General features: G+C 60.3%; 58 protein-coding genes (1 of these 58 running past the window's edge). 31 read left to right on the forward strand and 27 right to left on the reverse strand.

Features of this window, described 5'->3' with window-relative positions; genetic code table 11:
- Window positions 1-292: 292 nt before the first annotated feature.
- Window positions 293-841, reverse strand: coding sequence for an oligoribonuclease (orn, locus tag CKO36_RS04935; protein ID WP_200281346.1), 549 nt, complete (start codon window positions 839-841; stop codon window positions 293-295).
- Window positions 842-975: 134 nt separating this feature from the next.
- On the opposite strand from orn, the gene rsgA reads away from it, so the two are divergent.
- Window positions 976-2,001, forward strand: coding sequence for a ribosome small subunit-dependent GTPase A (gene rsgA / locus CKO36_RS04940; protein WP_200281348.1), 1,026 nt, complete (start codon window positions 976-978; stop codon window positions 1,999-2,001).
- Window positions 2,002-2,019: 18 nt separating this feature from the next.
- Here the strand turns inward: rsgA and folK are convergent, their stop codons facing one another.
- The gene (gene folK, locus CKO36_RS04945) at window positions 2,020-2,520 is read right to left on the reverse strand and encodes a 2-amino-4-hydroxy-6-hydroxymethyldihydropteridine diphosphokinase (RefSeq protein WP_200281351.1); all 501 of its coding nucleotides are present in this window, start codon (window positions 2,518-2,520) and stop codon (window positions 2,020-2,022) included.
- A gap of 10 nt (window positions 2,521-2,530) precedes the next feature.
- Window positions 2,531-2,899, reverse strand: coding sequence for a dihydroneopterin aldolase (folB, locus tag CKO36_RS04950; RefSeq protein WP_200281353.1), 369 nt, complete (start codon window positions 2,897-2,899; stop codon window positions 2,531-2,533).
- Between the two features lie 143 nt (window positions 2,900-3,042).
- Between folB and plsY the strand changes: the two genes are divergently transcribed.
- From plsY to CKO36_RS20085, 8 genes are all read left to right on the forward strand, one after another.
- Window positions 3,043-3,660 (forward strand): glycerol-3-phosphate 1-O-acyltransferase PlsY, encoded by a 618-nt coding sequence (plsY, locus tag CKO36_RS04955; protein WP_200281356.1) that lies wholly within the window; start codon window positions 3,043-3,045, stop codon window positions 3,658-3,660.
- A gap of 54 nt (window positions 3,661-3,714) precedes the next feature.
- Window positions 3,715-3,933 (forward strand): DUF1656 domain-containing protein, encoded by a 219-nt coding sequence (locus tag CKO36_RS04960; protein WP_200281359.1) that lies wholly within the window; start codon window positions 3,715-3,717, stop codon window positions 3,931-3,933.
- Between the two features lie 5 nt (window positions 3,934-3,938).
- On the forward strand, window positions 3,939-4,910 hold the full coding sequence (locus tag CKO36_RS04965; protein ID WP_200281362.1) for an HlyD family secretion protein: 972 nt from the start codon (window positions 3,939-3,941) through the stop codon (window positions 4,908-4,910).
- Window positions 4,907-7,141, forward strand: coding sequence for an FUSC family protein (locus CKO36_RS04970; RefSeq protein WP_200281365.1), 2,235 nt, complete (start codon window positions 4,907-4,909; stop codon window positions 7,139-7,141). The genes CKO36_RS04965 and CKO36_RS04970 overlap by 4 nt, the downstream gene beginning before the upstream one ends.
- Before the next feature lie 2 nt (window positions 7,142-7,143).
- Window positions 7,144-8,673, forward strand: a complete 1,530-nt coding sequence (glpK, locus tag CKO36_RS04975; RefSeq protein ID WP_200281368.1) for a glycerol kinase GlpK — start codon at window positions 7,144-7,146, stop codon at window positions 8,671-8,673.
- 81 nt (window positions 8,674-8,754) lie between these two features.
- Window positions 8,755-10,725: a methyl-accepting chemotaxis protein gene (locus CKO36_RS04980; protein ID WP_200281371.1), complete on the forward strand. Its 1,971-nt coding sequence runs from the start codon at window positions 8,755-8,757 to the stop codon at window positions 10,723-10,725.
- Window positions 10,726-10,737: 12 nt separating this feature from the next.
- On the forward strand, window positions 10,738-11,256 hold the full coding sequence (locus tag CKO36_RS04985) for a PAS domain-containing protein (protein ID WP_242469398.1): 519 nt from the start codon (window positions 10,738-10,740) through the stop codon (window positions 11,254-11,256).
- The gene (locus CKO36_RS20085; protein ID WP_200281374.1) at window positions 11,231-12,682 is read left to right on the forward strand and encodes a methyl-accepting chemotaxis protein; all 1,452 of its coding nucleotides are present in this window, start codon (window positions 11,231-11,233) and stop codon (window positions 12,680-12,682) included. The genes CKO36_RS04985 and CKO36_RS20085 overlap by 26 nt, the downstream gene beginning before the upstream one ends.
- Window positions 12,683-12,700: 18 nt before the next feature.
- On the opposite strand, the gene CKO36_RS20235 is transcribed toward CKO36_RS20085, so the two are convergent.
- Together CKO36_RS20235 and CKO36_RS05000 are read right to left on the reverse strand one after the other, a co-directional pair.
- Window positions 12,701-15,019: a CARDB domain-containing protein gene (locus CKO36_RS20235; RefSeq protein ID WP_200281377.1), complete on the reverse strand. Its 2,319-nt coding sequence runs from the start codon at window positions 15,017-15,019 to the stop codon at window positions 12,701-12,703.
- 21 nt (window positions 15,020-15,040) lie between these two features.
- Window positions 15,041-16,273, reverse strand: a complete 1,233-nt coding sequence (locus CKO36_RS05000; RefSeq protein ID WP_338053422.1) for a class I SAM-dependent methyltransferase — start codon at window positions 16,271-16,273, stop codon at window positions 15,041-15,043.
- 95 nt (window positions 16,274-16,368) lie between these two features.
- Between CKO36_RS05000 and CKO36_RS05005 the strand changes: the two genes are divergently transcribed.
- From CKO36_RS05005 to CKO36_RS05015, 3 genes are all read left to right on the forward strand, one after another.
- Window positions 16,369-17,148 carry a pteridine reductase gene (locus tag CKO36_RS05005; RefSeq protein WP_200281400.1) on the forward strand — a complete coding sequence of 260 codons (780 nt, stop codon included), beginning with the start codon at window positions 16,369-16,371 and terminating at the stop codon, window positions 17,146-17,148.
- Window positions 17,149-17,242: 94 nt separating this feature from the next.
- Complete coding sequence (locus CKO36_RS05010; protein WP_200281403.1) at window positions 17,243-17,725, forward strand: DUF2452 domain-containing protein; 483 nt, start codon at window positions 17,243-17,245, stop codon at window positions 17,723-17,725.
- 17 nt (window positions 17,726-17,742) lie between these two features.
- Window positions 17,743-18,384, forward strand: a complete 642-nt coding sequence (locus tag CKO36_RS05015) for a GNAT family N-acetyltransferase (protein WP_242469399.1) — start codon at window positions 17,743-17,745, stop codon at window positions 18,382-18,384.
- 432 nt (window positions 18,385-18,816) lie between these two features.
- Here CKO36_RS05015 and CKO36_RS05020 read toward each other — a convergent pair whose 3' ends face one another.
- Together CKO36_RS05020 and CKO36_RS05025 are read right to left on the reverse strand one after the other, a co-directional pair.
- Window positions 18,817-19,404 (reverse strand): class I SAM-dependent methyltransferase, encoded by a 588-nt coding sequence (locus CKO36_RS05020; RefSeq protein WP_200281406.1) that lies wholly within the window; start codon window positions 19,402-19,404, stop codon window positions 18,817-18,819.
- Window positions 19,405-19,423: 19 nt separating this feature from the next.
- Window positions 19,424-20,014, reverse strand: coding sequence for a class I SAM-dependent methyltransferase (locus CKO36_RS05025; RefSeq protein ID WP_200281409.1), 591 nt, complete (start codon window positions 20,012-20,014; stop codon window positions 19,424-19,426).
- Window positions 20,015-20,212: 198 nt separating this feature from the next.
- Here CKO36_RS05025 and phoB point away from each other — a divergent pair, with 198 nt between their 5' ends.
- Both phoB and phoR read left to right on the forward strand, forming a co-directional pair.
- Window positions 20,213-20,896 carry a phosphate regulon transcriptional regulator PhoB gene (gene phoB / locus CKO36_RS05030; protein WP_200281412.1) on the forward strand — a complete coding sequence of 228 codons (684 nt, stop codon included), beginning with the start codon at window positions 20,213-20,215 and terminating at the stop codon, window positions 20,894-20,896.
- A complete protein-coding gene (phoR, locus tag CKO36_RS05035) occupies window positions 20,893-22,323 on the forward strand; it encodes a phosphate regulon sensor histidine kinase PhoR (protein WP_338053423.1) in 1,431 nt (476 codons plus the stop codon). Before phoB ends, phoR begins: the two co-directional genes overlap by 4 nt.
- A 29-nt stretch (window positions 22,324-22,352) precedes the next feature.
- Here the strand turns inward: phoR and CKO36_RS05040 are convergent, their stop codons facing one another.
- A complete protein-coding gene (locus CKO36_RS05040) occupies window positions 22,353-22,592 on the reverse strand; it encodes a hypothetical protein (protein WP_200281415.1) in 240 nt (79 codons plus the stop codon).
- A 188-nt stretch (window positions 22,593-22,780) separates the two neighbouring features.
- On the opposite strand from CKO36_RS05040, the gene CKO36_RS05045 reads away from it, so the two are divergent.
- The 8 genes from CKO36_RS05045 to CKO36_RS05080 all read left to right on the forward strand — a co-directional run bounded on the left by CKO36_RS05045 (window position 22,781) and on the right by CKO36_RS05080 (window position 30,538).
- Window positions 22,781-24,244, forward strand: coding sequence for a protein adenylyltransferase SelO (locus CKO36_RS05045; RefSeq protein WP_200281418.1), 1,464 nt, complete (start codon window positions 22,781-22,783; stop codon window positions 24,242-24,244).
- 113 nt (window positions 24,245-24,357) lie between these two features.
- A complete protein-coding gene (locus CKO36_RS05050) occupies window positions 24,358-24,564 on the forward strand; it encodes a Trm112 family protein (protein ID WP_200281616.1) in 207 nt (68 codons plus the stop codon).
- 15 nt (window positions 24,565-24,579) lie between these two features.
- A complete protein-coding gene (locus tag CKO36_RS05055; RefSeq protein WP_200281420.1) occupies window positions 24,580-27,489 on the forward strand; it encodes a monovalent cation/H+ antiporter subunit A in 2,910 nt (969 codons plus the stop codon).
- On the forward strand, window positions 27,477-27,812 hold the full coding sequence (locus CKO36_RS05060; protein ID WP_200281421.1) for a Na+/H+ antiporter subunit C: 336 nt from the start codon (window positions 27,477-27,479) through the stop codon (window positions 27,810-27,812). The genes CKO36_RS05055 and CKO36_RS05060 overlap by 13 nt, the downstream gene beginning before the upstream one ends.
- Complete coding sequence (locus CKO36_RS05065) at window positions 27,809-29,338, forward strand: monovalent cation/H+ antiporter subunit D (RefSeq protein WP_200281423.1); 1,530 nt, start codon at window positions 27,809-27,811, stop codon at window positions 29,336-29,338. The genes CKO36_RS05060 and CKO36_RS05065 overlap by 4 nt, the downstream gene beginning before the upstream one ends.
- Window positions 29,338-29,904 (forward strand): Na+/H+ antiporter subunit E, encoded by a 567-nt coding sequence (locus CKO36_RS05070; RefSeq protein ID WP_200281425.1) that lies wholly within the window; start codon window positions 29,338-29,340, stop codon window positions 29,902-29,904. Before CKO36_RS05065 ends, CKO36_RS05070 begins: the two co-directional genes overlap by 1 nt.
- On the forward strand, window positions 29,901-30,173 hold the full coding sequence (locus CKO36_RS05075) for a K+/H+ antiporter subunit F (protein ID WP_200281427.1): 273 nt from the start codon (window positions 29,901-29,903) through the stop codon (window positions 30,171-30,173). Before CKO36_RS05070 ends, CKO36_RS05075 begins: the two co-directional genes overlap by 4 nt.
- Window positions 30,170-30,538 (forward strand): Na+/H+ antiporter subunit G, encoded by a 369-nt coding sequence (locus tag CKO36_RS05080; RefSeq protein ID WP_200281430.1) that lies wholly within the window; start codon window positions 30,170-30,172, stop codon window positions 30,536-30,538. The genes CKO36_RS05075 and CKO36_RS05080 overlap by 4 nt, the downstream gene beginning before the upstream one ends.
- A 71-nt stretch (window positions 30,539-30,609) precedes the next feature.
- Here CKO36_RS05080 and CKO36_RS05085 read toward each other — a convergent pair whose 3' ends face one another.
- A complete protein-coding gene (locus tag CKO36_RS05085) occupies window positions 30,610-30,828 on the reverse strand; it encodes a hypothetical protein (protein WP_200281433.1) in 219 nt (72 codons plus the stop codon).
- A 332-nt stretch (window positions 30,829-31,160) separates the two neighbouring features.
- On the opposite strand from CKO36_RS05085, the gene grxC reads away from it, so the two are divergent.
- Genes grxC through CKO36_RS05105 form a run of 4 tightly spaced genes read left to right on the forward strand, consistent with a single transcriptional unit; the run spans window position 31,161 to window position 32,790 of the window.
- Window positions 31,161-31,427 (forward strand): glutaredoxin 3, encoded by a 267-nt coding sequence (grxC, locus tag CKO36_RS05090; RefSeq protein WP_200281436.1) that lies wholly within the window; start codon window positions 31,161-31,163, stop codon window positions 31,425-31,427.
- Window positions 31,424-31,840 carry an RNA-binding S4 domain-containing protein gene (locus tag CKO36_RS05095; RefSeq protein ID WP_200281439.1) on the forward strand — a complete coding sequence of 139 codons (417 nt, stop codon included), beginning with the start codon at window positions 31,424-31,426 and terminating at the stop codon, window positions 31,838-31,840. The genes grxC and CKO36_RS05095 overlap by 4 nt, the downstream gene beginning before the upstream one ends.
- A gap of 16 nt (window positions 31,841-31,856) precedes the next feature.
- Complete coding sequence (locus CKO36_RS05100; RefSeq protein ID WP_200281442.1) at window positions 31,857-32,336, forward strand: hypothetical protein; 480 nt, start codon at window positions 31,857-31,859, stop codon at window positions 32,334-32,336.
- A 16-nt stretch (window positions 32,337-32,352) separates the two neighbouring features.
- The gene (locus CKO36_RS05105) at window positions 32,353-32,790 is read left to right on the forward strand and encodes a CoA-binding protein (RefSeq protein ID WP_200281445.1); all 438 of its coding nucleotides are present in this window, start codon (window positions 32,353-32,355) and stop codon (window positions 32,788-32,790) included.
- Between the two features lie 30 nt (window positions 32,791-32,820).
- On the opposite strand, the gene CKO36_RS05110 is transcribed toward CKO36_RS05105, so the two are convergent.
- The 16 genes from CKO36_RS05110 to dsrA form a co-directional block, all read right to left on the reverse strand.
- Window positions 32,821-33,651: an Lcl C-terminal domain-containing protein gene (locus CKO36_RS05110; protein ID WP_200281448.1), complete on the reverse strand. Its 831-nt coding sequence runs from the start codon at window positions 33,649-33,651 to the stop codon at window positions 32,821-32,823.
- A 31-nt stretch (window positions 33,652-33,682) separates the two neighbouring features.
- Entirely contained in the window at window positions 33,683-34,801 is a 1,119-nt protein-coding gene (locus CKO36_RS05115; protein ID WP_200281451.1) for a sulfur reduction protein DsrS, read from the reverse strand.
- 52 nt (window positions 34,802-34,853) lie between these two features.
- Complete coding sequence (locus CKO36_RS05120; RefSeq protein ID WP_200281454.1) at window positions 34,854-35,168, reverse strand: HesB/IscA family protein; 315 nt, start codon at window positions 35,166-35,168, stop codon at window positions 34,854-34,856.
- A gap of 102 nt (window positions 35,169-35,270) precedes the next feature.
- A complete protein-coding gene (locus CKO36_RS05125; RefSeq protein WP_200281619.1) occupies window positions 35,271-36,674 on the reverse strand; it encodes a cobyrinic acid a,c-diamide synthase CobB in 1,404 nt (467 codons plus the stop codon).
- Window positions 36,675-36,765: 91 nt separating this feature from the next.
- Window positions 36,766-38,004 (reverse strand): NrfD/PsrC family molybdoenzyme membrane anchor subunit, encoded by a 1,239-nt coding sequence (gene nrfD / locus CKO36_RS05130; RefSeq protein ID WP_200281457.1) that lies wholly within the window; start codon window positions 38,002-38,004, stop codon window positions 36,766-36,768.
- 18 nt (window positions 38,005-38,022) lie between these two features.
- Entirely contained in the window at window positions 38,023-38,823 is an 801-nt protein-coding gene (dsrO, locus tag CKO36_RS05135; RefSeq protein WP_200281460.1) for a sulfate reduction electron transfer complex DsrMKJOP subunit DsrO, read from the reverse strand.
- On the reverse strand, window positions 38,820-39,371 hold the full coding sequence (locus tag CKO36_RS05140) for a sulfur reduction protein DsrJ (RefSeq protein ID WP_200281463.1): 552 nt from the start codon (window positions 39,369-39,371) through the stop codon (window positions 38,820-38,822). The genes dsrO and CKO36_RS05140 overlap by 4 nt, the downstream gene beginning before the upstream one ends.
- A gap of 56 nt (window positions 39,372-39,427) precedes the next feature.
- Window positions 39,428-41,386 (reverse strand): NAD(P)-binding protein, encoded by a 1,959-nt coding sequence (locus CKO36_RS05145; RefSeq protein WP_200281466.1) that lies wholly within the window; start codon window positions 41,384-41,386, stop codon window positions 39,428-39,430.
- Window positions 41,387-41,527: 141 nt separating this feature from the next.
- Complete coding sequence (gene dsrK / locus CKO36_RS05150; RefSeq protein ID WP_200281469.1) at window positions 41,528-43,057, reverse strand: sulfate reduction electron transfer complex DsrMKJOP subunit DsrK; 1,530 nt, start codon at window positions 43,055-43,057, stop codon at window positions 41,528-41,530.
- A gap of 91 nt (window positions 43,058-43,148) precedes the next feature.
- A complete protein-coding gene (locus tag CKO36_RS05155) occupies window positions 43,149-43,880 on the reverse strand; it encodes a respiratory nitrate reductase subunit gamma (RefSeq protein ID WP_200281471.1) in 732 nt (243 codons plus the stop codon).
- A gap of 112 nt (window positions 43,881-43,992) precedes the next feature.
- Entirely contained in the window at window positions 43,993-44,325 is a 333-nt protein-coding gene (locus tag CKO36_RS05160; protein WP_200281473.1) for a TusE/DsrC/DsvC family sulfur relay protein, read from the reverse strand.
- 47 nt (window positions 44,326-44,372) lie between these two features.
- Complete coding sequence (tusB, locus tag CKO36_RS05165; RefSeq protein ID WP_200281475.1) at window positions 44,373-44,681, reverse strand: sulfurtransferase complex subunit TusB; 309 nt, start codon at window positions 44,679-44,681, stop codon at window positions 44,373-44,375.
- 11 nt (window positions 44,682-44,692) lie between these two features.
- Entirely contained in the window at window positions 44,693-45,103 is a 411-nt protein-coding gene (gene tusC, locus CKO36_RS05170; protein ID WP_200281477.1) for a sulfurtransferase complex subunit TusC, read from the reverse strand.
- Between the two features lie 30 nt (window positions 45,104-45,133).
- Window positions 45,134-45,526 (reverse strand): sulfurtransferase complex subunit TusD, encoded by a 393-nt coding sequence (gene tusD, locus CKO36_RS05175; RefSeq protein ID WP_200281479.1) that lies wholly within the window; start codon window positions 45,524-45,526, stop codon window positions 45,134-45,136.
- Window positions 45,527-45,642: 116 nt separating this feature from the next.
- Window positions 45,643-46,719: a dissimilatory-type sulfite reductase subunit beta gene (gene dsrB, locus CKO36_RS05180; RefSeq protein WP_200281481.1), complete on the reverse strand. Its 1,077-nt coding sequence runs from the start codon at window positions 46,717-46,719 to the stop codon at window positions 45,643-45,645.
- Between the two features lie 114 nt (window positions 46,720-46,833).
- Window positions 46,834-48,093 (reverse strand): dissimilatory-type sulfite reductase subunit alpha, encoded by a 1,260-nt coding sequence (dsrA, locus tag CKO36_RS05185; RefSeq protein WP_200281483.1) that lies wholly within the window; start codon window positions 48,091-48,093, stop codon window positions 46,834-46,836.
- Window positions 48,094-48,638: 545 nt separating this feature from the next.
- Here dsrA and CKO36_RS05190 point away from each other — a divergent pair.
- The 5 genes from CKO36_RS05190 (at window position 48,639) to CKO36_RS05210 (ending at window position 51,632) form a co-directional block, all read left to right on the forward strand.
- Window positions 48,639-48,830 (forward strand): sulfur relay protein DsrC, encoded by a 192-nt coding sequence (locus CKO36_RS05190; RefSeq protein ID WP_200281485.1) that lies wholly within the window; start codon window positions 48,639-48,641, stop codon window positions 48,828-48,830.
- Window positions 48,831-49,108: 278 nt separating this feature from the next.
- Window positions 49,109-49,618 (forward strand): RRXRR domain-containing protein, encoded by a 510-nt coding sequence (locus CKO36_RS05195; protein ID WP_200281488.1) that lies wholly within the window; start codon window positions 49,109-49,111, stop codon window positions 49,616-49,618.
- Window positions 49,619-49,682: 64 nt separating this feature from the next.
- Window positions 49,683-50,405, forward strand: a complete 723-nt coding sequence (locus tag CKO36_RS05200; protein ID WP_200281491.1) for a hypothetical protein — start codon at window positions 49,683-49,685, stop codon at window positions 50,403-50,405.
- A 23-nt stretch (window positions 50,406-50,428) separates the two neighbouring features.
- Window positions 50,429-51,154: a type I-MYXAN CRISPR-associated protein Cas6/Cmx6 gene (gene cas6 / locus CKO36_RS05205; protein ID WP_200281494.1), complete on the forward strand. Its 726-nt coding sequence runs from the start codon at window positions 50,429-50,431 to the stop codon at window positions 51,152-51,154.
- A gap of 139 nt (window positions 51,155-51,293) precedes the next feature.
- The gene (locus tag CKO36_RS05210) at window positions 51,294-51,632 is read left to right on the forward strand and encodes a TusE/DsrC/DsvC family sulfur relay protein (protein WP_200281497.1); all 339 of its coding nucleotides are present in this window, start codon (window positions 51,294-51,296) and stop codon (window positions 51,630-51,632) included.
- Between the two features lie 80 nt (window positions 51,633-51,712).
- Here CKO36_RS05210 and CKO36_RS05215 read toward each other — a convergent pair whose 3' ends face one another.
- On the reverse strand, window positions 51,713-54,133 hold the full coding sequence (locus tag CKO36_RS05215; protein ID WP_200281500.1) for a CHAT domain-containing protein: 2,421 nt from the start codon (window positions 54,131-54,133) through the stop codon (window positions 51,713-51,715).
- Between the two features lie 45 nt (window positions 54,134-54,178).
- Window positions 54,179-55,577, reverse strand: partial view of a ShlB/FhaC/HecB family hemolysin secretion/activation protein gene (locus tag CKO36_RS05220; RefSeq protein WP_200281503.1) — the 3' portion only. 209 nt of this gene lie beyond the right edge of the window; the window shows 1,399 of its 1,608 coding nt (coding positions 210-1,608); the start codon falls outside the window, past its right edge; the stop codon is at window positions 54,179-54,181.

The following is a 55,577-nucleotide window of genomic DNA, read 5'->3' on the forward strand; positions in this document are numbered from 1 at the left end:
GGCTCACTTCGATGGTGATCTCTTCGCCCGAACGCCGAACAACCGTGGCCATGATCGCTCCTCGCCTCATCATTTACAGAGGCTTAGAGCATACTCCTCGAAATAACATCTTGTCGAGGCCGCACCCTCCTGATCTTCCAGAGTCCGGGACTGAGGAAGCATCCCGGAGTGGGTCTTGACGACCTGTTGCAAACGCAGCGGATTTTCACCGCTTTCCCTGGTCAACCCAGCTCTTTCAAGCTCCGGCCTTCAGGCCGGGGTAGTTGACGCGCTTAGGCGACCGCTTGGTTTGCTATTGCTCACGCAGAAATTCGGCTCGATAGTATTTGAGTTCCGCGATGGACTCCCGAATATCGGCCAGCGCCTCGTGACGATTTTGCTTCTTGAAAGCTTCCGTCAGCGCCGGTGCCCAGCGCTGAGCAAGAATTTTCAGCGTGCTGACATCCAGATTGCGATAATGAAAAAAATGCTCCAGTCGCGGCATGAAGCGCGCGAGAAAGCGCCGATCCTGGCAAATGCTGTTGCCGCACAGCGGCGATTTACCGGCCTGGCAGTAGCGCTGCACAAAACTCAGCAGCTGCCGCTCGGCACTGGCTTCATCCTGATCGCTGAAGCGCACCCGTTCGATCAAGCCGGATTCACCATGATGCTGGCGATTCCATTCATCCATGCCCGCTAGCACTTCTTCCGATTGATGCACTGCAATGCACGGCCCTTCAGCCACCACTTCCAACTGACTATCGGTAATAATAACCGCCATCTCCAGGATGCGGTCGGTGAAAGGATCCAGCCCGGTCATTTCCAGATCCATCCAGATCAGGTTATCTTCACTGCCCGCCATGCTATGTCACGTCCATTTTCGTTCAGAACAACACCGATGAAACGCCTAAAATCCACGCGCCCACACTCCAAACTTCGCGAGCATCCTACCCCGATCAGAGGCCTATTCAAACCCTAATCGCTTCGCTGACCAAGATGCCACGGCGGCGCCTGTCCGAGCAGCAACTGAAACGCATCCAAGCGATTCAGGACCGCCGCCGTCGCCAGCGCGAAACGCGCGCCGAGCAACAACTCGCCGAAGCCGGCGCGGCGGAGGATGGCGCAGCGCAACAGGGACGAGTGGCGGTGCGCCATGGCGCCAATTTAGCCGTGGAGGGCGCCGACGGACAAATCATTCATTGCGTCAGTCGGCGTCATATTGGTGATCCGGTCTGTGGTGACCGCGTCATCTGGCAGCCCACCGGCGCCGGCACCGGAGTGGTGATCGCCCTTGAACCGCGCCACAGTCTGCTCAGCCGCCCGGATGGCGGTGGCCGCTCCAAACCGCTGGCCGCGAACCTGACTCAGATCGCCGTGGTATTTGCGCCGGAACCCGCCCCCGCCGGTGATCTGCTCGATCAGTATCTGATTGCCGCCGAACACATCGGCGTTCAGGCCTTGCTGCTGTGCAACAAATCCGATTTGCTTGATGAACATCAGCACACGCAAGGCTTCTTTGCAAGCTTGGCGGCCTATGAGCGTATCGGCTATCCGCTGCTCTATCTGAGCATGCACCAGCGCTTCGGGATGGCGTCCCTGCTGGAGTGTCTGCATCATCAGACCAGTCTGTTGGTGGGGCAATCCGGCGTGGGCAAATCCTCCATCACCCAAGCCTTGCTACCCGATCAGGCAGTGCAAATCGGCCAGTTATCGCGCGCCACCGGACTGGGGCGCCATACCACCTCGACGGCCAGTTGCTATCGGCTGCCCGGCGGCGGACATCTGATCGATTCTCCGGGGGTACGCAGCTTTCGCCTGCCGCCGCTCAGTCGTGCTGAGTTGGAACAGGGCTTTCGGGAATTTCGCCCGCATCTTGGTCATTGCCGCTTTGCCGATTGCAGCCATGATGCCGAGCCGGACTGCGCGATTCGCGCCGCCGTGGCGGCCGGTCAGATTACCCCTGAGCGGCTTGACATCTTTCACCGTCTCGGCAAGCGTCTGACGCGCAGCACCGCTTCCTGAGGACCGGGGACGCGCAGTTCAATCCAGCGCAACCGACACCAGCACCGGCGCCGGTTGGCCCCGGGCATCAAGATCGAAAGCCTGCCACAGAGTGGCATAGCTCAGCCCGAGTTGCGGATGACATTCCTCGGGGGCCACAGCTGCCAGGGGCGCCAGCACAAAGGCATAGTCGAGAATATCCTCGCGGGGCACCTGATATCCTTCAATCGGCCCGATCATCTGACCATAGGTCAGCAGATCCAGGTCGAGCGTGCGCGGAGCAAATTTGTCCTCGCTGCGTTCGCGGCCCTGAGCGTCTTCAATTGCATTCAGGATTGCATTCAGGGCACTGACCGTCAGCTGGGTCTGAATGCCCACTACCAGATTAAAAAACGGCGGCCCGGTGGTTCCAATGGCCTGGGTTTCGTAGATGGGTGACAGCCGCAGCGTGCCAAAACGCTGGCGCAACTCACGCAAGCCACCAGCAATCGAGGCTTCTCGGCGCAAATTGCTGCCAACGCTGATCCAGCAAGACACCATGATGGCTGTGCTAAGAATCCCGGCCGGGCTGACAGCCCCGCTCGATGATCACTCCAACGCCCTCGGCATCAGTCACCGCACCAAGTTTGTTCAGGCGCAGACGCACCCAGGGCACTGCGAATTCCTCACGAATCAGGGTCGCGCACGCTTCGGCCAGGGTCTCAACCAGCTCATAGCGCGCCTCGCCCACGAACTGCTTGAGCCGCTTGGCGACTGCTTTATAGTTCAGTGCCTGTTGAATCTGATCCGTGGCGGCCGCTGCGGCCACATCAGCGGCCATTTCGATATCCAGAATCACCGGCTGGCGGATTGTTTTCTCCCAGTCGTAGATACCGATGGTGGTCTCGATTCGCAGGCCGGTTAGAAAAACTATGTCCATTCTTTCGCTGTCAATCGGCAGTGGAAATCCTCAACAGGATAGGCCATCGCCTGCGTCCTGACCAGCGCTGTTCGGGCCGCCGCCAGCGGTGACTCGATTGGGACACTTGACCGGGACGCAGGCAAACAGTCAAATGGCCACCTATGAACATCATTACTGTTACTCTACCGTTTGTGCTCAGCGTTGCGGCCTATCTGCTCGGCTCCGTCTCCAGTGCCATTATCGTCTGCCGGCTCATGGGCTTGCCAGACCCGCGCACCCAGGGGTCCGGCAACCCTGGCGCCACCAATGTGCTGCGTATCGCCGGTGACCAGGGCAAGCTGGCGGCCGGGATTACCCTGCTGGGCGACAGCCTCAAGGGTCTGCTGCCAATGCTCGCTGCCCATCTGCTCGACGCCGGCCCTGAAACCCTGGCTGCCGTCGGACTGGCCGCTTTTCTCGGGCATCTGTACCCGGTGTTCTTTAGTTTTCGCGGTGGCAAGGGGGTGGCGACCGCCTTGGGCGTGCAATTTGGCCTCTACTGGCCGATTGGCCTGGGCGTGGCCGCTATCTGGCTGTTTGTCGCCAAGGTGCTGAAAATTTCCTCCCTTTCAGCGCTGATTTCCATGGCACTGGCACCGGTGCTGGTATGGCTGCTATACCCGCAGCCCGAACTCATCGGCATGCAGCTGGTGATTACCGGCATCCTGTTCTGGCGCCACCGCAGCAACATCCGCAAACTGATCGCCGGGAAGGAAGACAGCATTGGCGGGAACGCTTGACCGTGCAAGTGCGCCAGCAAGACACTGAGCAGCATCGCCAGTAAAGCACCACGCATGCCCCCCTTCCCCGCTGAACTCAGCCTGAATGGCCTGTTCATCCCTCCCTGGCTGCCGGCGCTGGGAAGTGGCTGGTTGCTGGCCTGGCTGCTGGGCCAGCTGGCCAATGCCTGGGGCTTGAGTCGCTGGATCTGGCATCCACCGCTGTTTTTTCTCGCCCTGGTCATCGCCTGTTCGGTGTTGATGGGCGCTACCTTCTTCCCCTGCTTTGGTTGATCAGCATGCCCCAAGATCACGCCTCGGCTTCTGCCGCCACATCCCCACCCCGCGCTCCGCACCGCCGCTCCTGGTCGAGCATTCCCGATCCACTGCGGGTGCTGATCACCCTGAGCATGGTGGTCATTGCCTGTGTGGCGCTGTTGTGGGCCTGGCGGTCGCAGCAGGCCCATCCCTGGACGCGCGATGGCCAGGTGTTGGCACAGGTGATCGGCGTGGCGCCCCAGGTGTCCGGACCGGTGGTGCGCCTGCATGTGCAGGACAATCAGCCGATTCAGGCCGGTGACTTGCTGTTTGAACTTGATCCCCGCTTGTACCAGCAGGCTGTCGCACAGGCCCAGGCTGATCTGACCCAGGCCCAGGCCGAGGCCCAGAGCGCCCAGGCCGATGCCGCGCGGGCCACCCGGCTGCACCAAAGCGGTGATCTGGCCGATGAGGCCTATGATTTGAAAATCGCCGCCAGCACCTCGGCCGCTGCGGTCGTGCAAGCGGCGGCGGCGCGCCTGGATGCTGCCCAGCTCAAATTACAGCTGACCCGCGTCAGCGCACCGGTGTCGGGCTATGTGACCAATCTGACTCTGGATGTCGGGCACTATGCGCAGGTGGGTGTGGCGCAGCTGGCGCTGATCGATCAGGATTCGTTTTGGGTCACCGGCTATTTTAAGGAAACCGATCTGCCCGCAATCCGCGTCGGCGCACCGGCCGCCGTCACTCTGATGGCCCACCCGCAGCAGCCGCTGCGCGGTGAGGTGGCGAGCATCGCCCATGGCATCGCGCGGCGCAATCTGGGCACCAACCCCAGCGGGCTGGCCGAGGTTTCCCCCACCTTTGAATGGATCCGCCTCGCTCAGCGCATTCCGGTGCACATCCGCCTGCACGAACCCCCTCCGGAGATTCCGCTGCGCATCGGCACCACCGCCAGCGTAGCCATCCTACCCAGCCCTGAGGCCGCTCCCCAAACCACGGCCACACCATGACGGTTGCCGACTGGCTGCGCTGGCGCCCAACCGCTGCGGTCAATGCGGCCAAGACGGCGGCAGGCATTCTGCTCGCCTGGGTGTTAGTGCTGTGGTTCCAATGGCCGGATGCCTTTCTGGCGCCTATGACGGTGCTGTTTTTGCAAACCCCCTATCTGGGTGCCTCGCTGCGCAAGGGGTTGATGCGGGTGTTTGGCACCCTGGCCGGTGCCCTGCTGGTGCTCCTGCTGCTGGCCGGGTTGATTCAGGAGCGCTGGGCGCTGCTCGGTGCGCTTTCGCTGGTCATTGGGCTGTCGGTGTATCAGATTCGCGCCAGCCGTTATGGCTATGCCTGGTTCATGCTGGCAATCACCGCCACCATCATCGCTGCCGATGCCTTTGGTACACCAGAGCTGGCATTTCAGCTCGTGGTTTATCGCACCTCAGAGGCGGTACTTGGCATTCTGATTGTGCTGGTGATCAATGGGCTGTTCTGGCCGCGCACCGCCGGTGGAGTGTATCGCCAGCGTTGGGCTGAGTCCCTGGAGCAGCCGGTAGAGTATCTGCGTGCGCTGGCTGGAGCGCTGCGCAGCTCAGATGCTGGTGCCATTCCAAGCGCACCACCGCAGTTGTTTGGCGCCTCGGTTCGACTGCGCGAGATCCTCACTGCCGCCGCGCTCGACAGCAGCGGCTTTCGCCGCTTGCGCCGCACCTATGAGGCACAGATTCGCCAGCTCAGTGCCGTCACGGGCGCCCTGCTGGCCCTGGTCGAAACCCTGCGCCTGGCCACCGAGGGCGAGAACCCCATTCTGCACCACAGCCACCGCGCCCCCCTGGCGCAAACCCTGGACGATCTAGCCGAGGCGCTTGCGGCCTGTCGTGCGCCGGCCGCCCAAGAGCAATCGCCCCAAGCGCGGATGGAGCGACCTGAACCGCTGGCAATTGATGTCCCGGCACTGTCCCCCCGTGTCGGGCCGGCGGTGCATCGCGACAGCGCATTTTTGCAGGCCATCACCCATCAGTGCCGCATGCTAACGACTGCCATCACCCGCTTGCGCCAAGCCACTGCGGCCATTGCAGCTGAACGCCCGCTGCCCGCCGCCGCGCTGCCGACCGAGGTGGCCCTACCGCTGTCGGTGCGCCTGCAAGCAAATCTGCCCCATGCCATTGTGGCCATGTTGGCCTTTTGGCTCAGCCTGTTGATCTGGTTTCAATGGCAGTGGCCACCCAGCGGTTTTATGGGTGCGTTGATGGCGGTGGTCATTGTTGGTATCGACACTCTGAATGATCGCCCGGCCGAGCAACCAGGCCGGCGGGTGTTCCTTGGCGCCCTGGCCGGAGCCCTACTCACCGCGCCCCTTTATCTGCTGGTGCTGCCACGCCTGGATGGCTGGGTTGAGCTGCTGCTGGTGCTGCTGCCGTTTTACTACCTTGGGCTCTATTTTTTCCACGCCCATGACAAGCCGCACAATTTGGTGTTTCTTGGCCTGTTGTTGATGGCCATCTTAATGCCGCGGCTTGCACCCGAGCAAAGCTACAGCCTCATTGACTATCTCAACAGCGCGCTCAGCATCCTCAGCGGTTACGCGCTTGGTCTGCTGACACTGGGCATCGGGCTTGGCCAACGCCCCCATGCACTGCTCAGACGCCATCTGCAAGCCTTGCTGACCAGCATCGCTCACGCCCAACAGGCATTGGCCGAACGCCGCGCGCCCGATTTTATCGCGCAGATGCAGCGCGCAGAGCAGCACCAACGCGAGCTGTTGCAGCGCCTGAGCCAGGTCGCGCCCCTGGCATTCGACCCCTGTGTACCACACAACGATCAAGCGCGCATTGATGCCCTGGTGGCCGCCGCGCAGAGCCTGAGCATTCGCGCCCGTGCGCTACAGCGGGCGCGCGCGGGCTTTCGTCACCAGCCCAACGTAGCACTGCCCGCATCACGTCAGGGACCGGGGATGTGGCACCGACCCCAGCTCGGGCGCCGCTATCGACGGGTGTTCGCCGTGCTGCTACTGCAACTGCGCGTACGCCTCGATCACCCCCAACAGCCGATTGGACTGGCCGCACTCGACCGCCTGCGCGCCTGGGTGCGACCGGAGCTGACACACCTGAATACCGCAGCCCCCACTGTCGATCCGCTGTATCCACTCATCATCGCCGGTTACTACCTTGGTGTGGCGCGCGCACTGCGGGAATTCACCGCAGCGGTTGAGGCCATCGACTGGGCAGCCTGGCGCCAGCCGCGTTTTTGATTATGACGACCTCCAAAGACGGTTATATCCTCGCCATTGATCAAGGCACCACCAGCACGACGGTGCTGATTTTCGATCACGCCGGGCAGGTGCGCGGACGCGCCAGTGCCGAGTTCACCCAGCACTATCCGGAACCAGGTCAGGTTGAGCACGATGCTGAGGAAATCATCAGCGTTACTCTGGGAGTGATTGCTGAGGCCCTGCGCGCGGGACGCATCAACGCTGACAGTCTGCACGGCATCGGCATCACCAATCAGCGCGAAACCGTGGTGATCTGGGAGCGCGCCAGCGGCACCCCCATCGGGCGCGCCATTGTCTGGCAGGATCGGCGCACCGCCGCGCACTGCGAGGCACTCAAGGCTCAGGGGCTGGAGGCGATGATTCGCGCCAAAACCGGCTTGGTGATTGATCCCTACTTCTCCGCTACCAAGCTCGCCTGGTTGCTGGAACATCGCCCTGGCCTGCGCCGGCGTGCCGAGCGTGGTGAGATCTGCTTTGGCACCATCGACGCCTGGCTGATCTTCCGGCTCACCAATGGCCGGGTGCATGTCACTGATGTCACCAATGCCTCGCGCACCCTGTTGTACAACATCCATCAGCTCGACTGGGATCAGGAGCTGCTGGAGCTGTTCAAGATCCCGCGCGCTATGCTGCCCGAGGTGCGCCCCTCCTCGGCCATTCATGGCAAGACCGATCCGCAGTTTTTCTTTGGCACCCGGCCCATCCCGCTGGCTGGCATCGCCGGGGATCAGCAGGCAGCCTTGTTTGGTCAAGCTTGCCATCGTCCCGGCATGGCGAAAAACACCTATGGCACCGGCTCCTTCGTGCTGATGAATACCGGCACCGAGGCCGTGGCCAGCAGCGCCCGGCTGCTGACCACCATCGCCTGGGGCATCGGTACTGAGCCGGTGGAATACGCCTTGGAGGGCGCTATTTTCGTGACTGGCTCGGCGGTGCAATGGCTGCGTGATGGGCTGGGCATTATCGAACAGGCCGCCGAGACCAGCACCCTCGCCGCTAGCGTGCCGGACAATCAGGGGGTCTATTTCGTGCCGGCACTGACCGGGCTGGGCGCGCCGCATTGGGATCCCTATGCACGCGGTCTGCTGATTGGCTTGACCCGTGGCACCAGCCGAGCGCACATCGCCCGCGCGGCCCTGGAGAGCATGGCCTACCAAACCCTGGATGTGATCGAAGCCATGCAAGAGGACTCCGGCATCGCGCTCAGTGCCCTGCGCGCCGATGGTGGTGCGGCGGTTAATCGGCTGATGATGCAATTTCAGACCGATCTGCTCGGGGTGCCGGTGGAGGTGCCAAGCATTGTCGAAACCACTGCTCTGGGCGCGGCCTATCTGGCCGGACTGGCGGTGGGGTTTTGGGATTCGCGCGCGGAACTGGCGGAGAAATGGGCACTGGATGTGCGTTATCGCCCGGCCATGGAGGAGGAACAACGCCAGCATCTGGTCGGGCGCTGGCGGCGGGCGCTGGAGCTAGCACGGGGTTGGGCGCTGGAAGAACCCCGGAGTGGTTAATGCCGAACAGAGCCGCCGGCAATAGCAGGTGAGAGCGAGTAGAATCACCTGATCTCACCCTGCGAATAAAGAGTGAACCCGATGAATGCCCTACTGAAAAACCTCTCCATTGGCGCCAAGGTCTGGCTGACGCCCACCGTCCTGGTGCTGCTGTTAATCTTTGCCGGGGGCTTTGCACTTCAGGCCAACCAATCGGTGAAAGACAAGGTTTATGCCATCACCGGGCATCTGATGGCCGACTCTAATACCGCCTCCGGGATGCTCAGGGATCTCTTACAGCAACGTCTGGCCTTGCGGGCGTATCTGCACTCCCGTGATCCCGGTGATGCCGAGACCTTCAAGCAGCTCACCGCGACCAGTCAGACCTCATTGAACAAGGCCCGGAAAGCCATTACCGACCCAGAGCATGCCCGGCTGGTCAAGGAGATCAACGACCTGGAGCAGGAGTATCTCAGCACCTTCGAAACCGCGATTATGCCGAACATGTTGCGGCGCAACGCCCTGGTTGAAGAACGGCTCGATGTCGATGGCCCCAAGCTTGCCGATGTCATTGCCGAGATCAGGGAAAGCGCGCAACGCGATGGCAATTCTATGGCAAGCTACCAGATGAGCATGGTCCAGGAACATCTGCTGCTGTTACGTCTGTATGCCAACAAGTATCTGTTGACGAATGACAACGCGTCACTGGAGCGAACCCGGCAGGAGTTTGTAGCGGTGATCGGGGCACTCAGTAAGGCAATCGATACCCTGGAGGATCCGACTCGGCTTAAGCTGGCCGGCCAGGCGCAAGACTTACTCGCCCTCTACGAGGATGGCTTCGAGGGCGTCGTGGTCGCCATTGAAGCGCGCAACGCCGGGATCCGCACCATGGATACTATCGGCCCCATGATCGCCGACAAGGCGGAGTCGCTGCGCGAGCGGGTGGTCGATGCTCAGGACGAGCAAACCCAGCAAATCGATGACAAGTTTCATCAGACCGCACAGCTGATGCTGATAGTGACCGCTGTTGCCGTGGTGGTGGGAATCGCGCTTGGCTGGGCGGTTACTCAAGCTATTGCCGGGCCGCTGAGACGCATGAATCAATTGCTCGGAGAAATTGCTGATGGGGACGGAGACCTCACCGCGCGCCTTCCGATCGATGGTCGCGATGAACTCATGCAGCTGGCCGGCAGCTTCAACCGCTTTGTCGAGAGGCTGCAAGGGATTATCGGCTCTGTCCAGGGCTCGGCAGGTCAACTGGCGACGGCAGCCGGGGAGCTGAGCATGGTGAGCAGCGAGAACCGCCAGATCATCCAGCAGCAGGTGGCCGAGACCGATCAGGTGGCAACCGCCATTGAGGAAATGTCCGCCACCCTGCAAGAGGTTGCGCGCAACGTCCATGAGACCGCACAGGCGAGCGACCAGGCTCGTAACGAGGCGATCCAGGGCCGTGAGGTCGAAGCGCAGGCACTGAACGCCATTCGCGCGCTGGATACCGATATTCAGCAGAGCGCCGATGTCATTGCCGATGTCGGCCGTGCCAGCGAAACCGTGGATACCGTGGTTGAGGTGATCAACAGTCTTGCCGAGCAGACTAACCTTCTGGCGCTGAATGCCGCCATTGAGGCTGCCCGGGCCGGCGAGCAGGGACGTGGCTTTGCAGTCGTTGCCGACGAGGTGCGGACCCTGGCCGGGCGCACCCGCGCCTCCACCGAGGAGATTCGCCAAACGGTCGAACAACTGCGTCGCAGCACGCAGCAAGCGGTCGAGCGCATTAGCCATAGCCGCACCCAAACCGAGCACGTCGTTGAGCAGGCACATAAAGTGGATAAAGCTCTGGAGGACATTGTGCGGCGGGTGAGCAAGATCGATGAGATGACCAACCAAATTGCCACTGCCACCGAGGAACAAACCGCCGTGGCTGACGAGATCGCACGCAATGTCGGCAATCTCAAGGAACAAACGGCGCGTGTCGCCACCGCCACCGAGCAGGCAAACGGCTCAACAACGGAACTGGCGCAGCTGGCCAGCCATCTGCAAAGCGATGTCAGCACCTTTAAAGTGACGCGCTAGCTAGCCAAGAGCATGAAACAGCCAATCACCCCGACGTCGGTCGAAAAAGTAATGCGCGATACCGATTTCATCGTCTCCAAGACCGACCCCAGGGGGCGCATTACCTACGGCAATCGCATTTTCATTGAATTTTCCGGCTACAGCGAAGCCGAACTCATCGGCACTCAGCATAATATCATTCGCCACCCGGATATGCCCCGAGCCATGTTTAAGCTGCTGTGGGACACCATTCAGTCCAAACGTGAATGCAACGCCTATGTCAAAAACATGGCCAAGGATGGCAGCTTTTACTGGGTGTTTGCCAATATCACTCCAGACCTTGATGCCGATGGCCGCATCATGGGTTATTTCTCGGTGCGGCGTAAACCCAAGGCGACAGCCGTCGCCACTGTGACTGACCTGTATCGTACCATGCTCGCAACGGAGCGCCGCGTTGGCCCGCAACAAGCCATTGCCGCCTCGACGGACATTCTTGCCAACCTGCTGGCCGAAAAAGGTATGAGCTATGACGAACTGGTCCTTGCAATCTAAGTTCAATGCGCTGCTGTGGACACTGACCGGACTCATTCTGACCACCGTTGCGCAGGCCTGGATGCTCCACACCTGGAGTCCCTGGATGTCCTGGCCGCTGGTGCCGGCCCTGGCGCTAGCTGTCTGGGGCCAGGCGGCGGTGCAACGCTGGCTGGCGCCCATCGCCAAGCTTGACATCCTCACCGATGAGATCCAGCAGGGCCGCTTTAGCGCCCGTATTCTCAACATTGGCCAGGTCAATGAGTTGGGTCGCCTGTGCTGGAAGATGAACGATATGCTGGATCAACTGGAGACCTATTTTCGCGATCAAGCCACGACCTTTCGTCTGCATCTTGACGGGCATTTTTACCGTAAGGCCTTTACCGCTGGCCTGCATGGCCGCTTCCAAGCCGGACTGGTCAACCACAATCACTTGCTTGATGGCATCGCCGAGGTGCAACTTGAGAAAATGCACAATCGGTTGATGACCGAGGTACAGCAAATTAACAGCAACCACCTGCTCACCAATCTGGCCTCAAATCAGCAAGACCTGATCAACAACAATAGCGAAATACAAGTCGTCCTCTCGCTGGCCACCACCACGGCGGTGGAAGCCCGGGAAAGTCAGCAGATGGTCAGTCAGGTTGTCCAGCATCTCAACACCATCATCCAGCGCATCGAGCAGGTGGCTGAAGCCGTGAATCAGCTCAACGCGCGGCGCCAGGACATTACCGAGTCCGTGCAGCTGATTACCACCATTGCCAATCAGACCAACCTGCTGGCACTCAATGCCGCCATTGAGGCCGCCCGCGCGGGTGAAGCCGGATGCGGCTTCGCCGTGGTGGCCGACGAGGTGCGCACGCTGGCGGAAAACTCCAAGAACGCTTCCGAATCCATTGGCCAGAACATGAGTTCTTTCCAGCGCGAAACCGAACACATGCTCGAGGCCTCCCAGGCCATGAGTGAGATTGCAGATCAGTCGCGTCACAGCATCGGCACCATGGAAGAGCGTTTCGCGCGTTTCGCCGTCTCCGCCCAAGAAACCCAATCACGAGCTGAGCGTGTTCAGGACAATAGTTTCGGCAGTTTGGTCAAGGTCGATCATGTCATCTACAAGCAATATGCCTACATGGCCATTCATACCCATGGTCAGGATGCCACCTACACCGATCCCATCAAGGTTGGTCATCACAATTGCCGTCTCGGCCAGTGGTACGACCAGGAAGGACGCGAGCAATTTAGCTCCACGCACAGTTTCGCAGCGCTGGAGTCACCCCATATCCAGGTTCACGACAGCGTGCATCGCATGCTGACCTACCTCGACCAGGACTGGCGGCACAATATCGAGATCCAAAACGCCATTGCCGAAACCATGCGCGAGGTCGAGCAAGCCAGCACCCAAGTAGTGCAGTGCATCGACCGCATGGTCGAGGAAAAACATCGCTGAACCCGTGCGCGACAGCGATCAAAGATTGCCGTCGGCCTGGATAGTGCCAAACATGCTACCGCTGACCGGAGCGGCTCCAGGGGCGGGGATACTGGCTCCAAACAGCCGGGCTGTCGCCTGATAGCCGCGCGTTTCGACACCAGCAAATTCAAATTCAAAAAGCGCCGGAGTGCCGAGTATCCTGACGGGACAGCCGTTGATGCTAAATTCCGCCCCATCACTGGCAAAAACAGCGGCACTGATGGTTAATCCGGCCGGCCACACGAGGGTGCTGGCCTGATGATCGATAAGCCAGATTCCCCCGCAATTGGCCTCAATATTGGCGAACTCATAGCGGTCCAGACCGCCGTAATCGAGATAGCGGTCGGTAACCTGCGGACGGCTGGCCATTTCGATGGTTTCGCTGCTCGCGTCCAGATAATGCGTCACCAACTCGGGATCCTGGTCAGTCATGATCACAATGGGATTGGCGGCAGCGCGCGCATTGTTGCTTGCATCGCTTTCGGCGACAGCTGCATCTTTGTCTGCATAAGCGCCAAAGTAATAGGTGCCGGGGGCGATATCTGCAGGCAGGATGATGCTACCAGCGCAGGGCCAAGTGTCACCCGGGTCCAGTGCTGCAACCGCACAATCCCATTCTGTGTCGATGTCTGACAAGGTAATAACGGCATCTGTCGAGAGATAGTAACCCAACGTCGAGGGGCCGGCGGCAGCATCGCCTTGATTCTTCACTGTGCTGCGAACGTCGATCTGGCCGCCAACGACGCCGGTGCTGGGGCTAGTGACCGAGGTGACAATCAAGTCAGGCCCTTGGCTGATGTCCGGGTCGAGCCATGATTTAATACGGTCGAAGTAGCTGGCGAAGGCACCATCAACGGTAGCATTGCTCTCACTGTCGCAGACATTATTGAGATTGTCACCGCAAGCGCCGAACAGCTGACCAACAACTTGTGCATCAACATTCAGCACTGGTGAGCCACTGCTGCCCCCTTCCGTCGAGCCGATTTCATCATGGCTGTAGATAAAAGACCCTCGCCTCAGACCGCTGCAAACGAAAGGAGCCCGGTTCCACACCCGGTGCGTCGAATAGGCCTGTGGCGAACCCTCTGGGTGGCTGATACGATAAAGTGGGAGGTTTTCGATATCGTAGACGGGACTGGGTGTCCACCCAAGGTACCAGATGTCGCCACCAGGGGTTTCGTTCAGCCTGAGAAAGCTGTGATCGTCTGTTAAGGAGGTATCCAGCAATTCAGCACCAATTGTGTCTGGCAAGCCAGTGCGGGGACAGCCCCCACCACAGGCGCTAGTCTGATAGTGGAAATAGGTCTCAACCGTGCGAGCCGTGTCAGCATCAGCAATACAGTGGTTGGCGGTTAGAAAATAGGGAATCTCACTGGTGTCGTCGGTATCATTAACCAGTCCGCCAGTACACATATAACTGCCGCCACCATGGATAAAATTGATGTGGGCAATAGCATTGCGGACATGATCGATCTCTGCCCAATCAGAGGTGCTATAACAGGAAGCATCTTGAATACAGTATGCGTTTTTATTGCACAGAGTGCGCGGTTGCGTCAGCGCCAGAGCGCCAACGCGAAAGCCCGGGCGTGGCTGGACAAGTGCTCGAGCGCTTTTCTCTGCATGTCGTGGCGCGGTGACTGAAGGATAGGACGGGACCAACGCTGGCGCCTGGGTGAGCTGAACAAAAACCGCGCCGCTTGCAATCGGCAGGCTGTGACTCCACAGGGTGCTGTGATCGCCTTGGTAGGGACCGCGCACATCACCGGCGTCGTTATAAAGGTAGAGTGCAATGTCGGGCGGCAGGTGCAGATCGTCAAAGCGCAGACGCACCGCAGCAGCGCCTGACACTTCTATGCGACCAACCCAGGTAATGCCCTGTGTGGCAGCGACACGGGCGATTCCTCCCTGAGCATGCTGGATGTCGCGGCGGACAAGGGCGCGTCGCAGCTGCGCCAGGTCAAGCGCAAAGGCGATTGGTTTCACCGTTCCGGTTTGCAACGGACCGCGCGCACCGTCGCGCTGATTGTGCTGGGAAATGGCTTCACGATCAGCGTCTGTTAATTCGACCCGCGCCAGGGATGCGCTGGGCAGGGTATCGAATTCGCCAATCAAGGCATCGTAGCGCCGCGCATCCGCTTGCTGTTGCCTGAGCTGGCGGCGCGCTCGCGCATCAGATGACGCCCCCCCACCCCCGGGAGCGCCCAGTATGCCGTCCGGCACAGGAGCGGCCAGGCTACTGCTGGCCACTAGGCTGATCCAGCCTGCCAGACTGATCAGCCGCAGGCTGGTGCGCGTGAAGCCATTGAAATCAATCACTCGTCGATTCCTCCAGGTGAATTATGCATCAGAAGCACCGGGCACCCCGAGTCGCGCCCGCAGATCGCGCACACCAAAACCGCGCCACGGATGGTCATCCAGTCCGCGTGACAGGCCCATGACCTGAAAGCGCTCACCCATAGCGTTGGGTAGCAGCAGTTGCCGTGCGCCGGCGCTAATGCTCAGCGACTGCTGTGTGTTCTGGCTGTCGGCCAGTGCCTCCATCATCAGTTGATCAAAGCCGCAGCCAATTAGAAAATTCGCCTGGGTTGTGTAGCCAGCCAGGGAGAAACCAGCCGCAAGGGCTGCGTCCGCCAGGGCGGAAAAATCGACATGGGCGCTGATGTCCTGCTGCCCCAGGTGGGCAAAGATATTCGCCTCGGCCTGGTGTCGATAGTGACCGATCAGAGTGCCCGTGTGGCGCTGCGGATGATAGTACTCGCTGCGCGGATAACCATAGTCGATGATCAACACCAGCCCGCGCTCCATGGCCGCAGCCAGCGCCTGCACCCAGGGCGGCAGCCGCAGATTGATCTCGGAGCAATAGCCAGGGGTCAGCACCAACCCCTGCGCTTGCAACGCCAACACCGCCTCGCGCAGACCCGTGGAGCGTACCGGCCCGGTTTGCTCCACCAGAGATTCTCCGGTGCCGTCCTCGCTGACAAACACCTCCAGCGGCGCACCCTGCGGGTCGATGCAAAACCGCTGCACCGGCATGGCATCCAGCACCTCGTTGGCCAGAACCACCCCGCTGAAATCGCTCGGCCAGGCACTCAGCCAGCGCACCCGCTGCCAGGACTCCGGAACCTGCGCCTGAAGGCGTTCCCGCTGCCGGGCTTGCAGGTCGGGGCTCGGCTCCACAATGAAATACTGTCCTGGTAAAGCTTGGTGGCGCTCAAGAAAGCTCAGGATCGCAGCGGCCAGTGCGCCACTGCCAGCCCCGAATTCGAGCAGGTCACCACCGCCCAGCACCGCCAGCACTTCGCGGCACTGCTCAGCTAGACATTGACCAAAGAGCGGGGAGATTTCCGGCGCCGTGACAAAGTCGCCTGCGGGACCAAGCTTGGGTAGACCAGCGACATAGTAGCCCAGCCCCGGGGCATAGAGCGCCAGCTCCATGAACTGGTCAAAACTCAAGGCACCGTCGGCGGCGCGAATCTGCTGCTGGATCTGCCTCAACAGCCTCTGTTGCAGCAGATCCTGCTGCTGGTCTGGAGCTGCTTGTGGCGCTGCTTGTGGCGCTGAATCCGGCACTAATGCTGACTCTGATTGCGAACCTGACGCTTGATCAACCGCTGGCATTGTTTCATGCTGTCCTGTGTTAAATTCTCGCAAGCGAGTGCCTGTTAATGAGTGAAGATCACAACCATTCCCAAACGCCCAGCGGCGCAAGCCTCGCCGGTCAAGTGGCGCTGATCACTGGGGCAGCGGCGCGCATCGGCGCCGAAATCGCCCGCACGCTGCATCAAGAAGGCTGCGATCTTATTCTGCATTATCGGCACTCGGCCCAAGCCGCCGCCGCGTTACAAGCCGAGCTTGAGCACGCACGTGCGGATTCCATCCAGCTCTTGCAGTGTGATCTGAATGCCGCCGACGGCATCGCCCTGCTCGAGCAGGCCGCACACAGTTTTCGCCAGCGGCTGGATATTCTGGTCAATAACGCCTCCAGTTTCTACCCTCAGCCGTTGGCGCAGGTGACGCCAGCGGACTGGGATGATTTGCTCGGCAGCAATCTGCGGGCCCCGTTTTTTCTGACCCAGGCCCTTGCGCCCCTGCTCAGTGCCGGGCGCGGATCGGTGGTCAATCTGGTCGATATCCATGCCGAGCGCCCGCTGAAAAATTACCCGGTGTATTCCATCGCCAAAGCCGGCAATGCCATGATGGTCAAGGCTCTGGCCCGCGAACTCGGACCAGCGGTGCGCGTCAATGGTATCGCCCCCGGGGCCATTCTGTGGCCCGAACAAGGCATGGATGAAACCACCAAAGCCAACATCCTGGAGCGCACTGCACTCGAACGCCCCGGCGGCCCGCAAGACATCGCCCGCACCCTGCTATTTCTGGTGCGGGATGCCCCCTATATCACCGGGCAGATTCTGGCCGTTGACGGTGGGCGCACTCTGCAACAATAAAATCCATCCTTCAAGTCTCCGGCTTGCGAGTACTCCGGCTTGCAAGCATGGCGGCTTGCGAGCATAGCGGCCTTGACGGATCATAGTAACGGTTATGACAGTTCACAGCACCTCATCACAGCAGACCCCTGCATCAGCCCTCGACACCACAAACCCACTCGATCCGCAACCGGGCCACAGCTCCAGCTATCCGGTCAGCCGCCTGGCTCCGGCCTTTCATGCCCCCGATTTGCGCGATCAACTCGGTCGGGTCGAAGCCATGCTGAGCGCACGCACCAGCGCCAAGCTGGGGCTGATTGCCGATCAAATCCGCCAGTTACAGGACAGCGCCCGCACCATTTTGCAGGAAGCCGAACAGGAACAGGCACTGCACCAGGCCGAATGCGCCTTTGAACGCAAGCCGGGTCGTACCTATCATCTGTACCGTAAGGCCGATGGTCGGCGCTTCTGGTCTATGCTGTCACTCGCCGATTGGCGTGGTCAGCCGCCGCATGACTTTGCCGGCAGTTATCGACTCGAAGCCGATTATTCCTGGTCCCCGGTCGAAGACGCCAGCACACACGCCAACTCCAGCTAACCGAACAATCCATGCTCATGATGGCTCAAGAAGATCCTCACATCTCATCGATCACCATCGCCCCCATTACCGGCCCCGAGTTGCTCGCGAAATTGCCCGCTGTCGCGGCCTTGCGGATCGAAGTGTTTCGGGAATATCCCTACTTGTACGACGGTGACCTTGAATACGAAACCCGCTATCTGCGCACCTATGCCGAACATCTCGACAGCGTGATCGTGCTGGCCATGGATGGTGATCAGGTCATCGGCGCCTCTACCGCCGTCCCCATGCGGCATGCCGGAGCTGACATCTGCGACCCCTTCCGCGCCTATGGCATCGACCCGGAGCGGGTGTTTTATCTTGGGGAATCCATCATACTGCCGCCCTATCGCGGACGCGGCATTGGCGCGCGCTTCTTCGAGGAACGCGAGCGCCATGCCGAACGTCTGGGTGGATTCGACTATCATGCGTTCTGCGCCGTGGAGCGCCCGCGCGATGATCCGCGCATTCCAATCAACTATCGCTACCTGCACAATTTTTGGAACCGCTGCGGCTATCATCGCGTCCCCGGGCTCTATACCAGCTTCAGCTGGCGCGAAATCGGCGAAATCCAGGAATCTCCCAAGCCGATGGTCTTCTGGCTCAAACCCATGACGGATGAGGCACGCGCTACCCTATGACTCTGCTGCTGATCGTCTTGCTCGTCCTGGCCCTGCTGCTTGCCTATGGGATTCTGATTTACAACAATCTGGTCAGACTCAAGCACACGGATCGCGCGTCGCTTTGGTTTTAAGGCGCGCAATCTGCTTGAGTTTCGCGCCGCGCGCCAAGATCCGGATCTTAATGCCCTGTTCGGCTGATACAGCCGCCATGCACGCCTTTCACGACTGGGTATTACGGCTTGAACCCGCCCCCCGCCGCTGCAATCCCTGACCTCCTTTCTGGGGCTGGAGCGCCATTACCGCCTGACCGAAGAGCGTATTCATGCCGACGAGCCGGTTTATCTGCTAGGCCACTTCGAGACCCCACGGCATGGCCACAAGGAACGCCAGCAGCTCGCTCGCGCCTTGCTGCGCCAGTGGAAGCGCAACCCCAAGCACAAGCACTCTGAGTTAACTGCTGGCTTGCAGCATGGCGACGCTGAAGTCGCCATGCAAATAGCCCTCGCGGAAGGACACTGCGGCGCCGAGCTGCTCGGCCCATTCGCGGATCTCATCCGGGTGCCGGCAGTTAAAGACCGCTGAATCATCCACTCCACGCAGCAAATTGAAGATAAAACCGCAGCGACTGGCCGCAAAACAGCGCTCAATGAAACAATAGGTTTCGTATTTTGTGAGGGTATTCATGGCCCCACTACAGAGGTAATAGTCCGCACTGGGCAAGGGATCGGTCAGTGCGTCGAGCTGGTGGATCTCTGCACCGGTGCGCTCGCGCGCCACCCGGACCATGTTCTCCAGCGCATCCAAGCCGATGTAACGTCCCGGCCGTGCTCCATCCTTGGCCAGGTAGCCGTACAGATCACCAAAACCACAGCCGGCATCGACCAGCGTCAGCGCGCTAAGATCCGTGGGCAGCAAGGCCCGCAGCACATCAAAGCGGCGCTCCTGGGTGTAGCGGGAATTCCAGTGCACCCCTTCGGCCGTGGCGCCATGCTGATCAATGGCCGCCTGGTAAAATTCATGTGTATCAACACGTGGCATAATGAGCGTTACCTAAAACTCAGTCGCGATAGGCAAGGGCCACCGTATAGTGCGGGCCTTGCTTAAGCTTGGCATAGTTGCCGAAAATTTCTTGCAGATAGCGTTTGATGAACTGCCGCAACCCGTTAATGGTCACCACATACAGGGCTCCACCCGGGTTCAGGCGCGCACGCGCATCATAGAGCCAGAGCGCGAGCAGTTCCTTGCCAACTTTCGCCGGGATGTTGCTCGCAATCAAATCAAAGCGCCGCTGAGGATCGATCTGATCAAAGCCATTGCTGAGCAAAGCCTCGGCCTGACTCAACCCATTGCTGGCGATGTTTTGGCGCGCAAATTCCACTGCAACAAAATCCTTGTCGACCAGCAGCACTCGGCCCTGGGGAGCCAGGCGAGCCAGGGTGAGACCAATGGGGCCATAACCGCAGCCGAGGTCGAGACACTCCGCATCGGGTGCCACGTCCATACGCTCCAGCAGCAGGCGGGTTCCGGCATCGATTTCGCGCGGTGAGAAGAGCCCCCAGGTCGATTGCAGCCGTAGCCGCTGCCCGGCCAACTCGGCCTCAAAGGTGATGGGACGGCGCAACGCGGCCAGCTGGGCTTGATCGAACATAGCGGTTCCAAAATGCAATCACGGCGGTGGGGTTTAAGGTCGCTTACGGGACAGTTGAACGCAGCTATTGTAGCCGCTACCAGGCGCTGGCCAACAGCGGCCTGGCTGTCATGATTCCTTAACCAAATGGCTCTACACTCGTCTATCCCGCCCTGATTGATTCCTGACCGCCCTCTGATTGACTCTTAAGGTGTTTCGATGCCGACCGTCTTGATCGTTGATGACGAACCCGACATTCGCGAACTGATTCGCTTCACCCTCGAAGAAACCGGATTTCGGGTGCTCGAAGCCGCACACGCCGACGCCGCGCGCAAACAGCTGGCCACCGAACCTCCGCATCTGCTGCTGCTCGACTGGATGCTGCCCGGCCGCTCGGGTCTGGAACTGGCCGCGCAGCTCAAACAGAACCCGCGCACTCGCACGCTTCCCATCATCATGATCAGCGCCCGTGGCGAGGAAGAGGATCGCGTCAAGGGGCTGGATACCGGAGCCGATGATTATATTTCCAAACCCTTTTCACCGCGCGAGATGGTGGCGCGCATCAAAGCCGTGCTGCGCCGCAGCCACAGCGAGCAACAGCAGGACCTGATTGAAATCGGCGGGCTGTGCATTGACCACCTCGGACACCGGGTCAGCGCTGCCGGTCAGCCGCTCAACATCGCACCGACCGAGTATAAACTGCTGCATTTTTTCATGACTCACGCCAATCGCGCCTTCAGCCGCGCGCAATTGCTTGATCATGTCTGGGGCGATCATGTCTATGTTGAAGAGCGCACGGTGGATGTGCATATTCGCCGGTTGCGCAAAGCCCTGGAGCAAACTGGACATCAGCATCTGCTCCAGACCGTGCGCGGCGTCGGCTACCGCTTCTCCGAGCAATGAGCGACCTCAAACACGACCACTCCTCGGCGCCCGCCGCATCCGAGGCACCGTCGCTGTCACTGCGACAGCAGCTGTCGCGCCCCACCCGCAGCCCAATGCGCGACGCCCTGGTTGAAGGTGCGTTTCTGCTGATTCTGCTGGGGGCCGCCGCTGCGCTGCGGCTCACGGGTTTGCACTGGAGCAACAGCCTGCTGTTGGTGCTGCTGCCCTATCTGGGACGCCATCTGCTGTTGCTGATCCGCCTGGTGCGCCTGATACGCCGACAGCATCGCCTAGCCCCGCCCTTTCCGCTCGGACTCTGGGGCGAAGTCTATCGCGCCATCGCCCGCTATCAGCAGCGCGGACGCAAGGGGCGCAAACGGCAAACGCGTGTCACCCGCCGCTTCCGCGAGGCTGCCAATTCCGTGCCTGATGCCCTGATTGTGCTGGACAAAGGCCAGCGCATCGAATGGGCCAACCCGGCGGCCGTCGCGCTGATGAATGTGCAGTTTCCGCGCGACGACGGCAAATCGCTCGCCGAATGTTGTACGCATCCGGCGCTGGATGACTGCATCACCAACGGTGATCACAGCCGCCCGGTCGAGATGACCCCGGCACACAATCAATCTCTGATGCTCTCAGTGCGGGTGACACCCTTTGGGGAGCGCAAAAAGCAGCGCCTGGTGGTCGGACGCGACATCACCAAGGTCTATCATCTGAATTTGATCCGCCGCGACTTTGTCGCCAATGCCTCACACGAACTGCGCACACCGCTGACGGTTATTACCGGCTTTCTCGAACGTCTCAGCGAATCGCCGCAGACCCCGACCAGCCACCAGCGCCCGCTTACACTCATGCGCGATCAGGGGGAGCGCATGCGCTGCATTATTGAGGATCTCCTGACGCTGTCGCGCCTGGAAATGGATTCTGGCACCACGCAGATTGCCGCCGTCGATGTGCCCGGACTGATCGACACCATCGTTGCTGAGGCCAGTATCCTGTGCAATCACAGCCATCCCTTGACTCTGGATGTCGATCGAGATTTGCACCTGCTCGGCAATCAGAACGAACTCTACAGTGCCTTTTCCAATCTGGTTTTCAATGCCATTAAACACACAGCCGCCGGGACTCCGATACGGATTCGCTGGGCCGAACAGAGCAACAGCCCCTGTTTCTCGGTGCAGGATCAGGGACAAGGCATTGCCGCAGAGCATTTGCCACGCTTAAGCGAACGCTTCTATCGGGTCGATACGGCCCGCTCGCGCGAGTCCGGCGGCACCGGCCTTGGACTGGCGATCGTCAAGCATGTGCTGAACCGGCACGATGGCTATCTCAGCCTGGCCAGCGAACTGGGTCGCGGCAGCACGTTCCGCTGTATTTTTCCGCACAGCAGCCGCCTGCGACCGGCGTTGGAACCTGAGACGGCGCTTGCTCAGAGTGAGACCTGAGACGCTCGGCGGAGTGTCATCGCACCATGTCAGGCCATCACGTCGAGCAAGGTTCCAATCATCCCGTCAGCTGCCCCCAGCACCCGCACAGATGCCTCGGTCGTTTGCTCACTGACCTTCATACCGACCAAGGGCGTCGCTAAATCAGCGTTCGAGTTCGCGGTGCCATGAGCGGTGGTCTGTCTAGCAATATCGCTTGCAGCGGCGGCCAGGCCCTGATAGCCGCGCTGAATGCCCATTAAACCTGCGTTCACTAGGTTCGCTTGCATGCTGTTTTACCTTTCCGATTCGGTGTTTAGTCAAGAATCGCGCAGTCCTCACTGTCTGTTCAGCTTAGACGATCCTCAAGCAGCGGTGGCGGTTTCTTTTGCTCTTGACTCCCCCCACTTTGTAGCACGAGGCGATCAACCCAAGCCGCCCAACGAACAACCGTGAATTTCAGTCAAGGCCGTTCATCATGCGCTTTCAGTTTGACAACAGTTATGCCCGCCTGCCCAAGCCGTTCTATGCCCGAGTCGAACCACAACCGGTTAATCAGCCGCACGGCTTGCAGTTCAACGTCGATCTGGCACGACGCCTGGGACTGGATCCCGAGCAGCTTGCGACGCCGGAAGCCGTTGAGCTATGGAGCGGCAATCGGCTTCCTGACGGCGCTGAGCCACTGGCCATGGCCTATGCCGGGCACCAGTTCGGCGCTTTTGTGCCGCAACTCGGGGATGGCCGGGCCATTCTGCTTGGTGAGATCATCGCCCCCGACGGGACGCGCTTTGACATTCAACTGAAAGGCTCCGGACGCACCCCCTTCTCGCGCTCCGGTGACGGGCGCGCTTGCCTGGGGCCAGTGCTGCGCGAGTATCTGCTCGGCGAGGCCATGCACGCGCTTGGCATCCCCACTACCCGGGGACTGGCGGCGGTGGCGACCGGTGAGCCGGTATATCGCGAAAGCCCCCTGCCCGGTGCGGTGTTAACCCGGGTGGCGCGCAGTCATGTGCGGGTAGGAACCTTTGAGTATTTTCGCGCGCGCCAGGACCTGGCCTCACTGCAACGCCTGGCAGACTATGTCATTGAGCGCCATGACCCAGCACTGGCCCACAGCGACCACCCCTACAGCGACCTGCTGGTCAGGGTCGCCGAGCGCCAGGCGGAACTGATCGCCGCCTGGCTGAGTGTCGGCTTTATTCATGGTGTGATGAACACAGACAATATGTCCATTGCCGGTGAGACCATTGACTATGGCCCATGCGCCTTCATGGATAGCTATGATCCAACAACGGTGTTCAGCTCTATTGATTATCGCGGGCGCTACGCCTATGGCAATCAGGCGCGTATCGCCCACTGGAATCTCTCCAGTCTGGCCATGTCGCTGCGCCCTCTGATGGAACAAAGCTCGGATCAGGCGGCGGCGCAGATCACCGCCGCGCTTGATCGCTATCAGCAGGCTTTCGATCAGGGCTGGTTGCAGCGCTTCGGGCGCAAGCTGGGCTTAAGCCAGGCACGGGAAGAGGATCGCGCCCTGATCAACGACTTCCTGGACATGCTCTATCAGCAACACGCCGACTTTACCAACAGCTTCCGCGCACTCGGCCATGCCCCTGAGGATCAGGGCGCGGCGCTCACCCGGGAAGTCCCGGCACCGGAATGCGCCCCCTGGCTGGAGCGCTGGCAGGCGCGACTCGCCGAGGAGGCACTCCCGAAGACTGAGCTGATGCAGCGGATGCACCAGGTCAATCCGGCCGTGATTCCGCGCAATCACCGCGTCGAACAGGCGTTGGATGCCGCTGTTGACGATGGCGATCTGGAGCCCTTCAAGCAATTGCTTGCGATCCTGCAAGCGCCCTGGGAGGAGCACGAGGCCAACGCGGCCTGGCGTGCGCCGCCGCGCCCGCATGAGCAGGTACAGTATACCTTTTGCGGCACCTGACACCTGAACCCCCAGGCGGCCAAGTCCGTTGGCATTAAACCTCTGCCGTTGGTCGCAACATCTTGCTATGATTCCGGCCTTATTCTGCGTTGACCGGAGTCATTAGTCTTATGATCGATAAACGTCTGCTGGAAATTCTCGTCTGCCCCCTCACCAAAGGGCCGCTGATTTTTGACCAGGACAGAGCCGAACTGATTTCCATTTCCGGGCGTCTCGCGTACCCGATTCGCGATAACATTCCGGTCATGCTCGAAGAGGAAGCACGCGCACTGAGCGAAGATGAAGCTGAGGCCCTGCGCCAACAGCATCAGCCCGCTTAAACAGCGACGGCGCCCATGTTTCTCGCCTGGATCGTCGCCATTCCCTTCCTTGGCGCCTTGCTGCCCTATGGCGCAGTGCGACTGGTGCCGAAGCAGGCCTGTGGCGCGGCAGCCTCTCTAGCAGCGGCGCTGGTCAGCACCAGCGCGCTAATCATTGCGCTGAGCCATACGCCGGACGTTTTTGCCGGCGGCGAGGTGCATGCCTCCATGCCCTGGATTCCGCGCATCGGACTCACCCTGGCGTTGCGCTTCGACGGGCTGGCCATGGTCTTTGTGCTGCTGATCTTGGGCATCGGCCTGCTGGTTATCCTCTATGCCCATTTCTATCTGGCGAAATCGGATCAGGTCGCGCGTTTTTTTGCCATTTTGCTGCTGTTCCAGGGCGCCATGCTCGGCATTGTCCTGTCAGACAACCTGCTGCTGCTGTTACTGTTCTGGGAGCTGACCAGCCTGACCTCCTTCCTGCTGGTTGGCTTCGATCCGCGCTCAATCGAGGCGCGGCGCGGAGCGCGCATGGCGCTGGTTATCACCGGCGGTGGCGGTCTGGCGTTGCTGGCGGGTTTTTTGCTGCTCGGCTCGGTAGCCGGCAGCTTCGAACTGTCCGAGGTACTGGCCGCCGGTGAGCGGGTGCATCAGCATCCGCTGTATTTGCCAATTCTGTTGCTGATTCTGCTCGGCGCCTTCACCAAATCGGCACAGTTTCCGTTCCATTTCTGGCTCCCCTCGGCCATGACTGCGCCCACACCGGTGTCGGCCTATCTGCACTCAGCCACCATGGTCAAAGCGGGCATTTTCCTGCTCGCGCGCTTCTTTCCGGTGTTCGCCGAAACCGACATCTGGTTCTATCTGGTCGGTGGCGTGGGGCTGACCACCTTCCTGTTCGGCGCCTATATCGCTATTTTCAAGCACGACATCAAAGGACTGCTGGCCTATTCGACCATCAGTCACCTGGGGCTCATTACCTTTCTGTTCGGATTAGGCACCCCGCTGGGCGCAGTGGCCGGACTCTTTCATGCGATGAACCATGCGGTCTTCAAAGCCTCGCTGTTCATGGCGGCCGGCATCATCGACCATGAAGCCGGCACCCGCGATATGCGCCGCTTGTCGGGGCTGTGGCACTTCATGCCCATTACTGGCACCCTGGCCATGGTCGCCGCCGCCGCGATGGCTGGGGTACCGCTGCTCAATGGCTTTTTGAGCAAAGAGATGTTCTTCGCCGAGACGGTGCATCATGAGTGGCTGGGCCATCTGGACTGGCTGCTGCCATTCATTGCAACCCTGGGCGGTATCTTTGCCGTGGCCTATTCGGTGCGCTTTATTCACGATGTTTTCTTTGGTGGCCCTCTGCAAGAACTGGATCGCACCCCACATGAACCGCCGCGCTGGATGCGTATCCCGGTGGAGATTCTGGTCGCGCTGTGCCTGCTGGTGGGCATTTTTCCCGAGCAAACGGTGCGCCCGCTGCTCGATCTTGGGGTGCAAAGCATGCTGGGTTTCGAGCCGCGCTATGACCTGGCCATCTGGCATGGATTCTCCTTTCCGCTGCTGATGAGTCTGGTTGCGCTGGTTGGCGGCTTGCTGCTGTATCGACTGCGGCGGTGGTTATTTCGCGCCCACGATTGGGTCTTTCCGCCGACCAGCGGGGCCTCGGTATTTCAGCGCCTCAGCACCGGGTTACAGCTCTTGGCTCGGGCGCGCATGCCACATCCCACTCAGGCCTCGCTGCAAAACTCCATCGCCTGGCTGCTGCTGACGACGCTGGTGCTGGCCATCTGGCCGCTGCTGCCAGCGCTTTGGTCACTGGATGTCGCCGGACTGAGCGACTGGCTTATGGGACTGGAACTCAGTCCGCTGGATGTGCCCAGCCTGGGTGCCGGGCTGATTCTGGTGGTGGCGGCTGCCGGTGTGGTTGGTCTGCGTCGCCAACGTCTGCAAGCTACCATCCTGGCCGGAGTGATCGGGCTGGTGCTGAGTCTGGCTTTTGTGCATTTTTCCGCGCCTGATCTGGCGCTGACCCAATTAACCGTGGAAGTGGTCACCACCATTTTGCTGCTGCTGGTGCTGTATTTTCTGCCGCAATCGGATGTGGCGCGCCTGTCGCGGTGGCGGCGCACGCGCGATCTGGTACTGGCGGTAGTGGCGGGCACGGGCGTGGCAGCCCTGGCCTTGGTCATCATGACCACCCAGACGCCGAGCATTGCTGAGTATTTTCTGCACGCCGCCAAGCCCGCCGCTGGCGCGAGCAATGTGGTCAACGCCATTTTGGTGGACTTCCGCGGTTTCGATACCCTGGGAGAAATCACCGTCCTGGCCATCGCCGCTGCAGGTATCTTTGCCATGCTGCGCGGCATCCGTCTGCACACACCGCAACGCGATCTGTTTGGGCGCCCCTGGTCGCCAGATGTGCACCCGACCATTCTCGCCATGCTCTCGCGTCCGCTATTGCCCATGGCGCTGCTGGTGGCGGTGTTTATGCTGCTGCGCGGGCATCATGAGCCTGGCGGCGGCTTCATTGCCGGACTGATCGCCGGTATTGCGCTGGTGTTGCAACAGCTCGCCAGCGGTCAGCAGTGGTCGGCCGAGCGCCTGCGGCTGAACTACACCCGGCTGATCGGTGCCGGTCTGCTCATGGCACTTGGCACGGCCAGCGCTGCATTGCTGTGGCAGCGTCCTTTCCTAACCAGCGCCTTCTGGCACAGTGAATCCACCTGGCTGGGCGAACTGGAACTGACCAGCGCCATGGTCTTTGACACCGGCGTTTTTCTGGTGGTCTTGGGAACCGTGATGCTGATTCTCGATAACCTGGGGCGGCTAAGCGGCCATCGTCAGCATGGGCGCCGTGCCGGGCACCAAGTGGCCGCGCATCCAGCACCGGTGCCCGCTGCCTCAGCCCCAGCCCTTGGGAGCGCACCATGGAAGTCCTGATAGCGCTCTGCATTGGGGTTCTGGTCGGCTGCGGCGTCTATCTGCTACTGCGCGCGCGCAGCTTCTCTGTGGTACTGGGACTCACGCTGCTGTCCTATGCAACCAATCTGCTGCTGTTTGCCTCCGGGGGGTTACGCAGCAACCAGGCGCCCTTGCTGCATGAGGGCGGCTCCTTTGCCGATCCCCTGCCCCAGGCGCTGGTACTGACTGCCATTGTGATCGGCTTTGCCATGACCGCTTTTATGCTGGTACTGTCGCTGCGTGCCCTCAGTGATCTGGGTTCGGATCGGGTCGATTCCCGGCGCGGCGGGGAAGAGCGTTGAATCAGTTGATTATTGCGCCGGTTGCGCTGCCGCTCGCCACCGGCGCGCTGCTGTTGATTTTGTGGCGCGCGCCGTTGCGCCTGCAACGGGCGCTGAGCTTGTTGGCCACCCTGGGACTGCTCGGAATCAGCGCCGCGCTGCTGTGGAGCACCCAGCAGCAGGCAATTCAGGTCTATCTGATCGGTGACTGGCCGGCACCCTATGGCATCGCGCTGGTGCTGGATCGCCTGGCGGCGCTGATGCTGGCCCTGACGGCGCTGCTGGCGCTGTTCGCCCTGGCCTATGCCATGACCGGCGGTGATCGTGCCGGGCGGCATTTCCATGCGTTGTTTCAGTTTCAGCTGCTGGGTCTCAATATCGCCTTTCTAACTGGCGACTTGTTCAATCTGTTCGTTGCCTTTGAGATTTTACTGATCGCCTCCTACGGCTTGCTGCTCCACAGCGGCGGGGCCGCACGCACCCGGGCCGCCCTGCACTATGTGGCGCTCAACCTGGTCGGCTCCCTGCTGTTTCTAATCGGTCTTGGCACGCTCTATGCCGCCACCGGCAGCCTCAATATGGCCGATCTGGCCAGCCGTATCGCGGCCCTACCAGCGACCGATGCCACCCTGGCCCGGGTTGCTGCCATGCTGCTGCTGACCGTCTTTGGTCTCAAGGCGGCGGTGATTCCGCTGCATCTGTGGCTGCCCGGCACCTATGCCGCCGCCTCAGCCGCCGTTGCCGCACTGTTCGCCATCATGACCAAGGTCGGCCTCTACGCCATCATCCGCCTGAGCACCCTAGTGTTTGGCCTGAGTGATCCGCCGATGCTCGACTGGCTCGCGCCCTGGCTACTGATGGCCGGGCTGGCTACATTGGCCATGGGCACCTTTGGCGCCATGGCCACGGACGACCTGCGCGAGCTGATCGCTCATCTGGTGGTGGTCTCGGTGGGCACGATGTTGACCGGGATCGCGCTGGCCAGCCCGGCTGGGTTGGGCGCCAGTCTGTATTACCTGCTGCACAGTACCCTAGTGACAGGCGGGCTCTTTCTGCTCGCCGAGCGTATCGCCGCCGCGCGCGACGGCAGCACCCGCCTCAGCGAGGGCAAGCGCCCGGCGCCGCAGCATCAGTTGGGCTGGGTGTTTTTCTGCGCTGCCATTGCCGTGGCTGGCATGCCACCGCTGAGCGGTCTAGTCGGGAAGGTGCTGCTGCTCATGGCCGCGCAAGCGCACCCGGCCTTTCTCGCGGTCTGGATACTGGTGCTGCTGTCGAGCCTGTTGCTGCTGATGAGTCTCTCGCGCGCGGGTATTTTATTGTTCTGGCGCGGTTCCATGGCCACTCAGATAGCGCCGCGTCCCCTGCCCTGGCTGCTGGCCACTGCCCTGCTGAGCCTGAGTCCGCTGCTGGTAGTCTTTGGCGGCGCGCTCAGTGACTGGACCCAGGCGACCGCCGCGCAGACCCTGGATGCCCAGGCCTATGTCACAGCGGTGCAGCACAGCGCTCCCGTTGTCCCCCGCCCCCATCACAGCGGAGATCATCACTGATGCTGCGTCGCCTGCTACGCACTTGGTTCCCGCATCCACTGCTCAGCCTGACGCTGCTGATGATCTGGCTGCTGCTCAACAACAGCCTGGGTCTCGGCAATCTGCTGCTGGGCACGGTGTTGGCATTGACGCTGTCACGCCTGACGGCCAATTTTTGGCCCGAGCGTCCCCACATCCTGAAGCCGCTGAAGCTGCTGCGTTATCTGGTGCAGCTGTTCTTCGATATCCTGATCGCCAATCTGCAAGTGGCCGTGCTTATTCTGGGGCCACGTAAGCGATTGCGCCCAACCTTTGTCGAACTGCCCCTGGAGCTGACCGATCCCTTCGCCATCACGGTACTGGCCAGCGTCATTTCGCTCACGCCTGGTACAGTGTCCGCCGATGTGATCCCAGCTGCCGAGGCCACCAGCACCACCGCCAAGGCATCCGGCCAGACGGGTGATCCGCCGGGCAACCCAAGCGGTGCGATCCTGCTGGTGCATAGCCTGGATGCCAGTGACCCGGCGGCGCTGCTCCAGCAACTGAAACAGCGTTACGAAGCCCCACTGCTGGAGATTTTTCGATGATTCTGACCACCACCGTGCAAATTGCCCTGGGGATGATGACCCTGGCACTGCTGCTGAATCTCTGGCGGCTGATGCGCGGCCCCGATACCTCGGATCGCATCCTGGCGCTGGATACGCTGTACATCAACACCATTGCGCTCATGGTGCTGATTGGCATTTACTTCGACCGTCAGGCCTATTTCGAAATTGCCCTGATTCTAGCCATGATGGGCTTCGTCGGCACGGCGGCCCTGTGCAAATATCAACTGCGCGGCGATATTATCGAATGATCATCGAGCTCCTGGTTTCCGCCTTTATTCTGATTGGCGCCACCTTCGCGCTGATCGGCTCCATTGGCTTGCTGCGCCTGCCGGATTTCTACACTCGCCTGCACGGCCCTACCAAAGCCACCACACTGGGGATCAGTGGCATGCTCATCGCCTCGGGCCTGTATTTCAGCACCGGCTCACACGACGCCACCAGCCTGCACGAAATTCTCGTCCTGCTGTTTTTGTTTATCACCGCTCCGGTCAGTGCCCATCTGCTGGTCAAAGCCGCCCTGCACCGACGCGTCTACTCGGTGGCCAAGCGGCCCCAGGTACTGGCCAGAGGACAACGCGCGCAAGCAGCGGTCAAGGAGCGCGAGCACCGCTAACGTCGGCGTATGCAAGAAAGGTCCAGCAGCGAGCCCAAGCCGCAGGGCAAGCAACGCCACGTTGGCACGCGCTAAAAAACTTCCACATCAGGCGCGTAATCGACGTCCTTGAGAATCACCTGAGCGTCAGCAACCCCAGTGTGCCAAGCCTCGGCAAAGACGCTGCCGGCTTCATAGGGGCAGGTTGGCTCTGGCAGTTGGTCGAAGTGAGCCTCACAAGCAGCTAAGAAACCGTTCTCGTACTCAATGGCGTTAAGTTGTGAGATCTTGGGTTCTGATTGCTCACTCATGTCGCTAGCTCATGGGCTTCTTGTTCAGACAGCTTGTTCAACCATAAGGTCTACTGTCTGGTGGTTCCGTGGCGCCGAGAGGGTATGTCTTATGGATGGGAGTCTATGATACCGGGATTTGCACTCGGGTTTCGTCAACTAAGTCAAATAATAAAAAAGTCCCGGGGCATTTGCCCCGCCAGCAGGGGCGATTGATACGCGCCCGCCCTGGCGATCCGGACTCGCCGCTTACCATGTCGGCTGTTAATCTTAATCGGGCAACCCCACGGCGGACGCAGGGCAGGCACCCGGCTCCGCCTGGCCCATAAAGCGTACAACAGTCGAGACGTACCATGATCAAAATCGAAATGTATGGCACGGCGGCCTGCCCTTATTGTGTTCGGGCGCGCCGACTCCTGGACAAAAAAGGCGCGGACTATACCGACATCCGCATTGATAAAGACCCCTCGCGTGAAGCCGAGATGATTCAGCGCAGCGGGCGCTTCACAGTTCCACAAATTTTCATCGGCGAGCGCCATATCGGCGGTTATGATGACATGGCCGAGCTGGATATGGACGAGGCGCTCGATCCGCTGCTGCGCGGGGAAGACCTGGCATGAGCGGCGCTCCGATTCCGGCTGAAAGCAGCCAACGGCTGGATAAATGGCTGTGGGCGGCACGGTTTTTCAAAACCCGGCAGCTAGCCGTGGAGGCCGTCAATGGCGGCAAGGTGCAGGTTGACGGTCAGCGCTGCAAACCCAGTCGCACGCTGCGCCCTGGTGTTCGCGTTCACATTCAGAAGGGCGAAATGGCCTGGGAGATCGAAGTCCGTGCGCTGTCCAAACAGCGCCGCCCAGCCAGCGAGGCCGTGTTGCTGTACGAAGAGGACGAACACAGTCGCCTGCAACGTCAGGAGCGTGCACGGAAAGCACGCGAAGACGCGCCGCTGCGCATGCGCGGACGACCGACCAAGCGCGACCGGCGTCAGATCATCGCCTTTCGCTCCCAGGATTCGGATCAAGCCGATCACTAACGGCAGGCATTTTTTCATGGACACCCAGGCACTGCGTGAAACCTACGATGAAATCAATCAATGCGGCTGCCCCTATGAAAAGGCGATACTGACCGGCCAATGCGAGTGCTCACGCGCCAGCCGGTTCTGCCTGGCCGAGCGCGAAGGCGTGCGCTGCACTGCCGACCAAGCCCGAACCCGTTGCCTGGCGCTGCTCGATATCCTGCGCGGTCAGGCGCGTTTTGCGCTCAAGACGCTCGATCAAAACCGCGCGCTGGCTCATAACAAAGCCTTGCGGGTGCAGGTCGGCGGTCTGCAGGGACTGCACAAGGCCCTCTGGCCGGAGCGCAAGCTGCCAACGGCCATCGGCGACATTGATGCCCTCATTGAGCAGGCCATTGCCGAGTTCGGTCGCCTTGACGCCCTGCCCTTCGGCCAAATTGTGCAGCAAATGGCCGCCTATCCCGGCCTACGCCGGCGGCGTTCACGCTCGCGATCCCCCTATGGCCCACTTTAAATTCAGAGACTTCAGCATGGCTTCCAATTACGAAACCTTTTTTGACTGCAACCGCTACGCGGTTATTGGCCACTCATCGGCCAAACCCTTTCCCCTGCTCAGCTACCGGGGCCTGAAAAAGCTCGGCAAGCAGGTAGTGGCCATTGATCCCAGCGCCCAGCACATTGATGGCGATCCCGCCTACTCGGATCTCAGCGCCCTGCCCGAGTCAGTCGATGCCGTGATCATTGAGGCCCCCAAAACTGACACCAAAGACTGGATCGCTCGCGCAGCTGAGGCCGGCATCAAGCACGTCTGGATTCACATGGGCCATGACACACCGGAGGCTTGCGCCCTCGCTGAACAGCACGGCATGAATGTGCGCACCGGCACCTGTGCGGTGATGTACCTCAAGCCCGGCCTGTCCTACCACAGCATCCATCAAATGATCATGAAGGCACTGGGCAAGTATTAGGCGCTGGCGCACGAGCCATCAAAGCACCAATCAGGGTTGCGCTGGCGCGGGGGGCGGAGGTCCGGCCGGCCCAGGCAGCAAGGCAGGATTCTCTGCACCTGGAGCTGCATCCGGCTGAGCGGGGGGTGCCTGGTCAGGCGGTGGCTCAGCCGGCTGAGCATTGCCGTCAGCTCCGGCGTCGGGCTCCACTGGGGGCGTGGCCCCCGGATCGGCGCCGGGCTCAGGCTCAGCCACAGGTGCATCAGGGGCTGGCTCTTCGGGTTCCGGTTCAGGCTCAGGCGGTGTGTCATCCCGCACCAGGCGCAGATGCACCACGTTGCGCTGATTGGCACTGAAATCATCCCCAAAGGCAAAGCTGATTTGCCCGGCGCGCTTGGTATTCTCCGCCTCGGGTGAGTCGAACCAGAACCAGCCTGAGGGCGTATTGGGAAAGGCCATCAGATTGGAGGCCGGAAACTCGCAACCGGGCTGAATCAAACCGTTGAGTTCATCGTAAGTGGGAATCCGCCAGTTATTGTGACCGGCAAAGGTGCTCTTCTGAGCAATGTCCAGCGCCTGCTCCCAGGTAAGATAATCCAGACGCCCCTCTTGGCAACGCTCGCCGCGCAGGCCCTCAGCACAGCGCTTCCACATCAACTCGTTGTCCTGATCGCTGATGGTGCCATCATCATGCAGTATCCAGCGTTGTTCATCGAGTTCCGAGTCAGGCTCACGACCGCAGTCAGGGGGAGGACGCTGATAAACCACCTGAGCCGACACCACAGCCGGCCCTTGCAGCAAGGCTGTCAACCACAGCATCAGGACCGCCCGCCAGCCCCACAGTGACCAGACTCGCCGGCGGCCAGGATTCAGATCGCGCATCGGGCAAGCCTCCTTCAACAGATGACGACCGCTAGGCACGCAGATCGGCAATGGCAGCCTGGAGTGGCTCCATCACCGGAGCCAGTTTGCGCCGCATCAGGGTGCCAAGGGTAGTTGGATCCGGCAACAGGGGACGCAAAGTGGCGTAGCTCACCCCCGACAACAAACGCAGCGCAACCAGTTCTGCATGTAACTGAGGCCGCTGCTCCAGCGCATTGGCCAGTGCGCCGTGCTGTGACGCCGCCTGGGCAAACTGCTCAGCCTCGGCCTGGAGTTCGGTGATCGTCAGACCCGGATCACCCTCAGGCCGCAGCGACGCAAAGTACGCGTGCATAACATCGAGCGTAGCCATCAGCACCTCTTGATTGGGCGCTTTCGCCAACACCCGCGATAGGGTGTCGAGAAACCGTTGCCCAACCCCACTGCTGCAGCGCAACAACAGGCTGGCGCTTGGCTCACCCGCCTGCACGGCTAGAGCCAGTAGCTGCTGAAGTTCATCCGCCATAGCGCGAGGGGCCAGCGGCTCGGGCAGATCATCCGGCCGGGCACGTAAAAAGCCCACCAAACAGGCCGGCTTGCGAGCCGACTTATGCCACAGATCCAAGCGTTGCTCGGCGCTGATCAGGCCTGGTTGCAGCACACGCTGCACGCTGTCCATGATGGGGTCGCTGTCGGTCTCGAACGGCAGAAAGTCTATCAGGTACTCCGCCAGTTCGGTCCCGAACGGACTGGCCACAATGCTGTCATGCGCCAGCATGTGTCGGGCATTGTCGGCGTCTTCCATGGCCCACCAGGCACGCCGGGCGAGCTCTTCGGTCAGCCCCGGCGAACAGACGGCAGCCACAACAGCCTCCGGCTCGCCGAGCATCAGCAGTGGCTCAAGGCTTTGCTCACGCATCTGGCCCATGCGCGTCCAGCGCCGCAGATAGATGGGATAGCCACCGGGTGAGCCCAGAATATGCCCGGAGATCAGCTCCCGCACCGCGCGCAGATAGGACTCCGGGCGCCCACTAGGGTGCAGGGGGACGCTGAATTCACCCTGCTCGGCGAGGCCGTGCACCATGAATTTAGCTTCATCAATACGAATGGCCTGCGGCTTGTTCGCCAGCAGGACGTTCAAGCGCAGACTGTCTTCGCTCGACAATTCCATAAGGCGCTTTTGACTGTCCGATGGCGGGCGTCAGACCCGAGTCAGGCCCGACTCAGGCATCGGTCGGCGGGCAATAGGTTGGATCCTTGGGATTAAGGAAAATGAAATGCTGCTTGCCGTCGTCTAGTGTGACGAAGTCCATCACTGTGCTATCAAGCAGCGGCACGAACTCGGGCGCCATCACAATATCAACGCCCTCGCAGGTGAAGCGGATATCATCCTCGCCTAACTCGTCGAAGCCCATGCGATAGTCAATGGAACCGTCGGGATTCTGCGAGGCTGCCAAGCGCAGCGACAACCCCTCGGTTCCCCCAGCTTGTGCGGCTTTAACGACCTGCTCGGCCGCCGATGGAGTCACTTTGAACATAAGCCGATCCTTACTCGTCAGTCGCAAATGCGTTGCGGTCAATTTCCCAAAGTTGTTCGTACCAGGGCCATTTTCAAGCGTCATCCAGCCTGTTCATTGCGCTCAGGCACCCAGCGAGGCTTGAATCCCAGCCACAAAACGCTCCGGCCAACCATTCCCCCCCACACCGCGCAAGTGCGTATAGCTCGCCAGCAGGCGGTTGAACACAATACCATCGTGCTGGCCATCCACCCCGGTGCCACGCAGTACCTGATAGGCATAGGTCCAGTTCGGATCAGGGTTGACCACGGCAGAGTGATGGAACTCATGGGCGTGAATCTCATCACTACCCGCCCGGCCCGGCCAGGGACTGGCCCCGGTCTCGCGCAAGCGCACATAACCACGCCCCTGGGGCTTGGCGTGCATAGCCACATCGGCATTCAAAACCCCACACATGGCCGCAGAACGCCCGTTCCAGTGCAGGTGCCGACACAGGTACATCAGACCACCGCATTCAGCATAAACCGGCTTGCCGGCTGCAATAAAGTCGGCCACGGCCGCGCGCAGGCGTTGGTTGGCTGCAAGCGCCTCCATGTGAAATTCCGGGAAACCACCGCCAATCAGCAGCGCATCCACCTGAGGCAGCTCAGGTGACTGGAGGGGGCTGAAACTGATCAGGTCAGCTCCAGCGCACTCCAGCGCCGCCAGATCGTCAGGATAATAGAACCCAAAGGCGGCATCGCGCGCAATCCCGATGCGCAGCCGCGAGGCCGTCGGCGCTACGGATGCCTGGTGTGGATGCCGATGCTGAGGCTCCGCTGCCATGGGCGGGCCACTGGCCGCCAGTGCCAGCAACCGCTCACAATCCACATGCTCGGCAACCCGGACGCGGATTTGCTCGACCTTGTGTTCAGCTGCCTGGGCTTCATTGCTCGGCACCAAGCCCAGATGCCGCTCGTCAATATCCAGTTCCGCCAGCCGGGGCAGCATTCCCAGCACCGGCAGATCGGTGTAATGCTCGACTACCCGCAGCAGATTTGCCCCGTGCCGACCACCGCCAATTCGGTTAAGAATGACGCCGGCAATGCTCAGCTCGGGATCAAAGGCCTGAAAGCCCAGCAACAACGGAGCAATGCCGCGTCCCAGACCCTTGCAATCGACCACCAGCACCAAAGGCACACCCAGCTGCTTCACCAGTTCGGCATTGCTGCCGGCACCATGCAGGTCAATGCTGTCATAGAGCCCAACATTGCCCTCAATCAGGCGCAGATCCACCCGCTGCCCAGCCGGCTCTAAGCCCGCGCGCTCAAAGTAAGCGCGGATCACCTCGGGCGACATGGTATGGAAATCGAGATTGAAACAGGTTCCCCCCGCCGCCAGCCCGAGCCACATCGGGTCGATGTAGTCGGGGCCTTTTTTGAAGGGGGCCACGCTTAGACCGCGACGCCGCAGCTCTGCGATCACTCCGATGCTGAGCGTGGTTTTACCGGAGGACTTGTGCGCGGCGGAAAAATACAGGCTGGACATTGAGGATGACATCGCGGCATCGCTGGCTTTAAGCGGCGCCGCGTCCTGTCTTAAAGTGTCGCGCTCCTGTATGACCGGATGCCTGATCAGACTAGCGCCCGCGTCCTTCCGCAAGCGCGACATGCGGATCCACCACCCGATCCGCGAGGGATTCAGGCAGGAACTGCAAGACGCGAATGCCGACGCTGGTAATCAGCAAGGCGACCGCCACGCCGCCGATCCCCAGTAGGAACTCTGGCAGACTTGGCCAGTAGGGAGCCACAACCCCACCAATATCACCCGGAGCGCCAAACTCAACCACCGTCTTGCCAGGGAACATCTCCAGCGGATAGGCCTGACTGCCGATAATCAGCACATACATGGCGGCCAGACCGCCAAAGATAACCAGCGCGCTGGCCAGAGCAATGGCCTTGGGATTCTTGCCATGCTGCGGGTGATAAATGAAAAACAGCGGCACCAGACTGCCGAGAATGATCCAGCCCAGCCAGAACATCACCGTATAAATTCCGCCTGAAACCAGAATGAAGTGCTCAATGTTTTGAGTCTGTGCGCCATAGAGCCGCGTCAGATGGTAAATCAGGGTGAAATACAGCACGCCTGACACAAAGAGGCCCAAGAGATTTTTCAAGCGCTTGAGCATCAGCGCACCGACCGGGCGATCATCCTGCTCGAAGCTGTACATCAGCACCAAGATGTAGATCGCCAACCCATAGGCAAAGGACATCACCACAAACATCGGCGCCAGCACGGCGGTGTCGTAGGCCTCGCGGCCGACCAGGAAGCCAAAGATGGAGCCGGTACCCGTGGTCAGTGCCAGACGCCACAGAAAGGCGAAGATGCCCACCGGCTTGGTATAGGGCACGCCTTTGCGATCCGCCATAGTCCAGAGGTAGGCGATCACCACTGCCACAAAGCCTGAGTAAAGGAAGATATTCCAGGCAAAGATGGAGCTGAAATTATATGTCGTCATGGCCACCACGAGCCGATCTGGACGCCCCAGATCCAGTACCAGGATCAGCAGTCCACCCACCAGCAAGGCGGCAGCCAACAGGCCCGACAAGCGCCCGAGTGGTTTATAAAAGGCTTTGTCGAACACTGTGCCAATGGAGGCGACGTTAAGTGCGCCCGAAGCGGAAATAATCAGAAAAACCGCAAAGATATGCGGCGTCCCCCAGACCACCGAGTTGGTCATGCCGGTGACCCAGTGTCCGTGGTGTTCCATATACAGTGCCGCCATGCCACCGATGGCAATCACCACCGCCAGTATGGCCAGCCAACTCCAGTAGCGCGAGGATTCAATGCGCCATTCCCGATAGACGATTCTTCTCATAACCGCAAGCCTCGCGGGTTAGATGCCGGCATAGCGCACGCCGGTATTAAGCTCAAGATCCTCACGGATCTGACGGCTGTCGACCTCACGCAACGCCTCGCGCAGCGGCCCGTGCGGCGCGTTCAGGTCGCCGAAAATAATGGCACCGTGCCCAGATTGCTGACAGGCCTCGGCACAGGCAGTGTTTTCCTCACCATTGTCCAGGCGATGTACGCAGAGATTGCAGCTCTCCACGCAGCCCTGGCCGCGCGGTGCGCGGGTCAGCTTTTTCACCACCTGCTCATGAATAAAGGAACGTGCCTTGTAGGGGCAGGCCATCATGCAGTAGCGGCAGCCAATGCAGGTATGGCGATCCACCATCACAATGCCATCCGCGCGCTTGAAGGAAGCGCCCGTGGGGCACACATTCACGCAGGGCGGATGCTCGCAGTGCTGACACATGAGCGGCAGATTGGTCATACGACCGCTCATATTGTCGCGTATTTTGACTTTTCTGATCCAGGTTGCGCGCTGGTTGTCCCATTTCAGCGGTTTCACGCCTTCGGGTTCGTCTTGCAGATCCAGGCCATTTTCATGCTCACAGGCCTCGACGCAGGCGGTGCAACCATCGGCACATTTTGCAGTGTCGATGAGCATCCCCCAGCGCTTGATGTCCGTCACCGGCGTGGTGCGTGGGGCTGCGACGGCCGCTGTATGCAAGATCACACCGGGCGCAATGACCGCTGTCGCTACGCCGGCTGCGGCCTTGGCGACAAAGTCACGCCGTGCCGGCTGCTCGGGCGACTGTTTGAGATCTGGCTGTTGCTTATGTTCGCTCATCGCTTTTGAAATTCCTCCTGCTCAGCCATATCCGGCACCTGCGCCAGCTCACGGCCCAATGCCGGTCGATCCAGTGCTGGACGATCCAGGGATGCAGCCGGCTGGGCGGAAGTCGACGGAGGTGGATTCATCACCTGATTCCAGGATTCACCCGTCGGCACCGTGGCATGACAGTCGAAGCAGTTCAGTGTCACCGCCGCCTTCTCATGACAGGCATTGCAGAACTGTCCCTTGCCGTTAATCGGAATGGGTGTTCCCTGCGCATCATGGGCGGCATGACAGCTCACACAGCCCGAGAGGCTGAACTTGGTGTGGCGAATACCATTGTAGACCGTGGTATTGCGTTGATGGCGAATATACTCCATGTGGTAATGGCGCATTTCGCTGGTTGGCTCGACACACTGATCCAGCGTGGCGGCTTTGGAACCCGGCACAACAAAACCGCCAATGGCTTCCGCGTGCACCGTACCGCCGCCGACCAGAACCAGCAGTGCCAGACTGATGCCAACCGCGATGCGCCAAAGGGGGGTGAGTTTCGTTTCCGTCATGGACGTCTCCGGATATCCTGTCTCATCTCGCACGGCATAAATGGCTCGGGGAACCCTTATTCGCCCAGCCCCATCTTGATGTAGCCGGTTGGGCAGACGTCGGCGCAGATATGGCAGCCAATGCACCTGGCATAATCGGTGTCAACATAGCGCCCGGTGGTGCTTGCGTCTTTCTTGACTCGGAACACGGCATCCTGAGGGCAGAAAATGACGCAGTTGTCGCACTCGAAGCACATACCACAGCTCATACAACGCTTGGCCTCATTGACAGCTTCTTCTTCGCTGTAGCCAATCACCCGCTCCTTAAAGTGGCCCAGAACCGCCTCAGCACTGGGCACCTCTTCCTTGCGATGATAGCGTGGGGTGTATTGGAAATGCCCCAGGAAGAGTTCGTCGTGCGGAATGACTTCGGCACTTGAGCGATCCTCATAGTTGTGGATCGCATACTTGCCACTGGAAGTACCGCGCAAGTCACCCTTTTGAGCATCGAAATGCTCGGGAGCGAGCTTGGCTTCATTGAGCTTGGCGAGCAGATTGAAGTGATGCACATCGACCTTGGGGCGGCGCTTGTGCTCAGCTTGGCTGACATAGTCATGAATCGACTCGGCCGCAATCCACGCCTGTCCAATAGCGGTGGTGAGCAGATGCGGGCGAATAATATCGCCAGCCACGAAGTGGCCCGGCTTGTCAGGCACCTGATAGAACTTGTCCGAGTTCATCAGCCCGCGACCGTTGTCGAAGGCTTCCAGACCGGTCAGATCACCGCCCTGGCCAATGGCCGAGACGATCAGATCCGCCTCCAGTACGCGCTCAGTGCCTTCCACCGGCGTTGGGCGACCGTCGGTCATCTTGCAGTCCGCCACCTTGAGCCCGGTTGCACGGCCATTGTCGTCTTTCAGCACTTCCACCGGCATCACACCGTCAAGCACCGTGACGCCTTCTTGTAAAGCGTCATCGACTTCATGCTCAGCCGCCGTCATTTTGTCGCGCTCAAACAGTGAGGTCAGGGTCACGGTGGCCCCCTCGGCAGCGGCCGTCATGGCCGCGTCATGCGCGACATAGCCATCATGGATCACGGTTTCAGGCAAATCGCCCTTGCCGCTTTTGGTGATATGACCAAGACGCCGCGCGACCGACACCACGTCGATAGAGGTATCACCACCACCAACACAAACCACCTTGCCGGCGGTGACCTTCATGCGCCCTTCGTTAAAGGCTTTCAGGAAGGCGACACCCGAGACGCAGTTGGGCGTGTTATCCCAGCCGGGCACCGGCAGCCCGCGACCGCTCTGACAGCCAATGGCCCACAGAATGGCATCGTAGTCTTGCTCCAGCTGCTCGACTGTGACATCAACACCGACCTTGGTGTTCAGCTTCACCTCGATCTTGCCCATGTCGAGAATGCGGTTGATCTCAGTGTCCAGCGCATCGCGCGGCACGCGATAGCCCGGGATACCGAAGCGGAACATGCCACCCAACCCGGAGTTGGCTTCAAAAATGACCGCTGCATGGCCCTTGCGGCGCAGCTGATAGGCCGCAGCCAGACCCGCCGGGCCGCCGCCAATGATGGCGATGGTCTTGCCGGTATCCGCTGCTGGCGCCTCGAACTTATAGCCGTTGGCAATGGCCGTATCACCAATGAACTGCTCGACGGCATTGATGCCGACATAGTCTTCCAGCTCATTGCGGTTACAGCCATCCTGACAGGGAGCCGGACAGACACGCCCCATCATGGATGGGAAGGGATTGGCATCAGTGGAGCGATGAAAGGCGTACTCCTGCCAAGTCATGCCCTCGGGCGGCTGTTCCAGACCGCGCACAATCTGCAACCAACCACGAATATCCTCACCGGAGGGACAGCTGCCCTGACAGGGTGGTGTTTTATGAATGTAGGTCGGGCACTTGTGCGATGTGTCCTGAACGAAAATCTTTTCGGTCAGGCTCTCCCAGACATTATCGCCGTCTTCAAAACGACGCCAGGAAAGCTTGGTCATTTCGTTGCTCGAAGTCGCCATCGGGTCACTCTCCTCTGGACTAAAACCGCGTGGGTTCCGTCAATCAATATCCGTTAACTCAAAGCAATCCCAGTCGCCAGGCGTTCAATCACTCAGGAGCGATGATCGGGGACCAGGTTACATATCTGTTGTATCTGAACATCAGGCGGCCGCTTCGACCGCTTCCTCTTCCTCGGTCTCCTGACCCGTCAGGATGAGCGCGTTTGAGACCAGTTGATGCACACTGACAATCTGGCCCATATCCATACCGTAGTAAGGCAGCACCTTGGTAAACTGACTCTTACAGATTGCGCAGATGGCGGCCATGTGGGTGACGCCCTTTTCCTGAATCACATGGTTCAGCGCCTCAACCCGCGGCTGCGCGCCCTTCACCCGTACTTCCATGAGATCGTCAGTCAGCAGTCCCCCGCCGCCGCCGCAGCAGAAGGTACGATCACGGATGGTCTCTTCATCCATGTCGTAGAAATGATTGCAGCTGGCCCGGATAATTGCGCGCGGGATATCGAACTGTCCGCCCGGTTTATCGCCCATGCGCGAGGCGCGCGCCACATTGCAGGAATCGTGATAGGTCAGCACCATGTCGTCGTTGCGCGACTTATCAAGCCGGAGCTTGCCCTGCTGAATCAAGTCGTAAGTAAACTCACAGATGTGCTGCGGAACCGGATAGCGCGGATCGAGAAAGTCCCAGGGGCCAACCAGGGTGTTCAAGAAGCTGTAGGCCACTCGCCAGGCATGGCCACATTCGCCAAAGACAATGCGCTTGACCCCCAGCTTGATGGCCGCCTCGCGAATGCGCATCGACACCCGGCGCATGTTGTCGTAGGAGCCGATGAACATGCCAAAGTTGGCGGCTTCCGAGGCATAGGAACTCAGCGTCCAGCTCACGCCGGCCTCATGAAACACCTTGCCATAGCCGATCAGTCCATCCACATGCGGCTCAGCAAAGAAGTCCGCTGAGGGTGTGATCAGCAGGATATCGACCCCTTCCTGATCCAGCGGATACTTAACCTCGACGCCTGTTTCGTCGAACACGTCTTCTTCGAGACCCTCCAGGGTATCGGCCAGCGCCGGTCCCGGCAGTCCCAGATTGTTGCCAATCTTATAGACCTTGCCGATGATCTCGTTGCAATACTTCTGCCCCACGCCGATGCTGTCCATGATCTCGCGCGCAGCCATGGAGATTTCAGCGGTATCAATGCCATAGGGGCAAAACACCGAACAGCGCCGACACTGGGAACACTGATGATAGTAGTTGTACCAGTCGCCCAGAACGTCCTCGGTCAGATCCGTCGCACCGACCAGATCCGGAAACAGGCGCCCCGCCAGGGTGAAATACCGCCGATAGACCTTGCGCAACAAGTCCTGGCGAGCGACGGGCATGTTTTTCGGGTCGTGCGTCCCCAAGTAGTAGTGACACTTGTCTGTGCAGGCACCACATTTCACACAGGCGTCCATGTAGACGCGCAAGGAGCGATAACGTCCCAGCAGATCACCCATCTTATTGATGGCTTTTTTCTGCCAATCCTCGACCAGCTCACCAGGAAAGCCCAGTGCCTCCTGAAAATCAGGCTTGGACTTGAATGGCTTGGAATGCGCCATCACTCCCGGTTTAATCTCCGGGATCTCGGCATACTCCTTGAGCTCGGGAACTTGGAAATCTGCCTTAGCCATGTATCAACCTCGGAATCCTGCGGCCTTGACCAGCACCTTGAGCCACCGTGGGCCAGATCTCCGCAACTAGGGTAAAACTCAGGTGTTCGCTCTACTCTTGCTCGAGCCGTTTCGCCCAGGGCGCGATATGCCGCTGCTCGCGTGGGTTGTCGACCTGATTACGCGTGGGACTGAAAAAGAGCCCTGGCATGTGCAGCAGTTTGCTATACGGAAAAATAATCATCAGCGTGGCCACCAGCAGCAAATGCAGCAGCAGCACCGGATCGGCCGGCAGGGTCACAATTTCAAAATTGTACAGGCCGGCAAAAAATTCTTTCAGACGAATAATGTCGGTATGCACCACAAAGCGCATGGTCAAACCACTGAGACCAATGGCCACCAGCAGCCCGAGAATCAGGTGATCCGAGCGCGAGGAAATATAGCGCACCCGATCCACAAAAAATCGCCGCACCCACAGGCCACCCAGGCCCACCACCATTGCCATGCCGCCATAGATGCCAAACGGCTGAATCATCTGCAAGGGCACCGGCACCGGATCAATGAAATAGCGCAGATGGCGCAGTGTCACCAACAGCAGACCGAAATGAAACATCCAGCTAAAGATCCAGGTCCACTTGTTGCCGCGGAACAGGCTCTCGAACAGCACCACTTCCCGCGTCATGCGCAGCACAACCCCCGAGCCCGTGGTGGGCGCCGGTGTGGTGGGAATTTTCAGCGGCGCCGGTGTGCGGGCATACTGCCAAACCTTAAGCGCCAAGCCACCCAGCAACACGAAGGTCGCAAAGTAGAACAGGTAGGCGTAAAAATTCGAGATTAGGGACATGATCTCGCGACCTCAGTCTTCAGTCGGGATGTCGCACAACGGCTCTCCGGACGGCCGGAGAGCACGCGAAACAAAAATCTGAGCAGCGCTCAGACGCAGCCAGTCGGCTTGATCAGACGCAGCCGGTCGGCTTGGGCAGACCCGCATAGCGGCACGCCTGCTTGGCCGGACCATAGGGGAAAAGGCCATACAGATATTTGCTGTTGCCCTTGTCCTTGCCCATCTTCTTGCCCACCGCCTTGGTCAGCACGCGCACGGCCGGAGCAATCTGGTATTCCTCGTAGTATTCGCGCAGAAAGTTGATGATATCCCAGTGCTCGTCCGTCAGCTCCAGGTCATCTTCCTTTGACATGACTTCGGCCACACCGGGCTCCCAGTCGTTAATGTTCGCCAGGTAACCTTCTTCGTCAGTCTCAAAGGCTTTGCCATTGACTTCGATTGGCATCGTCATCTCCTAAGGTTCAAACATGAATCCAAGTGAAAGGGGTGAAACTACAACCAGGCCTGGACGGCATCGGCTTCTGCGGCAAGATCCACAAAGCCCGCATAATCCACGACACTGATTCCGTTAATCAGGCGATCCTCACCAAAGCCTCGGGCCTTGAGATCCTCGCCCAACACATAGACTTTAACCGATGCGAGCGCCCGCTCGACAGATTCTGCAGCGGCGGATCCCCGCAACGCGCCATAAACGCCATCCTCAAGCAAGAGCACCGAGGCACCATCCAGCACATGCTGAAGACAGGCGTCGAGCGAGGATTTCTCAAACGGGGACTTGTTGACGGTATGTAACTTACTCATCCCGAACTCCTTCAAAAGCTGAAGACGATGTCGGACTCACCCATGAGCGCGGCCATCTCGGCCCGCGACACCAAGGCGATGGAGTCTTTCTCGGCATAGTCTTCGTCCTCGTCCTCCCAGGTCAGGTGCTGCAAGTCATCCAGCGTCAGACCGCGCTCCTCCAGGGATTCTTTCTCGACAAAGATTTTCTTCACATCATAGTCGCCGAGCGCGGCGTAGGTCGGTGAGAAATTCTTCATGCCGATACCGGTGGTATCCTGCCCCTTGGTCAGCTGGTACACGCCGTCATCAACGAACGCCAGACTGACATCCTGATCGAAAGCAGCGCCGATCAGCACCACCTCCAACGATTCCCAAGCGTAGATGGTGCCGTAGGGCGCCTTGCGATTGAGATAAAGAAACTTCTTAATGGTTGCGGACATGCTCAAGCTCCTGTGCGCGGATTCCGGTGATCAGTCACCAAAAACGACCAGCCGGTCGGCTTGGATGGCGGCCTCGACCAACTGACCGAGTCCGGAGATGCGAAAACGCGACTGGATGTTGGTTGCATCCTTGCCATTGCGCTTGGCCTCACCGTCATCGACCATGCCGCGCCTTTGGGCGGCTGCCACACATACCACCATGTCGAGATCGTGCTGCTCGGCCAGTTCGGCCCAGCGCTCGACGACATTGCGGTCGTCCTGTGGTGGCGTTGTCAGACGGCTCGCGTTATTGACGCCGTCATGATAGAAAAACACGCGAAAGATCTCGTGGCCCTTGGCCAGCGCCGCCTTGGTGAAGTGGTAGGCGGAATCAGATGCCTGATGCTGATACGGTCCTTCGTTGATCTGAATAGCGAACTTCATGGGCTTTTTTTCGCTCCGATGTTGTCAGGCTCGGATAAGCCAGGTCCGGCTTCCCGGCTTTGGGCGTAAGGCCAGCGCCGGACCTGGTTAGCAAGCCGTTGGGGCGGGTTGGCAACTCAGAAACGGATGTACGTCGAGGCGTTGAAGCTGCTGCGCGATCCACGCCAGGTATCGATGTGATACTTGGTGAAGGGCAAATCCACTTCCTCGAAGAACCGCGGCCAGCCAATCCGCTCAATCCACTCGTTGACCCGCTCCCAGTCACGCGCGCCTTCTTTATAGGCTTTGAGGATACGCTTGACGATCGCAGTGGCCTCGGGCCAGCGTGGCGGGTTGTTGGGGATACCGGCGGCCACCAGCTTCTGGAAGGTCGGCTTGCCACGCGCATTGGAGTGGTTACCACCGACCCAAATGGCCAGCTTGGAGTGCTCGGCATCATTGATCTGCATCGGCGGACAAGGCGGATAGCAGGCACCGCAGCAGATGCACTTGCGCTCATCGACTTCCAGCGACGGCTTGCCGTTGACCATGGCCGGGCGAATGGCCGCCACCGGACAACGCGCCACTACTGACGGGCGTTCGCAGACATTAGCCACCAGATCATGGTTGATCTTTGGCGGCTTGGTGTGCTGGATATTGATGGCAATATCGCCCTGGCCGCCGCAGTTGATCTGACAGCAGCTGGTGGTGATATGCACCCGGTTGGGCATGGTAGCGTTGCGGAACTCATCAATGAGCTCGTCCATCATCGACTTAACCACGCCGGAGGCGTCGGTGCCGGGAATGTCGCAGTGCAGCCAACCCTGGGTATGGGAGATCATGGCGACGGTATTTTGCGTCCCGCCCACTACGAAGCCCGCCTGCTCCAGTGCATCAATCAAGGGCTGAACCCGAGCTTCCTCGGTCACCATGTACTCGATGTTGGATCTCAGGGTGAAGTGCACAAAGCCATCGGCAAATTCATCGCCAATATCGCACAGCTTACGCAGGCTAAAAACATCCAGAATACGCTGGGTGCCGGCCTTGACCGTCCAGATTTCGTCACCACTGTAAGCCACATGACGCAGCACACCAGGACGAGGATGCTCGTGATATTTCCACTGGCCGAAATTCTTACGCATCGAAGGATGCATGTATTGCCAGGGATCGGGACAGCCGGATTCGATCGGCTCACGCATATCTTTAGCAGCCATCGACTTTCCTCCAGTTCGTTGGCGTGAGCCCCGCCTCGGGGACTCTTGTGATTTCGGTCACCGCAGGCTGTCCGGTCAAGACCCAACAGCCTGCCATGTGCTAGATCGCTTGGTTCAACCAGCGGCGCGCTGTTCAGCCTGACGCTCGAACCACTCTTCTGCCGCCTCATCCCAGCCGTCGAGGCGGATGTAGGAGCTCTGGCGCGGATGGGCCAGCATGTTCGGATCGGCTTCAATCCCGATACCATCCAGGAAGTTGGCCAGACCAATGCGCTCAATCATCTCACCGCAGCGCTCATGCTCCAGACCGTTCTCAGCCCAGAAATCAATGATGGTCTCAGCCAGCTCGACCATGCTCTCGTAGTCTTCCTCGGTCTCGAGCTTCTTGAAGGGCACCAGCACGGTTCCCATCAGATCGCCGATCTTCAGGGTGCGCTTGCCACCGATCAGGATGGTGACACCCTTGTCGTCGCCGGGATGCAACGCCTTGGGCATGACGTTCAGACAGTGCATGCAGCGCACGCAATCGCGATTGTTGATCGTAAAGGAGTCATCGTCATTCAGCGACAGCGCATTGGTCGGACAGCGAGTGATGACGTTATCAATGATGTACTGACGACCCTTGGTCTTCACGTACTTCTTGACCTCATCCTGATCGACCTTCATGTCATCGCGCCAGGTCCCGATTACCGCGAAGTCAGAGCGCTCAATGGCATTCTGACAGTCGTTCGGACAGCCGGACACCTTGAACTTGAACTTGTAAGGCAGCGCCGGGCGATGCACGTCATCAACGAAGTTATTGACCAACATGCGATGAGACTTCAGCTCATTGGTGCAGGACATCTCGCAACGTGCCGAACCCACGCAAGACATGGCGGTACGTACGCAAGGGCCAGCGCCGCCGAGGTCCCAGCCATACTCGTTGACTTCATCGAAAAAGTGCTGGGTGGCCGGGGTATCGGCACCGATGAACATGATATTGCCGGTCTGACCATGGAAGGTCACCAGCCCGGAGCCATGCTTTTCCCAGCTGTCGGCCAGTTGGCGCAGCATCTTGGTGCTGTAGTGATTACCCGCTGGCGGTTGCACGCGCAAGGTATGAAATTCCTTGGACTTCGGGAAGGCACCACCGACTTCAGAGAAGCGCGGAATAATGCCGCCGCCATATCCGAAGACCGACACCGTGCCGCCCTTCCAGTAGCCCTTGCGAGTCTCATAGGAATGTTCCAACTGACCCAGCAGGTCATTGGTCATCTCATTGATGCGCGCTTCCGGATGCTCGTCACGCAGCCGCTTAATGCCGGAGATGAAGCTCGGCCAGGGTCCGCTCTCGAGCTGGTCGAGCATCGGGGTGTGGTGCTTTTCAATTGCCATAGCGCAAATTCTCCCGAATACAGAAAAAATCCGAAGGGTCGCAGCGGCCTGCTTGATTGTGTCCGCAGCCAGCATCGGCGCATGAGGCCCGAGGCCGTAAGATCGACCGGCTCATCCGCTCCCATCAGCCGCTACTTTAGTCCGAGCACAGCGCTGGGGCTATTCCACCTTTAGGAGGGGCTATCCCCTCCCGGTCTATCCCTTTGGGGATAGTTACAATCCTTAAAAGCCTCGGGGTGCGGGCGCACCGGCGCGACTTCCGCTGCCAGGCGCCGCCGCTTCAACGTCATGAGTGGCTGGCGATACTAGCGGTGTCCCCGACGAATGTCAAAATTCTCTAATATTCGAATGTACTGATATAGTCAGCCCCAAGCTCCGCTGGCCCTCCGGCAATCCAGGCGCCTTGTTGTATTCGCTGCACGGCGACTGCATCTTGCCCCACAGCGCAGCCGTACATGCAAAAGCCGGTTCACGCCCGCTGTATGCCGGTTGCATCACATTATGAGCGGTCCGCTTGGACCCACACCACCGGGAGTCTGAACCTCATGCTAAAACTGAGCGAAATTCTCGTGGCCAATCAAGAGCTGGAAGGCTTCGACGAGCTGGTCCCCATCATTCAGAACATCGCCCGCGACGGCGAGCGCTTCTTCCGCATGGATGTGAAACCACCCTTTCCGGATACCCCGGAGAACTGGGAAGACCGCCTCGAAGCAGCCTTCAGCGGACTGGTGCGCTAAGGAGACCTTGTCAACTACCCCGGCCTGAAGGCCGGAGCTTGAAAGAGCTCGGTTGACCAGGGAAAGCGGTGAAAACCCGCTGCGTTTGCAACAGGTCATCAAGACCCACTCCGGGATGCTTCCTCAGTTCCGGACCCTGGAAGATCAGGATCATGCGGGCGAAAGGCAAAGCGCCGAAGATTCTGATCGCTGCCGCCAGGCAGGAGCCGGTTGCAGACCTTCCCGAGGGGAGCGAGCCGCAAGGCTCCGTCACCAGGCCCGTAAGGGCAGAAATTGAAATGGCTGTCTTCGTCCTCGACAAACAGAAACGTCCGTTGATGCCCTGCTCAGAAAAGCGGGCGCGGTTGCTATTGAAGCGCCGGCGGGCGGTGGTGGTGCGATTGCACCCCTTCAAGATCCGCCTGAAAGACCGCATCGGCGGTGAGACTCAGCCGCTGCGCCTATCGCTCGATCCGGGCAGCAAGACCACAGGGATTGCACTGGTGCGCGACCTTGAGCGTATTGACCCCGACACGGGCGAGGTGTGCCGTGAGGCGCATGTGCTGTGGCTTGGTGAACTGACCTTCCAGACCGGAGATCGGGTGATCGCTGAAGTGCCGAACGGCAAGAAAGCTGGAAGCCATGTGGGACGGGTCGCAGTGCGCAAAACAGGCTCCTTCAACATCCAGACCACGCAGGGTGTGATCCAAGGGATTTCACACCGCTATTGCCAGGTGCTGCAACGCGCTGATGGCTATGACTATTCATTCACCCCAACCTTAACGGAGGAAGCGAGACAGGTCAGCTAACCGCGCTGCGCGCGGTGCGCTATCCCTCCCCGCCCTGAAGGACGGGATTTCTCGCGCAAGACTGATGAATTTTATCGATCTCACTCAATCGTCTCTGGCCGACACCGCCGCCGACTCCGTTCGGTCCAACTCCGCCGAAATTGCCGCACTCGAAAGCCATCTCAGCGCGCTTCAGGACCAGGAACGCGACTTGGCGCGCAACCAGGCCAGCGCCGAAGAACGTGCAGAGCTAAAGCTGCAAATGGCCCGCACCCTGGTCAGTCTGGAACGCGGCGCCGAGGCCTGGCCCCTCGCCCGCGCCGCACTCGACAGCCTGATTCAAGCCCAGGATTTCGAATCCGCCGCCGATTGCTGCGAAGTGCTCTTCCGTGCCGAACAGCCGCAATCCCTAGCCGCCCTCGGCCAGGGCATCTGGCTAGCGGTCACCTGCCCCATCGACCCGGATCTGTCGGTCGAATTGCTCAGCCACGTGATTGAAGAAACCCCGGACGATGCCGATGGCGCCGCCGTCGCCGCAACCACAGCGCTGTTTCTGGCCGACGTGCGCGCCCAGGGAACCCAACGCGAAAACCTGATGTTCTTCGCCTCCCAACAACTCGGCGAAGTCGCCCGCCGCCACAGCCAGATCGAAAGTCAGGACGCCTTTGATGCCTGGCGCGACCGCCTGGAGCTGCGCGAACCGGACAAATTTCTGGTGCGCCTGCGCAACATCGTCGATGTGCTGGTGCAGGATGACTGGTGGTTTGACCGCGAGGCGCTGCAATCGCAACTGCCGCTGAACGCATAAATCGACTCAGGAACCGTATCGCAATGACTCAGAACTTCTGGCAGGAAGACAGCCCCGAACCCGCCGCGCCCGTCACGGACGCCGTCGTTGATGTGCTGTTCTCACTGCAATGTCGCTCGCTGCCGGTCGATCATGCTGAACCTCTGGCTGCCGCGCTGCTGAGCGCCGTCCCCTGGCTCACCGAGGCCTCCTGTCGCGGCGGCATTCACAGCATTCATGTCGCCGGCTCACAGAACGGCTGGCAACGCCCCGAGGCTGAAGCCGGTCAGCCCCTGATGCTGTCGCGCCGCACCAAACTTGGCATCCGCGTGCCCAAGCTGCGCGTGCCGGAACTCCGCGCCGCCCTGGAGCATCAGGCGTTCGACATCGCCGGTCATGCCCTACAGCTGGGAACCGGCAAGGAACGCCCCCTCAGCCGCGAAACTACCCTGTTCGCGCGCCATGTTTGCGGCCCCCAAAATACTCATGCAGACGCAGACGCAGATAACAGCGAAGCGGCCTTTCTGGAATGGGCCGCCACCGCGCTGGCCGAACAACAGATTAAAATCCGCAAGGCTTTGTGTGGCAAAACTGTACCTGTGCGCACCGCAAGCGGTGCCCTGTCCACTCGCAGCCTGATGCTGGCCAATCTGAGCCTGGAGGAATCCCGGCGCTTGCAGGAACAGGGCCTCGGCCCCCATCGCGAACTCGGCTGCGGCTTGTTTATTCCGCACAAAGGCATTGACGCCGTCGGCCCCACCCAAGGCTGACCATAGTGACGACATGGCAAACATTGAATATGATGGCCGGCCAACGGCCGCGCACCATGCGACCGAGCAACCCATTTTATTGCAACCGCCACGGTGACCGCTTGTCGCCGGGCCATAACAACAAACGAGGATCATCGACATGGCAATCGAGGTCAATGGCACCAGCATCGAAACTACCGAAAGCGGCTTTCTGGTCAATTACACCGACTGGAATGAAGATGTCGCCAACAAACTTGCTGAGATCGAAGGTATTGAGCTGACCGACAAGCACTGGGACATCATCCACTACCTGCGTGATGAATACATCAACAACAACCAAAACCAGCCCATGGAGCGCGCACTGCTCAAGGACATCGGCAAAAAATGGGGTTCCAAGCCGAGCAGCAAAGACGTCTATAAACTCTTCCCGCTTGCTCCCACCAAACAGGGCACCAAGATCGCTGGCCTGCCGGAAGTGCATCGCAAAGGCGGCTACTAAGCGACGCTGATACGCTCAGGACAGCGCACAGCATTACCTCATCTCCCAGCTGTGGCTGGTCCTGAGCAAGAAGCCCTTACCTACAGCCAATTCCCCACCAGAATAAAAGCACTCCAATCACTGGGCTTGGCGTATCTGCCACTGTGAATCATCTCCTGCTGGGCCTGCTGCAGGGCACGCGCCTTGCTGAACTTGCCCTCGGCCAGCTGCGCATAGAAATTTGCCATTAGCTGTTGGGTGGCGGCATCGCCGACTGGCCACAGGGAACCCAGGGCACTGCGGGCGCCGGATTGCAACGCAACACCGCTGAGTCCAAGCGGGGTGCGGTCATCGCCCTCGGCGGTCTGGCAGGCACTCAGCACCAGGATTTCAATCGGACTGCTGTCGAGCTCGCGCGGTTTCAGCGCCGCCGCCAAGCGGGCCATATCGAGTTTGTGGTCATAGGTAACGATAAAATTCTCTTCTGGCGGGCCCTGGAACAGGCCGTGGGAAGCGATATGCACAATGCGATAGGGATTTTGCTCGACTTCATCAACAAAGCGGTGCAGCAAGAAGTCCTGATTGCGCAGGACCTCCGAGGCGGTTTCCGTCGCTAGCGTATCGATTTCCGCCTCCACACCCGGCAGGGATAGAGCCTCAATCATCTCCTGGCGCGCAGCGCGCGGAATCCGCGCTGGCGTCTGGCCTGCTGCACCGCCACGCCCCTGCACTGGTACCGAAGCCCCGCGTGCGCTGTCCTCGACACCGCGCCTGAGCGCGCGGCGATGCTGTTGCACCATAGCTCCGACCCACCAGTCCGGTAGTTCATCAACGACCGGGCCGGGGCGACTGACGCCGGCAATCAGGGTCTTGGGACGCGCCTGTTTGAAGGCTTTGGGCTGCAAGAGTTGCAGGCCGAGCGTGGTGGCAACCGCATAGTCCTCAATCAGATAGCCGCTCGGGCTGCGCAGCACCGCAACGGGCACGGTGCGCAGGGCTCCATCCGGTACAAAAACCAGGGTGTCGATGCGGTGCTGACGCAGGGTTGGCGCGAAGGGTGCAATCAGCCAGTCATAGAGTTCCTGTGCTTCAGGCTCGATGGGCTGATCGTAGCGTAGCTTGAGTGCCAGAATCTGGGCCGCCAGTTCGACCTGATCGCGCGCAATCGGCAGGGTTTTCTGCATCATCTGGTCGGCGGCGCTCAGAATCAGCTCCAGACGATCAGGAAAGAGCACCGGGTAGAGCACGGCTGTGTGCCGGTCTAGAGTATCGACCTGGTTACGCAGCGGCTGAATGCAAGCATCGCGGAAATAATCCCGCAGCTCGTCAACCTTGAGTTGCTCCAGGTTGTTGCGCGCCTCGCGCAGCAGTTGCTGTTTGGTGCCCGCATTGGCCGTTGCAGCGGCTTCTTGCAGCAAAAGGTCGGACAGTCCCAGATAAAGCGGCTCCAGGGTTTCGCGGAACGAGGAACGCCCCTCGGCGTATTCGACCGGAATCTCGCCGCGAATCTTCTCCAGATGCCCCACGGCGCGGCGATAGGCGGCCAGCGCGTGGCGACGATCCCCGACGGACTCGAAGCTGCGCGCAAGTTGCCATTCCCATTGGTAGCGCAGGTCATAGGCATCAATGGGCGCCAGCTGCAAGGCCTGTAGCAACAGATTGCGGGCCTGGCGTGAGCCGTTATCCGCCAGCGCGGCAAACTGTCCAATGGCCTCGGCACGCTCGCGCTGCAATCCGGCTGTTTGTGCCCGTTCAGCCGCTGCGGTTAGGCTCTTGCGTGCCAGTGCCCGAGCGCTGCCCGAGCCGCCCTCTTGGGCCAGATAGGCGATCCGCAGCAGCAGTCGCACGCTCTCGCGACCGGCGGGCAGTGCGCTGGCTTCCTGGTAGGCCGCGTTCAGTGCACGCCGCTTGGCGCTCTGGGAGCCGGCCACGGCGGCCAGATTGACCCGCGCGCTGGCAACCAGCCCCGCATCGCTGGCGCGCCGGGCGGCGGCAAGGGCGGCGCGATAGTCATCGGCGGCGGCCGACTTCTGGCCCTGGGCCAGTTTCAGGTTGCCCAGTGCATTGGCACTAGCAGCGATCAGCGTCGGCTTGTCGAGCGCGCGCGCTTGACGGGTGGCCTGATCAAGCCAGGAGGCCGCCGCGCTGTTGTTGTGCTGGGCCAGTGCCACTTCGCCAAGACCCAGGGTGGCAATAGCCGCTTGCAGGTCCAGGCCATGCGCCTCGGCCAGTTCCAGTGCGGCGGTGTAATCGGTCTTGGCTTGGCGGTAGTGGGCCAGGCTCCGATAGCTTTCCGCGCGGTGAAGCCGTGCCGCGATGCGCTCAGCGGCCGGGCTGTCGCGCTGGTCGATTTGCGCCGACCACTGGCGAATGGCCGAGGTCTGGCGCGCATCGGGCTTGGCGGCGTGGGCATCGGTGCTGGCGTGCGGTTCGCAGCTGTTGCTGCTGGCGAGCAGGGGGACGCTGGCCAGCGCGGCGAGCAACAGGGTTCGGATCAGAGGGCGAAGGGCGAAATTTCTCATAAGCTTAAGACTCTCAGCCGATCGGCGCAGTTAAAAGTCCCGCAGTTAAAAGTCCGCTTGCACCAAAAAGTTGAAGCCACGGTCTTGCAGATCGTCTTCGTTGGCTTCGATGATGTCTTCGAGCGCATAGCCATAGTAGAACTTGGCACGCAGGCGCTCATCAAGCGACCACAGCAGACCGAGCCCCACCGAGGCAATGGTCTGGCGCTTGCGGAAGCTGGCATGATCCCAGGCGCTGCCGACATCGGAAAAGACGGCCAGTTGCAGCACTTGTTCAGTCTGTGCAAAGCCCTGCCCCTGCCAGATCGGGTAACGGGCTTCGATCGTGGCGGCATAGCCCTGATCACCGACCAGGGTGTTCTCGCGATAGCCCCTGACGGTGTACATACCGCCGACCGAAAAACGCTCCAGCGGTAGTAGGATGTCGCCGGACAGTTGGGCGGCGCCGCGCAGAATCAATTGTGCGCCCTTGTCGCTCAGGCGGCGCACATACTGCGCCTGCCCACGCCAACTGAAGAAGTCGCTATCGGGCCAGCCGAAATCGTGCATGGTCGCGTCCATCGCATCCAGCCCCAGGCTGAACTGGGAGTAAAGCGCCAACGCCTGGCGATCGGAGCGGCGGGCGTAATTGGTGAGCAAGCGCGCGGCACTGACGCGACTCTCACCCGAGACCGAGCCGGGTGAGAAGTCGAACGGCTTCCCGAGCAGGGTGGTTTTGTTTTCCGCCCAGCTCAGCATCAGTCCAAGCTCCAGGCTGCTTTGCAGGTTGTGCCACAGCTCGTGGGACAGCGCGATCTCGGCGCGCTGGGTTTCGCTCTGGATGTTCAGCTCGCGCAAGGTTTCCTCGATCAGCGGCGCGTCGCTGCGCTTATAGCCGATGGAAACGCGGGTGCCGCGCGCGTTGAGCGGAATCGACCAATCAATAGCGCCCTCCCGACCCTGGCCCTCGAAGCTCTGGCCGATGTACAGATCCAGCGCATCGCCCCAGCCGGTCAGATTGCGCAGAGTGCCGCCAACATAGGCACGCACGGCCCCGGTGCTCGGCGGGCGGGCATTGTCGGTGCGCAGATACAGCTCCCAGGGCCGGGCCGGGGTGACGGCCAGATCGAGCACCGCCACACCGGGTCCGTCGCCCGGTTGCAGGCCGCCCTGAAGTTGCTCGATCAGCGGGTCTTGCAGCAGCAACTGAAAGCGCTCTTGCAGCTCAAAGCGGTTGAAGGTCGCCTCGGGATCGGGATGAATCCGCCGGCTGACATAGGCGGGATTCAGCCGCCCTTGTCCAGTCACGCGCACCTCAGCGAGGGTGCCGGCGATGACCTGAACGCGCAGCACACCATCGCTCAGGTCTTGATTGGGCACCAACACCACGCCGCTGTTGAGATAGCCCTGATCGACATAGTGCTTGGTCAGCCGGTAGCGCAGCTCCTCGACATCGGCCAGCGTG

Origin of the sequence: Rhabdochromatium marinum (genome assembly GCF_016583795.1) — a bacterium.
Taxonomy (GTDB): Bacteria; Pseudomonadota; Gammaproteobacteria; order Chromatiales; family Chromatiaceae; genus Rhabdochromatium; species Rhabdochromatium marinum.

Excerpts from the sequence above, each read along its gene's own strand:
- orn (WP_200281346.1), bottom strand. The coding sequence starts at position 841 with ATGGCGGGCAGTGAAGATAACCTGATCTGGATGGATCTGGAAATGACC.
- rsgA (WP_200281348.1), top strand. The coding sequence starts at position 976 with ATGCCACGGCGGCGCCTGTCCGAGCAGCAACTGAAACGCATCCAAGCG.
- folK (WP_200281351.1), bottom strand. The coding sequence starts at position 2,520 with ATGGTGTCTTGCTGGATCAGCGTTGGCAGCAATTTGCGCCGAGAAGCC.
- folB (WP_200281353.1), bottom strand. The coding sequence starts at position 2,899 with ATGGACATAGTTTTTCTAACCGGCCTGCGAATCGAGACCACCATCGGT.
- plsY (WP_200281356.1), top strand. The coding sequence starts at position 3,043 with ATGAACATCATTACTGTTACTCTACCGTTTGTGCTCAGCGTTGCGGCC.
- CKO36_RS04960 (WP_200281359.1), top strand. The coding sequence starts at position 3,715 with ATGCCCCCCTTCCCCGCTGAACTCAGCCTGAATGGCCTGTTCATCCCT.
- CKO36_RS04965 (WP_200281362.1), top strand. The coding sequence starts at position 3,939 with ATGCCCCAAGATCACGCCTCGGCTTCTGCCGCCACATCCCCACCCCGC.
- CKO36_RS04970 (WP_200281365.1), top strand. The coding sequence starts at position 4,907 with ATGACGGTTGCCGACTGGCTGCGCTGGCGCCCAACCGCTGCGGTCAAT.
- glpK (WP_200281368.1), top strand. The coding sequence starts at position 7,144 with ATGACGACCTCCAAAGACGGTTATATCCTCGCCATTGATCAAGGCACC.
- CKO36_RS04980 (WP_200281371.1), top strand. The coding sequence starts at position 8,755 with ATGAATGCCCTACTGAAAAACCTCTCCATTGGCGCCAAGGTCTGGCTG.
- CKO36_RS04985 (WP_242469398.1), top strand. The coding sequence starts at position 10,738 with ATGAAACAGCCAATCACCCCGACGTCGGTCGAAAAAGTAATGCGCGAT.
- CKO36_RS20085 (WP_200281374.1), top strand. The coding sequence starts at position 11,231 with ATGACGAACTGGTCCTTGCAATCTAAGTTCAATGCGCTGCTGTGGACA.
- CKO36_RS05005 (WP_200281400.1), top strand. The coding sequence starts at position 16,369 with ATGAGTGAAGATCACAACCATTCCCAAACGCCCAGCGGCGCAAGCCTC.
- CKO36_RS05010 (WP_200281403.1), top strand. The coding sequence starts at position 17,243 with ATGACAGTTCACAGCACCTCATCACAGCAGACCCCTGCATCAGCCCTC.
- CKO36_RS05015 (WP_242469399.1), top strand. The coding sequence starts at position 17,743 with ATGATGGCTCAAGAAGATCCTCACATCTCATCGATCACCATCGCCCCC.
- CKO36_RS05020 (WP_200281406.1), bottom strand. The coding sequence starts at position 19,404 with ATGCCACGTGTTGATACACATGAATTTTACCAGGCGGCCATTGATCAG.
- CKO36_RS05025 (WP_200281409.1), bottom strand. The coding sequence starts at position 20,014 with ATGTTCGATCAAGCCCAGCTGGCCGCGTTGCGCCGTCCCATCACCTTT.
- phoB (WP_200281412.1), top strand. The coding sequence starts at position 20,213 with ATGCCGACCGTCTTGATCGTTGATGACGAACCCGACATTCGCGAACTG.
- phoR (WP_338053423.1), top strand. The coding sequence starts at position 20,893 with ATGAGCGACCTCAAACACGACCACTCCTCGGCGCCCGCCGCATCCGAG.
- CKO36_RS05040 (WP_200281415.1), bottom strand. The coding sequence starts at position 22,592 with ATGCAAGCGAACCTAGTGAACGCAGGTTTAATGGGCATTCAGCGCGGC.
- CKO36_RS05045 (WP_200281418.1), top strand. The coding sequence starts at position 22,781 with ATGCGCTTTCAGTTTGACAACAGTTATGCCCGCCTGCCCAAGCCGTTC.
- CKO36_RS05055 (WP_200281420.1), top strand. The coding sequence starts at position 24,580 with ATGTTTCTCGCCTGGATCGTCGCCATTCCCTTCCTTGGCGCCTTGCTG.
- CKO36_RS05060 (WP_200281421.1), top strand. The coding sequence starts at position 27,477 with ATGGAAGTCCTGATAGCGCTCTGCATTGGGGTTCTGGTCGGCTGCGGC.
- CKO36_RS05070 (WP_200281425.1), top strand. The coding sequence starts at position 29,338 with ATGCTGCGTCGCCTGCTACGCACTTGGTTCCCGCATCCACTGCTCAGC.
- CKO36_RS05075 (WP_200281427.1), top strand. The coding sequence starts at position 29,901 with ATGATTCTGACCACCACCGTGCAAATTGCCCTGGGGATGATGACCCTG.
- CKO36_RS05080 (WP_200281430.1), top strand. The coding sequence starts at position 30,170 with ATGATCATCGAGCTCCTGGTTTCCGCCTTTATTCTGATTGGCGCCACC.
- CKO36_RS05085 (WP_200281433.1), bottom strand. The coding sequence starts at position 30,828 with ATGAGTGAGCAATCAGAACCCAAGATCTCACAACTTAACGCCATTGAG.
- grxC (WP_200281436.1), top strand. The coding sequence starts at position 31,161 with ATGATCAAAATCGAAATGTATGGCACGGCGGCCTGCCCTTATTGTGTT.
- CKO36_RS05095 (WP_200281439.1), top strand. The coding sequence starts at position 31,424 with ATGAGCGGCGCTCCGATTCCGGCTGAAAGCAGCCAACGGCTGGATAAA.
- CKO36_RS05100 (WP_200281442.1), top strand. The coding sequence starts at position 31,857 with ATGGACACCCAGGCACTGCGTGAAACCTACGATGAAATCAATCAATGC.
- CKO36_RS05105 (WP_200281445.1), top strand. The coding sequence starts at position 32,353 with ATGGCTTCCAATTACGAAACCTTTTTTGACTGCAACCGCTACGCGGTT.
- CKO36_RS05110 (WP_200281448.1), bottom strand. The coding sequence starts at position 33,651 with ATGCGCGATCTGAATCCTGGCCGCCGGCGAGTCTGGTCACTGTGGGGC.
- CKO36_RS05115 (WP_200281451.1), bottom strand. The coding sequence starts at position 34,801 with ATGGAATTGTCGAGCGAAGACAGTCTGCGCTTGAACGTCCTGCTGGCG.
- CKO36_RS05120 (WP_200281454.1), bottom strand. The coding sequence starts at position 35,168 with ATGTTCAAAGTGACTCCATCGGCGGCCGAGCAGGTCGTTAAAGCCGCA.
- CKO36_RS05125 (WP_200281619.1), bottom strand. The coding sequence starts at position 36,674 with ATGTCCAGCCTGTATTTTTCCGCCGCGCACAAGTCCTCCGGTAAAACC.
- nrfD (WP_200281457.1), bottom strand. The coding sequence starts at position 38,004 with ATGAGAAGAATCGTCTATCGGGAATGGCGCATTGAATCCTCGCGCTAC.
- dsrO (WP_200281460.1), bottom strand. The coding sequence starts at position 38,823 with ATGAGCGAACATAAGCAACAGCCAGATCTCAAACAGTCGCCCGAGCAG.
- CKO36_RS05140 (WP_200281463.1), bottom strand. The coding sequence starts at position 39,371 with ATGACGGAAACGAAACTCACCCCCCTTTGGCGCATCGCGGTTGGCATC.
- CKO36_RS05145 (WP_200281466.1), bottom strand. The coding sequence starts at position 41,386 with ATGGCGACTTCGAGCAACGAAATGACCAAGCTTTCCTGGCGTCGTTTT.
- dsrK (WP_200281469.1), bottom strand. The coding sequence starts at position 43,057 with ATGGCTAAGGCAGATTTCCAAGTTCCCGAGCTCAAGGAGTATGCCGAG.
- CKO36_RS05155 (WP_200281471.1), bottom strand. The coding sequence starts at position 43,880 with ATGTCCCTAATCTCGAATTTTTACGCCTACCTGTTCTACTTTGCGACC.
- CKO36_RS05160 (WP_200281473.1), bottom strand. The coding sequence starts at position 44,325 with ATGCCAATCGAAGTCAATGGCAAAGCCTTTGAGACTGACGAAGAAGGT.
- tusB (WP_200281475.1), bottom strand. The coding sequence starts at position 44,681 with ATGAGTAAGTTACATACCGTCAACAAGTCCCCGTTTGAGAAATCCTCG.
- tusC (WP_200281477.1), bottom strand. The coding sequence starts at position 45,103 with ATGTCCGCAACCATTAAGAAGTTTCTTTATCTCAATCGCAAGGCGCCC.
- tusD (WP_200281479.1), bottom strand. The coding sequence starts at position 45,526 with ATGAAGTTCGCTATTCAGATCAACGAAGGACCGTATCAGCATCAGGCA.
- dsrB (WP_200281481.1), bottom strand. The coding sequence starts at position 46,719 with ATGGCTGCTAAAGATATGCGTGAGCCGATCGAATCCGGCTGTCCCGAT.
- dsrA (WP_200281483.1), bottom strand. The coding sequence starts at position 48,093 with ATGGCAATTGAAAAGCACCACACCCCGATGCTCGACCAGCTCGAGAGC.
- CKO36_RS05190 (WP_200281485.1), top strand. The coding sequence starts at position 48,639 with ATGCTAAAACTGAGCGAAATTCTCGTGGCCAATCAAGAGCTGGAAGGC.
- CKO36_RS05195 (WP_200281488.1), top strand. The coding sequence starts at position 49,109 with ATGGCTGTCTTCGTCCTCGACAAACAGAAACGTCCGTTGATGCCCTGC.
- CKO36_RS05200 (WP_200281491.1), top strand. The coding sequence starts at position 49,683 with ATGAATTTTATCGATCTCACTCAATCGTCTCTGGCCGACACCGCCGCC.
- cas6 (WP_200281494.1), top strand. The coding sequence starts at position 50,429 with ATGACTCAGAACTTCTGGCAGGAAGACAGCCCCGAACCCGCCGCGCCC.
- CKO36_RS05210 (WP_200281497.1), top strand. The coding sequence starts at position 51,294 with ATGGCAATCGAGGTCAATGGCACCAGCATCGAAACTACCGAAAGCGGC.
- CKO36_RS05215 (WP_200281500.1), bottom strand. The coding sequence starts at position 54,133 with ATGAGAAATTTCGCCCTTCGCCCTCTGATCCGAACCCTGTTGCTCGCC.